Consider the following 55,006-nt stretch of genomic DNA (forward strand, 5'->3'; position numbering starts at 1 on the left):
ACCGGTCCGTGGTGGGTCTCGCCTGTCAGTTCTTTACTACCAGCCTGCCGTCCCTGCTAGCGGTGAACACCGATGGCTCGCCGCGCCACTCGACGTCGAGTCGGTGTCGCGAGAGGAACGGGGCGAGCGTCGCCGTCGACACGACCCCGCGGTACGTTTCGCCCTCGACGACGAGGTGGCCGACTCCCGCCGCGCGCATTCGCTCGGCGGCCTCGACGAGCGTCGCGTCCGGAGACACCGTGACGGGCGGCGACGACATGATCGCTCGGGCGGTCGGGTGGTGTTCGGTCTCGGTCACCGTCACCATGGCGACGACGTCCGACGCGGTGACGATCCCGGCGATCGATTCGTTCTCCTCGACGACGACTGCGGACACGTCGGGGTCGCACAGCGCCTCCGCGACGTCTGAGACCGGCGTCTCTGGTCGAACGGTCGGCGCGAACTCGGGCTGTAGGTCGGCGATGTGTCGGTCGATCATCCTTGTTGTGTGTGACAACACGTTACTACATAGTCTGTTTGGATGTATAGGTTATAATACCTAGTATTATTAGTTCTATATCACGAAAATCAGGGCTTTGTTTCTATTTTCTGGTATTATTCTGACGTATGGTGTCGAAATTGGCACTTCATTTCTCGGTGACGCTCCCGGCTCGCGATCCGTCCCATTCGATCCGCCCCTCGTGGTGGAGTTTGTCGAGGTGCGCTCGGACCGTCATCCCCGCGAGGTCCCGGACGCCCGCGAGGTCCTTCTCGTAGGCCGCGTCGAGGATCTCGGCCACCGATCGATTCCCGGCCTCGACGGCCGCCAGCACCCGGACTTCGCGGTCGAGGCGGTGTCGAATGAGCCGCTCGCAGGTCGCCCCCGGTGCGTCGATAACCGGTCCGTGGGCCGGATAGAGCCGCTCGGAGGCCATCGCCCGAACGCGTCGGAGCGAGGTGAGGTACGCGCGCATGTCCCCCTCCGGCGCGCCCACGACGACGCTCCCCCCCGCGACGGCGAGATCGCCGACGAGAAGCGCATCTCCAGCCTCGAATGCGACGTGTTCGACCGCGTGTCCCGGCGTTTCGCGGACCCGGACCGCGCCGTCGCCGACGGGGATCTCGGTCCCCTCGCGGAACGTTCGGTCGGGTTCGACCCCCGTCGCGTCTTCGAACGCCGCCTCTCGACCGTACCGACACCACACCGTCGCGTCGGTGGCGTCGGCGGACGCCGCGACGCGCCCGACGTGATCGGTGTGGTGGTGCGTCACCGCGACGTGGGCTACCCGATCAAGTTCGGCGTCGATTCGCGCGTCGCTCGCCGCCGGATCGACGAGCAATGCGTCCTCGTGCCCGACGACGTGGGCCGCCGTCTGTCCGGTCGGTGCCCGCGTCGGCACGTCGACCGGGATCCGTTCGATTCGCATACCGGCGTCTCGACGCGCAGCGGTTTATTGCTTCGCCCACGACTCCGGCGCGACCCCCATCCGCCGCACCACGGGCGGGTACGCGATCGTCACCGCCAACACGAGCAGGAGTTCAACCGCAAAGCCCAGATCACCGAGAAGTTCGCGCACCGCGGCGAGGAGGACGAAGACGAGAATCAAAAGCACCAGATAGTGCGGGAGCACGTTGAGGACGCGTTCGGTGTTTTCCATACCTGTTCCCCCGTTCCACGCGTCGAAAACGGTGCCGGTGGCCTCGTCGGCGACCGTCCCACCGAACGGCTTAAACCGCTGACCGGCCTACCGACAGTCGGCAGAGGAAGCCCGGTCCCCGTGGGTCCGGCGGCGTCGCCGCCCGACCTATGAGGAAAGTCCCCCCACCCTCCGGGCAGGTGACCGGGCGCAAGCCCGGGGCGGGAGACCGCCGGCACTGGAACAGAAACGGGACCACCCGCTCCGACCGATGAGGCGCGTCGGCCGTCGACACGGCCGACGGCGGTCGCGGGTATCGCTCGCGACCGCGCGAACCGACCCGAGAGGGAAGAGAGTTAACCCGCCGAGGGACGCGCGAGCGGCTTCGGCCGCGAGCCGACGAGCGGGAACGGATGGAACGGCGAATCCTCACCGGTGCAAGCCCGCCGCAACTGGTAGCCCGGAGACGCGGCGGGCGCTCAGCCGAATGCCGGGTCGAAACAGAAGGGGGCTTACTCTCCTCAGCCGTCTCGAACCGAGAGCGGTGCGTCCGAATCTACGCCTCGAATCCGTCTTCGAACCAGAACGTGCCGTTACGTTGGATGGTCTCGCCATCGATTTCGAGCCGCGAGGCCTCCGAGAGGTCGGAGATCAGATCGACGTGTACCGCCGATTCGTTCCCCGACTCGCCGGCCGGCAGGTTCGAGTCGTAGGCGCGGCCGAGCGCGAGGTGGACGGTGTCGCCCATCTTCTCGTCGAACAGAATGTTGTCGGTGAAGCGGTCGATGCTTCGGTTCATCCCGATTCCCAACTCGCCGAGCCGCCGCGCCCCCGGATCGGTGTCGAGGACCGCTTCGATGGCGTCTTCGCCCTGCTCGGCGTCGAACTCGACCACCTCGCCGTCCTCGAAGACGAGCCGAACGCCCCGGACGCGCCGGCCGTTGATCGTCATCGGCACGTCGAAGAAGACCTCGCCCCCCGTGTCGTACGGCGCGGTAAACACCTCGCCGGAGGGGAGGTTGTGCGAGTCGTAGGCGACCGATGCCGCGGAGTTGACCGCGATCCGGTCGGCGATCGACATCGTCAGATCGGTCCGCGGCTGGTCGTCGCGCTCTTTGACGATCCGGACGGTGTCGCCCCCGTCGAGTCTCGTCTTCACCCGCGCCATCTCCTCGGCCAGCGTCTCCCAGTCGGACAGCACCGCGTCGTACACGAACTCCTGATACTCCTCGTAGGCCATCCCGGCCTGCTGGGCGAGGCTTCGCGTCGGGTGGACCGTCGAGACCCAGTCCGTGTCCATCCGCGCCTCCCGGATCTCGCTGTGCGCGCGGCGATAGGCCGCTCGCGCGCCGGCGTCCACGTCCGCCGTCGCGGCCGTGTTTCGCCCGCCGCCCAGCCGGAGATACGCGTCGGCGTTTTCGAACAGTGCCAGCTCGCCCTCGCTCGCCTCGAACACGCCGTCGTGGGCGCAGAGGTACGCTCTCGTCACTTCGTCGGATCCGTACGTGACCATGAGGTTCGCCCCGATCCCCCCCAGTCGCTCGGCGACGGCGACCGCGAGGTCGTGTGCCCCTTCGGCCACGTCGACGACGACGTCGTCGCCCGGTTCGATCCGCGCACTCCACCCGACCAGCACGTCGGCGTGCTCGCGTACTCGTTCGTCCATGCCGAGCGTTCGCGGCAGAGAGGTATATAAATGCGTGACCGCTGCGCGCCCGCGACCGCTCCGTCGTCCATCTCGCGGAACTCGAAGCGCGCGCCGCCCTCGGCGCTCCCGGCGAGCGAGACGGACAGCTCGTGCACCTGGGCGATCCGGCTGACGATCGTGAGCCCCACGCCGCTACCGCCGTATCCCGTCGAGTAGCCCTGTTCGAACACCTGCTCGCGGTCCTCGGGCGAGATCCTCCTGGCCACCGCCTTCTCGGTACAGTTCGAGGTGTCCGCTCGCGATCGGAATCGGATTGCGAAGATCGTGTGACACCATGCTCGAGAGCTGATCGAGACGTTCGTTTTGCCGCTTCAGCTCCGTCTCACGGTCGCGCAACTCCTGTTCGTGTTCGATCTGGTCGAAGGCCGAGACGAGATGGCCGTGAGCTCTTCGACGCGCTCTTGCAGCTCCCGTTCGGCTCGATACTGGGCGACGGCGTTTCGACCCCGCGTGGCCAGCCGATCGTACTGGGACGCGCCGCGCTTTTGCAGATAGTCCGTCACGCCCGCAGAGATCGCCTCGCTGGCGATCCGCCCGGAGCCCTCCCCGGTAAAGAAGATGAACGGAAGCTCGGGATACTTGCCGCGAACGGTCCGCAGAAAATCGAGCCCGGTTCGTTCGGGCAACTCGTAGTCGCTGACGACGCAGTGGATCGGTCCGGTGTCGAGCGTGTCCAGTGCGTCGTCGACCCGCGTCGTCGTCAGCACGGTCGCGGACGGGAGCTTGCGCTCCAAGAACATCGCAGTGAGATCGAGAAAATCGGCGTCGTCATCGACGCAGGTGAGGTTGATGCCTTACGTTGAACGCCGCGGTTAATACGCTTTGTCGAGTCGTTTTTAGGTCGCTTCGTCGGTCGTGTTACGACAGATCGATGTTCGCCGAGCTGTCGGTCCGGTCGAGCGTGATTTCGAGGACGCCGTTGTTGAACGACGCTGACGCCGAGTGCTCGTCGACGCGTCCCGGCAGTTGGATTCGCTCTTCGTACTCGCTCGTGGTCGTCGTGGCGGCGACAGTGACGTTCCGGCCGTCGCACTTGATTCGGAGGTCGTCTTTGTCGACGCCCGGGAGGTCCGCGACGACGCGGATCTCGTCGTCGGTCTCGTACACCGAGACGTGGGCGTCGCCGCCGAAGCCGGCATCGGCCGCGTCGATGCCGCCCGCCATCCCCTCCATCATTCGCTCTATCTCGCTGAAGATGTCGTCGAACGGGTCGTCGCGGTCATCACGGCGCATTGTACACTCACCGGTAGGACGGAGGTCGTCAAAAGCCTTCTGTCGATGTCGGACGCTGCGGTTGCGCCGACCCCGTCAGAATCCGATCTCCATCGTCCCGTTCGTCCGCTCGATCGACTCGGCGGCGTCGGCCGTTCCGAGGACGGCCCGGATCGCGTCGACGTTCTCGGGGACGACGTCGGACTCCTGGTGGATGGCCTGAAACAGGTATAGATCCGAACCCTCCACCGACACCGATTCCGACCAGATGCAGTTCTCCCAGATGTCCGCCCGCGGGCGGCCGCGGTCCATCGCGAACTCCTTGAGCGCCCCCGCGCCGTCGATTCCCGCCCCTTCGGGGATCAGGAACGTACGCGTCTGCTCGTCGAGCAGTTCTCGAACCGCGTCGGCGTCCGGCGTCGATTCGAGCGTCACGTTCACCGAGTGGGTGTGCATGAGCGTCGCGGGCACCTTCAGCCCGAGCGTGTCGATGGCGAGATCCGGGAAGATCGTGTTCACGTCGGGGCCGTGGTGGGAGGGGAGGCTCACCGGGTTCGGCAGGATGTCGTTGATCGGGCCGCGGCCGGTCTGGGCGGGGTCGCCACCGCGCCGGACCAGCGTGACTCTGGCCTTTTCGACGCCGTACTCCTCCTGCAACGGGGCGAGCAGCCGCGAGAGGCCGGTCGTGTTACAGGAGACGACGCGGACGTGATCCGCGCCGGTCGCCTCGTCGAAGTTCCCGCGGGCGTTGAACGAGACGTCGACGAGGTCGGCGTCCTCGCCGCCCTGGTACAGCGCGGGCGTGTCGTGCGCCTCGTAGAGCGATTTGTTGTCCGCGCCGATCCCAGACGGACAGGCGTCGACGACGATGTCTGCGGCCTCGACCATCTCCTCGACGGTGCCCGCGAGTTCCAGTCCGGCCTCGTCAAACAGGTCGATCCGATCCTCGATGGCCGCGTACAGCGGGTAGCCGTTCTCGATCGCCAGTTCGGCCTCGTGGTTCGGGCGCGTCTTCCCGACGCCGATCAGTTCCATGTCCGGTTGCAGCGCCACGGCGTCGGCGACCCGCTTGCCGATGGTCCCGTACCCGTTGACCGCGACCTGAATGCTCATGTGCGTGGGTGGTCGGCCCATCGGAATAACCGTTTCTCTCCCCAGCCGTCGGGATTGCGGCCGATCGGACAGACGAGACCGGACAGGAACGGCTTTCCGGTCGCCGACCCAACCGCCGATTATGAGCGATACCGAGCCGATCGCGATCGAGGATCCGGACGCGGTCGCGGCAGCCGCTGGGACGGCGATCGAGCAGTGTCTGGCGGTCTCAGCCGGCGAAACGTGCGTCATCGTCACCGACGACAAACGCCGGCCGATCGGGGAGGCCCTCTATGTGGCCGCCCTCGACGCCACCGACGACGCCGTGATCGTCCGGTATCCGCCGGGCCCCCAACACGGCGCCGAACCGCCCGAACCGGTTGCGGCGGCGATCCGCGAGGCCGACGCCTTTCTCGCCCCAACGACGAAGAGCATCAGCCACACTCGAGCGCGCTCGAACGCGACGGCCGAGGGCGCTCGCGGCGCGACGCTGCCCGGGATCACCGAGGAGGTGTTCACCGTCGGCCTCGACGCCGATTACGATGCGATCGCCGCCGAGTGCGACGCGATGCTCGACCGCGTCGAGGGGGCCGACGAGATCCGCGTCACATCCCCGCAGGGGACCGACATCACCTTCGAGGTGGGCGAGCGCCCCTGGAACGAGGACACGGGCATCGTCCACGAGCCCGGCTCCTTCTCGAACCTGCCCGCCGGCGAGGTGTTCGTCAGCCCCGAGTCCGCGACGGGGACGTACGTCGTCGACGGGACGATCCGTCCGCACGGCCTGCTCGCCGAGGGGCAAACGGTCACGATCGATGTCGAGGACGGCTATCTCACGCACATCTCTGACGAGGCGATCCGCGCCGACGCCGAGGCGGCCGCCGAACAGGTCGGGGACGCGGCGTACAACCTGGCGGAGCTCGGCATCGGGACGAACCTTGGCGTCACCGAACTCGTCGGAAGCGTTCTGTTGGACGAGAAGGCCGCGGGGACGGTCCATATCGCCTTCGGCGACGACGCGGGCATCGGCGGCGACACCGACGCGCCGATCCACATGGATGGCATTCTCCGAGAGCCGACGGTGTACGTCGACGGCGAGGCGATCGAGCTGCCATCACCCGCGACCTGACGCGGGCTTTCTGCACCCCAGAGCCACGGCCTTATACGGCTGGACGGTCAACTCCGCTCAATGAGTCATCAGCGCGTCGCGGTCCGATGTCCGTCCTGCTCTCCCGCCGAGGAGACCGTCCACGAGGTACTGAACCGCGGGGGCGGCGTCACCGTCAGGTGCAGCGAGTGCGGGCAGGTCCACAAGACGGCGCTCGAGGCGGAGGCGACCGTCGACCGCCGCGTCATCGTCTCGCAGGGCGACGAGTCGATCAGCGCTCGGGTCGACATCCCACCGGCGGAACGACTCGTCGTCGGCGACGAGTTCCTCGTCGAGACCGACGAGGCCATCCTGACTGCACGGATCACCTCGCTCGAGAAATCCGACGGCTCCCGGGGCGACGGGGCCGACGCGGCGGACGTCGAGACGATCTGGGCCCGCGCCGTCGGCAACGTCACGGTCAACCTGACGCTGCACCCCAAAGAAGGGACGCACGACGAGTCCAGAAGCGTCCGCATCCAAGTACCCGGCGACGAGGAGTTCGTCATCGGCCGCACCCACGAGTACGGCGGCGAGGAGTTCAGCGTCGAGCGCATCCTCGTCCGCGAGGACGCGACCGACTACGAGCGCACGGACTTCGACTTCGCCGGCGATTCCGTGCTCGCAAAGGACATCAAACGGATCTACGCGCGAGATGAGGACGCCCGAACCCGCGCGTGGTCGGGCTGGTGAGTTCGGGGTGATCGAGCGTGTTCCGGCGTGACTCAGGCGTCGACTTCGAGGCGGCCCGCCAACGGATGGTCGATTCGCTCGTCGCGTCCGGGCGCATTGAGCGGCAGGCGACGGCGGACGCCCTCCGGGCGGTTCCGCGACACGAGTTCGTCCCCGAGTCGCGTCGCGCCGCGGCCTACCGCGACCGACCGCTGCCGATCGGCGCGGGACAGACGATCTCCGCGCCGCACATGGTCGCGATTATGTGCGACATCCTCGCACCCGATCCCGGCGACGAGATCCTCGAGATCGGCACCGGCTGCGGCTATCACGCCGCGGTGACCGCCGAACTCGTCGGCGCAGAGCACGTCTACACCGTCGAGTACGTCGACTCGCTCGCGGCCGACGCCGAGCGCCGTCTCGACAGGCTCGGCTACGGCGACGTCGCCGTCCGCGTCGGCGACGGTTGGGAGGGGTGGCCCGAACACGCCCCCTACGACGGCGCGTATCTCACCTGCGCCGCGCCGGAGCCCCCTGACGCCGTGCTCGACCAGCTCCGCGTCGGCGGGCGGCTCGTCGCGCCGATCGGGACGGGTCGACAGACGCTCATCGAGGCCGTCCGAACTGCCGAAGGCGTCGACAGACGGACCCACGGCCCCGTTCAGTTCGTCTCGATGCAAGGCGGCGAGTAGCCCGGGCCTGGGGATCAGCGCTGGTCGAACCGTCGCCGGCCGCTCGATTCAATAGGATCGGGCACTGACCCTGGCGTATGGATCCCGTGGTGCTCCGAGACGACATGGTCGACAGCCTCGAACACGAGGCCAAGGCCGTCGTCGGCTCGGAGCGGGTCAGCGTCGCCATGCGAACGGTGCCGAGGGAGCCGTTCGTCGACGAGGACGCCGCGGCCTACGCGGATCGCTCCTTCGAGCGGCTCGGAACGCGCGTCCTCTCGCCGAGTGCGGCCGGTCGTCTCTTCGAGGCGCTGGACGTTCGCCCCGACGACTCGGTGCTCGTCGTGGGCGTCGGCGTCGGCTACACCGCCGCGGTGCTCGCCGAACTCACCGATGAGGCCAACGTCCACGCCGTCGACATCGCCCGCCGACTCGTCTACGAGGCCCGATCGAACCTCGATTCAGCCGGCTACGGCGGCGTCCTCGTCGACTGCCGCGACGGCGCTCGAGGGCTGCCCGAGTACGCTCCCTACGACCGGATCCTTCTGGAGGCCGCCGCCATCGAGCCGCCGCGAGCCCTGCTCGACCAGTTGGCCCCCGGCGGCCGGCTCGTGATGCCGCTCGGCGGTGCGGCCCAAGAACTCGTCGCCATCGAGGGCGGCGAGCGGATCGAGTACGGCACCGTCGCCTACCACCCGATGCTCGTCGACGGCGAGCAGGTCGATACGATCGAGCGAAACCGGACCTATCGCGAGGATCGCGAACACGCCCGCCGAGCCGCCGAGCGACGGAAGGGGTGGGAGCAGACGTGGATCGACTGGGATCGGGTTTAACACCGCAAATACGGTCTCACTCATTGACCGGTGATTGTAGACACTATCGTCAATTCTGGCGTTGTGAGCTTTCTTGCGTGCGTTTTGCTCGCAGTGTTTGATCACTGGTCGCGTAGACCTGTCACGACAGGCTTCACGGAGATCACTCCACGAGTACATCTTGTCGGCCAGCAACGCTTGCAGGTCTTCGGCGTTCCGCCGAAAGACCTGCGGCCCGATATAGCTGTGATATGTTTTTTGTGGTTAAATGAGTGTCCATGATAGCAAGTGACTCCGCGTCAACGAGCAGCGTCGACTACACTGGGGTGATCGCACGACCCGCCGAGTGACGACAATCCGACGGAGCAACCATGGCGTCGACTACACTGGGGCGATCGCACGACACTGTTGTCTCGACGGTGGAAACGCAAGTCATCGGGAGCCGGAACGTCGCGAACCCTGTGCCGTCGGTGCTCTGGGGCTGACGGCGGTAGTGCGCTTTCCTCTCTCCGAGCGAACGAGTGCCCGAGAGGAACGTATTCAGCATCCTCGTCACCCGCTCACCACGAGCAACGCCGTGTTCCCCCGTTCGTCAGCGTACTCGCTTCCGGCCGGCGGCTTGACCTCGAACTCGATCGTCCCGTCGCCCTGATTCGGGCGAAGCTCGGGTGTTAGCCGCAGCTCCGCGACGCCGTTTTGGTCGGTCGTCGCCGTCTCGACGCCGTCGAGTCGTGCCGAGCCCCCGCGGGCGATGACCGTCGCGTCCGAGACGGTCTGGCCGTCGGGATCGACGACCGAAACCTCGATCGTCTGCTCGCCCGGCCCGACGACCTCCGGTTCTGGGTGAACGTCCAACTCGATGACCGCCAACCCCGAGATCCCCGAGATCATGTTCATCATCACCGAGAGACTCGCGACGCCGACGACCAACGCGATGACGAGTCTCACCGGCAGCCCTTCGATACCACGCGTATCCGATCTAAACCGCTGTATCCGTCGCATGGGTCGTTTGGCCCCGTATTGGTATATAAACTGTCGCCCGGAACCCAGGGGTGGGCTCCAATACGCCGGCTCCCTGCGACGGTGAACGAACTGCGCCACCCGTCAGCGACTCGCGGGTGATCGAACGCGGCAGTTCCACTGCCCGGCGTACCGCTTTCGATGCCCGAACCAGAAGCGACTCCAAGACAGGTCACGAACGATATGTCGATGGCGGCCCCCAACCGAAACCGGCGTTCCAGACGGGAGTACCTCCGGGACCTCGTCGCGGTCGGCGGAACGGTCGCGCTGACGGCGTGTCTCCAGGAGACAGATCCGACCGTTCCGACCGGCGACCCGGCCGAACGGCCGCACCGCCAGCACGCTTGGAACGACGTGCTCCGGACCGACGAGCACGGGAATCGTCGCCCGCCGAAGCACCACGTCTTGGTGCCGCTTCGCCTCGTCGTTACGCCGACCGAGGAGCCCCGGACGCAGGTCGAGACGGCGCTTCAGTCGCTCGAATCCGCGTACGCTTTCGATCCGGAGGGCTTGCTTTTCACGGTCGGATACGCCCCGGCGTACTTCGAGCGAATCGGCGCTGAGCCGCCGATCCCGTCACCCGAACCGCTGACGCCGATGGAGTCGCCGACGCTCGACGCGTTCGACGCGCTCGTCCACCTTGCGAGCGACGCCCCATCGGTCGTCCTCGAGGCCGAGGAAGCCCTCCTCGGATCGGTCGACGAACCCAACGGCGTGTCGATGGACGCCACCTTCGAGGGCGTCTTCGAACGCGCCGAGCCGCGCCGAACCGGCTTCGTCGGCCCCGGACTGCCCGCGGCGCACACCGACGTCGACGGCGTCCCCGACTCAGTTCCGGAGGACGCGCCTTTCTTCATGGGATTTCGTTCCGGTCTCGCGGAGAGCCAGGCGTCCGAGGACCGCGTCACCATCGAAGAGGGCCCGTACGCCGGCGGGACGACAACGCACGTCGAGTCGCTGTCACTCCAGTTGGAGACGTGGTTCGAACAGGAGGGCCGCGCCCAGCGCGTCGCCCGGACGTTCAGCCCCGAGCACGACCCCGAATCGATCGGCGACATCGGTGAGGGACTCGGCGCGTCCACGGGCGTCGTCGGCGATATTGCCGAGAAGACGGCCGAACACGCTCGAACCCGCGGCGTGGTCGGTCACGCCCAGAAGGCGGCTCGCGCCCGCGACGAGGACGGGGCCCCGCTCCTGTTGCGACGGGACTTCAACACCGTCGACGGCGATCGCCCCGGAGCCCACTTTCTCGCTCACCAGCGACGCATCGAGGAGTACATCAGGGTTCGCCAGGCGATGGCCGGATTGGATCTCGCGGGCGAAGGCGTCGGGCAGCGCCACAACAACGGCCTCCTGCAGTATATTTTCGTTCGACGCCGTGGAAACTACCTGATCCCGCCGCGCGATCGGCGCGCGCTCCCCAACACACACAGATGACGAAACACACACGCCCACCCACACACCGGACGACGAACAGCTACTCACGCCGTGCGCTGCTCGCGGCGAGCGCGTCGATCGCGGCCGGAACGGCTGGCTGTCTCGGCGGCGTCGGCGGGAACAGCCCCGACGCGGCGCAGCCAGAACCGATCGAAACCGACGACGACCTGCCCGAGCGGCCGCAGGTGACGAACCCGCCGGATGCGGTGTACCTCCCCTCTCACCGGGAGTCGATGGTTATGCTGTCGCCTATCGAGGTGGGCGAGTACGCGATCTCACCGCACGTCTCGTTCCCCCACCACTTTTGGCTTGTCACGGGAACCGAAACCGAGGAGGTCGCCCCGAGCGAGTACGGCGTTCACCTCATGCTCGCTGTTCGGGACGCGGAGACCGGACAGCTACTTCCGGTCGACACCGGGGCCGAAGTCATCGTTCGGCGCGACGGCGAACGAATCGACCAGCGGATCCCGTGGCCGATGATCGCCCAGCCGATGGGGTTTCACTTCGGGGACAACGTCGCCCTCCCTGGCCCCGGTACCTACACCGTCGAGGTGACGTTGAACCCGATCGGAGCCCGCAAGACGGGCGGCTTCGAGGGGCGCTTCGAAGAGCGCGTCTCGACGACCTTCGAGTTCACCTACGACGACGAGGTCCGTCAGGAACTGATCGAGGGCGTGACGTTCGTCGAAGAGGACCGCTGGGGCACGCCCGGCGCGCTCGAACCGATGGGACACGACGGCGGCCACGGTGGGGGACACGACGGCGGCCACGGTGGGGGACACGACGGCGGAGGCAACGGCCACAACCACGGTGGATCGCCGTCGGGAATGTTGCCGCCGGCCTCGGCGTACCCCGGTCGGGATCTCGGATCGCCGTCGATCAGCGACGCCGCCTTCGTCGCTCGCTATCTCGAACGTTCGCGGCTGAGCTCCGACGGCGGCGGTTACCTCCTCGTGTCGCCGCGTACGCCCTACAACCGGTATCCGCTGCCCGACATGGCGCTGTCGGTCGCCGGCTCACTCGATGGCGAGTTGGTCCAGACGATCGACGACGAACTCGGCCACCACTACGGTCTCGCGGCCGAGTTGTCCCCCGGCGACGCGCTCGAGTTGGTGGTTGAGACGCCACCGCAACTCGCCCGCCACCGCGGCTACGAAACCGCGTTTCTTGAGTCCGGATCGATGCGTCTGGAGGTGTCCGAGTGATGCGCGAAAACGAATGGAGTCGATCCCGGCGGCGAGTGCTCCGCGCCGCCGCCGGTGTCGGCACGCTCGCGCTCGCGGGCTGTGTCGGCGGCGACGAGCCGCCCGAGGAGCCGACGGAATCGCCCGACGCCGAAGATATCGACCCGGATCTCAGATTGAACGGTCGCGTGCTCGCGTCGTCGTTCCCGATCCGGCTCCGCGATCCCGACGAGGAGGCGGTCGTCACCGAGGTCCACTGGCACGGCGAGGGGTGGAGTCACTGGCACTTCCAGCCGCTCGAAATCTCGCTCGATGACACGCGTACACTCCAAGTGGTCGCGTTGGATCAGGACCTCGAGCCGATACCGCTCGGCGAAGACGACGCGTATCAGGTGGTCGTCCGTCGAACCGAGGAGACGGCTGCGGATCTCCTCGAGGTCGGCGTGGCGGACGATCGGATCGAGTTCCGCGGGACGACCGCGGGCGAGGGACAGCTAGTCTTCGAGCTGCGACACGACGGCGAGCGAGCGTGGCTCTCCCCACCGCTCGAAACCGCCGTCGAGTAGCGATGCGAAGCGGCATTGGGAGTATTACGCCGCGTGGTTCAATCTCTGTAGCCTGCCAACGATTTCGAGCGCGGCGATACTGGGTGCGGTTAGCGGAGTTCAAACAAATCTCCAACGTGTCTGTGCCCCGCGATTGAATTCGTGGGATTTCTCCTCGCACTGACGTTAGCAACCTGTCCCGCGTGACCGGCCCTGCGAGGACATCACTGACGGGGATTTCGACCGAGCCCTCGGTTCACTCAAACCTCCGTTGTACCGTACCCTAGAATGATACTCGTGATACCGCTATATCCGAGCGGTCAGCATGGACGTTTCCACGAAGCGCTCTCTCCCACTTTGCGTGGGCATACTCGTGATCCTCCTCGCAAACCCAGCGACCGTCTCCCCGGGGATGGCCAAGGCCCCGCCGGAGCCCGTCTGTGGCGTTTGTACGAGCGCGCTCGACGAGGCTGCAGGTGATCACGGGGTCTCCCTCCAACGCGGCGAGAGCAGGATGACGATCCAGTTGTCGCGAAACGGACGTGCGGAATTTGTCGCCCACGTCGAGCTAACGCAGGGTGCGGATCGACTCCGAAATGACTCGCTTCGAGACACGATCGTCCGAGACGTCTCCTACATTCTCGTCGACGATCGAGTAGATCTCCGGACCGCGATAGTTGACGGCGACCTACGTGTTCGATACGCGTCTCGCGACGTTGCGCACACGACGCTCGGCGTCGTACAGTTCGATGCGTTCCACACCCGAGGCGCACCCCCGCTTGCCACCGGTGGGGAGGGGAGTCCGTACCCGGGAGCCGATCGGTTGACACTGCGGGCACCCCCCGGATACGAACTCCACGGTTCCCACGGCGATTTCACCAACGAGACATCGGCCCGCTGGCACGGAGACAGCCACGAGCGATATTCGGGCCACATCGAAGAGGACGTCACCATCTCGTTCAGTCCCGAACAGTCGCGTTTCCCGAACGTCCGGATTGCAGCGGCAAACTTCCTCGACTGGGTGGGTTCTCTCGGTGGCTGAGCTGTGTCGACTTGGCCTCGCTAAGCTCGTCTGGCCCGTATCTCTCGGCGATGCGTGAATCTCCATCCCGATGAACGGTTGGATATTGAACTGCCATCCCCGCACAGTTTGTAAAGCGGTTTCGAATACAAGCGGTATCTCATCTACTCGAACACGAGTGATCGATCGTCAGCGCACCCTCATTTTTTACTCCGACCGCGCTGTACAGCCTCCCGTATGCCCGAGGTCCTCGCAAGCGCCCTCCCCGAGAAGCCCGTGCTGAGTTCCGATGGCCGAGAGATCGGCGTCGTTCACGGTCTCACGATGGACGTGCGGACCGGTTCGCTCGACGCGCTCATCGTCAAAACGGATCGCACCGATATCGACGCGCTGGAGACCACCGACGACGGCCATCTCCGCGTTCCCGCGAAGATGATTCGCGGGATGAACGATCAGGTGATCGTCACGCTCTCGGACTAGGTGGCCGATTGAGCGCAGCGATCCGCGCTTATCCGGTTGGTAGCGCCAAAACGAGCGCGAAAAGCGCCAGCGGGAGCACGAACACGGCGACGTACCAGACGGTCGCACCGACGAGAAGCAGCCACGTCCCGAGGCCGTATCCGGTGGGATCCCAATCGACGCCGAGGCGGGGCAGTCCGACGCCGGCGAGCGCCGGCGCCGCGAGGAGGTATGCGATCGTCAACAAGAACGCCGTGTTCAAGAGCGCGTTCGACAGCGTCGCCCCTTCGACGCTCGTCGTGGCGAGTACGGCGACCGTACCCAGCACGAACGGTACCGACAGGCCGACCGCGACGAGGACGTAGGCGAGACCCACTGATCCCGTCGGCGGCACTCGCGCGAAGAGAGCTCGAAACCGGCGGACGAGCAGAATCGGGCTCCACAGGATCGTGACAAAAAGCCCCGGTCCGAAGAGCAGCATCAGGAGATCGAACATCGGAACGTGGGACGCCACTCGTTCATACCGTCACGTCAGTCCGGAGCGTAAAACGTGCTCGGGTCGGTCAAGCGGCGCTTTGAGTTATTCCCCGTACCTTCTGGTGAAGAGGTATATGCGCTCGAAAACAACGGTGAATGGGTGCTCACTCGTGGACGACCCAGAGGACGAAACGGTCGCCGTCGTGGATCAGATGCCGACCCGAGCCGTTCTCGATTCGCTGATCGAGAGCGGGCTTCACGAGATCAAACGCGAGCGATCCGGGCTGTTGCTCTCGGGGCTCTCGGCCGGGCTCGACATCGGATTCGGACCGTTGCTGATGGCGGTCATACTCACGCTCTCGCCGGGGGGCTTCGGCGACCTCACGACCGAGCTGCTGCTGGCGAGCGCGTACTCCGTCGGATTTGTGTTCGTGATTTTGGGTCGCTCGGAACTGTTCACCGAACACACCACGCTGGCCGTGATACCGGTTCTCGACGGGCAGGCGTCGCTCCCGCAACTGGCCCGTCTCTGGGGTCTGGTGTACGTCGGAAACATCGTGGGAGGAGCGCTTTTCACCTTGCTGGCGGTGATTTTGATGCCCGGACTCGGCGTCGTCTCGCCGGCGGCGTTCGAGACGATCGCGCTCAAGCTCGTCACGCACGAGCTGCACTGGCTGTTCGTGGCGGGACTGTTTGCCGGTTGGTTGATGGGCTTGTTGGCGTGGTTGATCACGGCTGCCCAGGGGACGTTCGGACGGGTGGCTCTCATCTGGATCGTGACCGCGACGATCGGCCTCCTTCATCTCCCGCATTCGATCGCGGGCAACGTCGAGGTGCTGTTCGGACTGTTCATGTCCGCCGTGATCACGCCCCTCGATTACTTCACGTTTCTCGTCTTGGCGACGGCCGGAAACGCGTGTGGCGGCGCGATCTTCGTCGCCGTCCTCAAATACGGACACGTCGTCCGGGGGGCGAAGTGATCGCCGCCGGCCCGTCGACCGTCGTCGTCGGGCCTCACGAGTGCGCATCGGATCGGTTGATCAAATCCGAGTCTCACCCACCGGATATATTATAACCGTCCCGGGTTCCGGTTGTAATTGTGAGCCCTGAGTATGGTGTCCACCTCCAACGAGAGATTCGGCGGACCTGCTGTATTCGTGATCGTCGGACTGCTGTGCCTGTCGATAACTCCGGGCGTCGTCGGCGCACAGGAGCAACTGACGGGTGGCTCGGTCGTGATCGGCCCCGAGGAGACGCACAAGGGCGATCTCGAAGCCACGGCCGGTGACGTTCGCATCGAGGGGACGGTCGATGGCGATTTGACGGCGACCGGCGGGACGGTGACCATTACGGGCGACGTGACCGGTGACGTGACGGCGACCGCGGGGTCGGTGATTATCGAAGGCACCGTCGCGGGCGACCTGACGGCCACCGGCGGTGACGTCCGCGTTCGAGAGTCCGCAGCGGTCGACGGGATGGTTCGGACGACCGGCGGGGCAGTCACGGTCGACGGGACGGTCGAGGACGACACGCGGCTCGATGGTGACACCGTTCGGGTCGGCCCGACGGCGGCGATCGGCGGCGATCTCACGTACAGCGCGGACGAGGCGACGATCTCGGGAGACGCCGAAATCACGGGCACCGTGACCGAGACCGATCGCGACGAACTCGGGATGGGCCCGTTCTCGGGCGCGTCGCTGCCCGACGTTCCCGATGCGGTCGTGACGCCGCTTTTCGGGCTGTACCTCTTCTGTGCGAACTTCGCGCTCGGAGCCGTCCTCCTCGTGGCCGCGCCCAGATTCAGCGCTCGCGTCTCCGAGCAGGGTACCGACCGACCACTCCTCAGCGGCGGTGTCGGACTGCTGACGCTGCTCGCGATGCCGTTCGCTCTCGGCGCGCTGTTTCTCTCCATCATCGGGATCCCGCTGGCGTTCTTCGCCACCTACGGCTTCGTTTTCGTTCTGTGGATCGGCCTCGTCTACGGGGCGTTCGCACTCGGGACGTGGGGGCTATCCGCGTTCGACCGCGGCCATCGATGGAGCGGGCTCGCGCTCGGGTTGGCGATTGTGAGCCTCGCCAACGCGCTTCCCTACGTGGGATTCTTATTGGTCTTGATCACGTTATTCGGGCTCGGGGCGTTTGGCCGAGCGCTGTACGACTGGCGGCTCGATCGTGGCGACGACGACGCGCAGAGACCGCCCCCGTATCCGGCCCTCGAGGCGGCCGACGAGTAGGTGGCTGAATTCGCGCCTCCGAGATGTGGCGCGGGCTGCCAGAAGGTGGGACGCGCCTTCGCGAGTTCCACGCCGATACAGCGGTCGGTACCGATTCCCATTTAACAGCGGCGACTGATTGTCCCGGTATGAGCAGGTTCGCCGAGGTCGACGACCAGTACGACCCCCACGCGGTCGAGGAACAGGTTTTCGAGTACTGGGACGACGTCGACGCCTACGAGAAAACGAAACGCCACCGCGCCGACGGCGAGAACTTCTTCTTCGTTGACGGGCCGCCGTACACCTCCGGGGCCGCCCACATGGGGACGACGTGGAACAAGACGCTGAAGGACGCCTACATCCGCTACAAGCGGATGTGCGGCTACGACGTGACCGATCGCCCCGGCTACGACATGCACGGGCTGCCGATCGAGACGAAAGTCGAGGAGAAGCTCGGTTTCGAGAACAAAAAGGACATCGAGGCCTTCGGCGAGGAGAACTTCATCGACGAGTGCAAGCAGTTCGCCGACGAGCAGCTCGAAGGCTTACAGAACGACTTCAAATCCTTCGGCGTCTGGATGGACTGGGACGACCCGTACAAGACGGTCGACCCCGAGTACATGGAGGCCGCGTGGTGGGGGTTATCGAAGGCACACGACCGCGGCCTGGTCGAGCAGGGCAAACGCTCGATCAGCCAGTGTCCGCGGTGTGAGACGGCGATCGCGAACAACGAGGTCGAGTACGAACACGTCGACGACCCCTCGATCTACGTGAAGTTCGCGCTGGAAGACCGCGACGGCTTTCTCGTCATCTGGACGACGACACCGTGGACGATCCCGGCGAACACTTTCGTCGCAGTCGACCCCGAGGCGACGTACCTGGCGGTCGGGGCCGAGAAGGGCGGCGAAACGGAGGTGCTGTACCTCGAGGAGTCCTGCGTCGAGGACGTGCTCGACCGCGGCGGCTACAACGCATACGAGATCCGCGAGGAGCTGTCCGGCGAGGACCTCGTCGGCTGGCGCTACGAGCACCCCCTGCGCGAGGAGGTTCCGGATGCGCCCGCCTTCGAGGGAGCGCTCGAGGTCTACGGCGCGGAGTACGTCGAGGCCGATCGGACCGGGCTGGTCCACTCCGCGCCGGGCCACGGTGAGGTCGACTTCGAGCGCGGGGAGGAACTCGGGCTGGACGTCTTCTGTCCGGTCGGTCCCGACGGCGTCTTCGAGGCCGCCGCGGGCGAGTACGCCGGGCAGTTCGTCAAGGACGCCGACGACGAGATCATCGCCGACCTCGACGCAAACGGGCTGCTGTTGGCCAGCGAGGAATACCACCACGACTACGGCCACTGCTGGCGCTGCGATACACCGATCATCCAGATGGTCACGGACCAGTGGTTCATTACCGTCACGGATATCAAAGACGAACTGCTCGCGAACGTCGACGACAGCGAGTGGTATCCGCAGGAGGCCCGCGACGTTCGGTTCAAGGATTTCATCCAGGACTCCCCGGACTGGAACGTCTCCAGACAGCGCTACTGGGGGATCCCGATCCCGATCTGGACGCCTACTGACTGGAGCGGCGACGTCGCCGACGCCATCGTCGTCAGCACGCGCGACGAACTCGCCGAACGCGTCGATCAGGAGATCGACCCCGAGACGGTCGACATCCACAAAGACACCGTCGACGAGCTCACGATCACCGAAGAGGGCGTCACCCACACTCGCGTGCCCGACGTCTTCGATGTGTGGCTCGACTCCTCGGTTGCCACGTGGGGGACCATCGGTTATCCGAAGAACGAGGCGGCCTTCGAGGAGCTGTGGCCGGCCGATTTGATCATGGAGGCCCACGATCAGACCCGCGGATGGTTCTGGTCGCAACTCGGGATGGGCAGCGCCGCGCTTGGCGAGGTGCCGTACAAGCGCGTGCTCATGCACGGGTGGGCGCTAGCCGAAGACGGTCGCAAGATGTCGAAATCGATTGGCAACATCGTCGCGCCCCAGGAGGCGATCGACCGCCACGGTGCGGACCCGATGCGGCTGTTCCTGCTCAGTCAGAACCCACAGGCCGACGACATGCGCTTCTCGTGGGACGAGATGGGCAACCGCGAGCGCGATCTGAACATCCTCTGGAACGTCTTCCGGTTCCCGCTGCCGTACATGCGGCTCGACGAGTTCGACCCCGAGTCGGCGTCGATCGACGGCGTGGAACTCGAGACCGTCGACGAGTGGATCCTCTCGCGGCTGCAGTCGGTCACCGCCGAGATGACCGACCACTGGGAGGCGTACCGACAGGATAAGGCGCTCGACGAACTGCTCGGTTTCGTCGTCGAGGACGTCTCTCGCTTTTACATCCAAGTCGTTCGCGAGCGGATGTGGGACGAGTCCGACTCCGCGAGCAAGCGCGCCGCCTACGCGACGCTGTATCACGCGCTCGTCGAGACGACGAAGCTGCTCGCCCCCTACGCGCCGTTCGTCGCAGAGGAGATCTACGACACCCTGACCGGCGAGTCGGGCCATCCGACGGTCCACATGTGCGAGTGGCCGACAGTCGACGAGCGATTCCACGACCCCGAACTCGAGACGGACGTCGAGATCGTCGACGCGGTCGAGGAGGCCGGCTCGAACGCCCGCCAGCAGGCCGAGCGGAAGCTCCGATGGCCCGTCACGCGGGTCGTCGTCGCAGCGGACGACGCCCGGACGGCTGAGGCGGTCGATCGCCACCGCGACCTCCTCTGTGACCGCCTCAACGCCCGCGAGATCGAGCTGATCGACCCCGACGCCGACTGGGAGGAGCTCTCCTACAGCGCCCGCGCGGACATGTCGATCCTCGGGCCGACCTTCGGCGGCGAGGCCAGCGAGGTCATGAACGCGATCAACGCAGTCTCCGTCACCGATCCGACGCTCGAATCGCTGTCCGCGGCGGTCGCCGACGAACTCGGCCACGAGGTCGAACTGACCGACGAGATGATCTCGTTCAACACCGAGACGCCCAAGCGCGTCGAGGGGACCGCCTTCAGCGTCGACGGTGACGATCTCGGCGTCGTCTACGTCGACACGACGCTCACCGAGGACATCGAGAGCGAGGGGTACGCCCGCGAGGTCGTCCGGCGGATACAGGAGATGCGCAAGGAGCTCGACCTCGACATCGAGGCCGAGATCCGCGTCGAGTTAGACGTTCGCGACGACCGCGTCGCCGCCCTCGTCGACGAGCACCGTGACCTCATCGCCGGCGAGGTCAGAGCCGCCGAGTTCGGCTCCGTCGAGGACGGTCACGAGCGCGTGTGGGACGTCGAGTCGGTCGACATGTTCATCTCCATCGAACCCGTCGAAAATCGGTAATGAAGCGATCGGCGACCGCTCGCCTCATCGTTCTCTTTTTCCTCCTCGTCGGCTGTCTAGTCGGCGCGGCCGCGGTCGCCGGGCCAGTCGCCGGTGCGGACGGCGCGATCGAACTCGAAAACGCCCTCTCGCAGTCGGAGACGCCGGATCGAATCGACGTCGAGACGCGGCTGTCGATCCCCGCCTCGACCGTCGGCCTCGAAATCACGCTCCCGGAGGGCGTCGAGGTTCGAGAGACGGACGGCTTCAGACGGGTCGGCGATCGGACGTACGAGTGGACGCGAACCACGTCGACGCCAAGCGTGACCTACGAGTTCGAGGGGACGGTGTACGGGACGCGCGGCGATCGGGAGGGCCACTCCTTCGTCGTCGCCGACGAGTGGGCGCTGGTCCGGACGCCGGGCGTCGACGTCTCGTGGACCGGGACGCAGCCCGATCTCGTCCGCGAGAACACCGTCGAGGGCGCGGGGATCGCCAGCACGCACATGGCGTACCTCGGCCCCTACATCGAGCACACCGGCGCGGCCGCTGGTCAGGAGTTCCGCCTCGTCGTCCCCGACGCGGCCGACCTCGAAGCGGATCTCGAAGATATCCTCGTCGCGCTCGAAACTGCGGCCGAACGACTCGCGATCGGCGAACCGACCGACGAGGTGTTCGTCGTCGCTGCCCCCACCGCTGAGCACAGGTGGGCTCCTGCCGGTCTTCAGCGCGGCGACGGCGGCGACATGTGGGTCAGGGACGTCGAGCGGCTCGGGACGAACCGCGATACGTGGGTTCACGAGTATGTACACACGCGCCAGCGCTACGAGCCGACCGACGCCACTCGCTGGACGATCGAGGGGATGGCCGACTACTACGCCGCCCTCATCCCCTACGAGGCCGGCGACATCACGTATCGACAGTTCCGAACCAAACTCGAAGATGGGGCGGGTAGCGAGTACGACGACGTGCGACTCGCCGAACCGGAGAGCTGGGACGACAGCAGCGCCGACTACGACCGCGGCGCGCTCGTCTTCGCGCACCTCGACCGGCGGCTTCGCGCCGACGCCGACACCACGCTCGACGCCGTCGTCGCACGGGTGAACGAGCCGGGCGCGGAGCTGACGCAGCGGGCGTTCCTCGACGCGATCGAATCGGCCGGCGGCGACGAGATCCGAGCCGACGCCGAACGGTACACCGAGACGACGGCCGTTCCGCCGATCGCGACGCAGAGCGAACACGTCGACGCCTTCGGCGGCCCGGACATCAGGTACGCGATCGAGGAGACCGGGGTGTCGGGGCCGTATCGGTCGGCCGCGCTCGACGAGCCGCGAATCGTCGCCGAGGAAACGCTCGAGTGGCGCGTGCGGGCCGAAAACGTCGGCGACGACGCGGGCTCCTTCGAGGCCGAACTGCGCGTCGACCGCGAGTTAGTCGCGATCGAAACCGGACGCCTCGACCCGGGCGAATCGACGACGATCCGGTTTTCGCACGCGTTCGATTCGCCGGGCGAGTACGAGGTGGAGGTCGGCGACGAGCGAGTGACGGCCATCGTCGAGGAACCGGCCGACACCGAGGCGACGGTGCTCGAAGCGGCGCGGACGACCGTCGGCCCCGGCGATTCCGTCACGGTTCGAGTGACCGTCGCGTCGGCCGCGGATCGCCCCGCGACCGGTGAGGTCGTGTTCGACGTGGACGGTACCCCCGTGGCGACCGAGTCAGTCCGGGTCGGCGAGGGGACGGCGACCGTCGAGGCGGCGATCGAGTTCGAGGGGCCGGGGACGTACACCGTCTCCGCGGGCGGGCGGACGGCGACCATCACCGTCGAGGCTGAAGCGACCGGGCCGACTGTCCCCGACCCCACGGCGATCGACGACCAGTCCGGCTTCGGACCGGCGGTGGCGGTCGTCGCGCTGCTCGTCGCGTCCCTTCTCTCGCGGCGTCGTTGATCCGCCGGGCTACAACGCGTCGGCGATCGCCGGCGCCACGCTGACCGACGAGACCGCGCGCTCGATCGTGTCCGTGCCGTACACCGCGTCGACGCCGGCGTTCGCCAGCTTGGTTCGGGCGTTCGCGGCGAGCATCGGATGGACGCAGGTGACGAAGACGCGATCCGGCCCCGAAAGCTGGGCGATCGCCGTGCTCATCGTCGAGCCGGTCGCGATGATGTCGTCGATCAACACCACGTCGCGGCCCGTCGTCGACGCGTCGCTCGGCTTGATCTCGACCGCCGTGTCGGAGTGCCGGACTTTCTCGAAGTAGTCAGCCTCGCCGCCGCCGTAGGCGTCGCGGATCGCCTCGGCGAGCTCGATCGCGCCGGAGTCGGGGGACACGAACAGGGGATCCGAAAGCTCTGGGAGGGGGGCCGCCAGCCGACCGGCGGCGTCGACGGACGAACACGGGACGTCGAAAAAGCCCGTAACCGCCTCCTCGTGGGGATTGACGGTCACGACCCGATCGGTTCCGGTGGAGATCGCCCGCGCCATCGCCCGCGCGGAGACCGGTTGACCGGGGGCGAACGCCTCGTCCTGTCTGCCGTAGCCCATGTACGGCAGGACGGTGACCACCTCGTCGGCTCGCTGTCGGGCGGCGTCCTGTAACTGCAGCAACTCGACGTGCGCGTCCGAGGAGACCGTCGAGGCGACCACGACCGCCCGGTCGTCGGTCTCCGGAACGCGGACCAGCGTCTCCCCGTCGGCGAACCATTCGTACTCGACGGACGCGAGCGGTTCGTCGAGTTCGGCCGCGAGTTCGGCCGCGACCTCCTGTGATGCGGACCCCGGTACTATCATGGGCGGATCTGTGAGTCCCGGGGGTAAACGCGTTTTCGTTCGGGGTTCGAGCGAGCCTCCGATCGAACCAACTTAGCGCTCGCGGACGACGACGAACTCCGCGAGGTCACGCAGATACTCGACCGCGGGCGACTCACCGGGGTCGGCCGCCGACAGCGCTGAGAGGGCGGCCTCGGACTCCTCGCGAGCGCGGTCGTTGATCTCCTCCGGCGTCAGATCCGTGATCTGGACCAGCGAGGGTCGTTCCATCGCTTCGTCCCGGCCCGCCGGCTTTCCGAGGGCGTCGGCGTCGGCCGTCGCGTCGAGCACGTCGTCGCGGATCTGAAAGGCGATCCCGACGCGTTCGGCGTACCCGCCGAACGACTCGACGGTGTAGGTATCGGCGTTTGCGGCGATCGCGCCAAGTTCGGCGGCGGCCCGGAACAGCGCCCCGGTCTTCCGGCGGGCCAGTTCCATGTACTCCTCCTCGGTCGCCGGCTGTGCGACGAGTTCGGTCGCCTCGCCCTCACCTAGTTCGACCATCGCCTCGGCGACCGCTCGCATCGCCCGGTCGTCGCTGCCGAACAGCGAGAATGCCTCGCCGAGCAACCCGTCGCTCACTGCGATCGCCGGACCGTGTCCGAACGCCGTCCAGGCGCTGTCGACGCCGCGTCTGAGCGCCGACTCGTCGATGATGTCGTCGACGACGAGCGAAGCGTTGTGTACCAATTCGATCCCGACGGCAAACTCGAGCGCCTCGGCGGCCGGCGTCGACCCGTCGCCGTCGTCGCCGACGAGCGATCCGGACTCGTCGACGAGTCGACCGCCCGCGGCTTCGAAGGCGAGCAGCGTCACCATCGGTCGGACGCGTTTGCCACCCGACAGCGAGACGTGCTTCAGCCGGTCGCACATTGCCTCCGGCCCGGTGGCGTCGAGCACGGCGGTCAGCCGCGACCCGACAAGCGCCCGACGGCGCTCGAGATACTCCATACTCTTCGTAGGGTCGGTGTTCGGAAGTACGTGACGAATACGGCGGACGCGGATCGCGTGGGTATAAATCGCCGGACGACGTAACGCGGGCATGGAGGTTCTCGGCGATGCGATCGCCCGCGATCGGCGATCGGACGCGACCGCGCTGTCGGCACCGGCCGTCGGGCGAGCGTACGACTACCGTCGCTTCTGTACGAGTGCGTGGAAGACGGGCAACTTTCTGCGGCTGCTCGGCGTTCGAGGCGGCGTCACCGTCGCGATCGCCGACGACCCGATCCCGGAGCCGGTGTTGACGCTCTTTGGGGCGGCCGCCCTCGGCGCGACCGTGCGGTTCGGGCCGCCGTCACCCGTCGGCGACGACACGCGCGCGCTAGTCGTGCCGACGGCCTCGCTCGACGAGTACGACGCCGGCCCGGCCACGAAACGGGTCGTCTACGGCGATCCCCCGGCTACCCCGGACGTCTCGTACTTCGAGCGCGACGTCTGGAGCGAGAACCCGACCGAACCGCCCGACCGCGTCGATCCGGATGATCCGTTGCTTCGGACCGCCGACGAGACGTACTCCCACCGCGAGGTCCTGCGGTCGGCTCGGTCGATCGTCGAGCGGAACGGCCTCGACGCCGAGAGCGCCGTCGCCGTTCGCAGTTCGTTCGCGGACCCGTCCGTCGTCGTCGCGGGGCTCGTCGCGCCGATCGTGGCCGGCGCAACCGTCGCAATCGGTCCGGCGGCTCCCGGCGAGTTCGTCGTCGGCGGCGACGCGGGGGGTGACGCCGTCGCGCTGGCGTCGTCGCCGGATAGTCTCGGTTCGAAGTGAGTAGAGTGGTGCATCCCACACCTGAAGCGCCATCGGGAACCCGAGATTGCCGCGTTTTGGGCCTCTCGCGGGTTTGCATTGGGGATTGTAGCACAAAAGCACAGGTGCTATCATAATAGCTCTCGATCGGTTTGTCGCCCGGGCTTGCTGGCGTCGGCTCCCAAAACAGGCAGATCGCGTTCCCCTGTGGCCAGTAGGCGAGCGCGCCGGGCTCGACCTCCGACCGCGTCGACTCCGCGGGCGCGTCGACGTCGATTCTGACGTATAGCTCCGCGCCCCAGCGGGACGCGCGCCCCTCGATCGGCAACGCGTCGGCGACGGCGGCGCACGTCTCCGGGTTCTCCTCGGTCCACTCGGCGGGCAGTTCCTCGCCGTCGACGGTGACACGGAACTCGTTCGTGGGTTCGTAGCGACGTTTTCGGCATAATTCGAGGTGGAGCCTCCGGCCTCAAGGAGCGACCGAAGCGTAGCGAAGAGAGCGAGTAGGTCGGAGAGGAACCCGACATGGTACGACACAACCGGCATACTCCGACCGACCGACTCCCAAACGTATGAGTACCGTCGGGTACTCTCTGATGTATGGGCGTGCGTCGAACTGCTAACGTGAAACTCGCTATTGCCGGTGCCTGATTGCCGGGCGTCCACATCAAAGCCCCACCCTCAAGGAGCGAACGGCGTCAGCCGTGAGCGAGTAGGGTGGAGTAGTTTACACGACCGATATATACCTTCCTGCCCCAACGCATCGTCGCACGCGCCGTCCTCGTCCGCTGTCAGAAAGGGTTTGTAGCCCCCGCCGCTACGGACGGGCGATGGCTACCGCGCGACGGATTGCCGCGACGAACGATGTGCCGGCCGAAACGACGCTCGTGTTCACGCTCCGGGAGATCGATTCGGGGGAGAAACGCGAGGGCATTCTCGTCCGAACCGACGACGACCTCCACGCCTGGTTCAACTACTGCCAACACTACACCCACATCAAGATCGACAAGGGAACCGGCGCGGAGATGCGCAACGGCGAGCTCATCTGCGAGAACCACGGCGCGTACTTCGAATCGGACACCGGTTTCTGCAACTTCGGCCCCTGCGAGGGCGCGTACCTGAACGAAGTCGAGATCGAGGTCGAGGACGGTGACGTATATCTTGTCGACGACGACTACGAGTTCGTCCGCGAGGGGCCGATCGAGGCCGACGACGCGGATCTGGAATCGAAATCGAACTACAAGTTCTGAGCGGCGTGCGCCGTCCACCGACGTGGTGTTCGAGCGCCCTCGGTGATCGATGGTTCTCCTACCGTCGTCCCGCGATACAGGGACTGTGTGCGACAATAGCAAGACCTCTCGCCGCAACCCTTAAGACCGACCTGCGTGCCCCCCACGCATGGACCTCGAAGACAGGGTGCGAGCGCTCGAAGACAGAGGCGAGATCGAGCGGCTGAAATACGAGTACGCCCGCCGACTCGACGACGACGAGTTCGATAGCGTGGTCGAGCTGTTCACCGAGGACGCGACGTACGCCCTCGAGGGCTGGGGGACCCACGAGGGCCACGCGGAGATCGCGGCGTTCATCGAGACGACGCTCGCGGATGCCTTCGAGTACACGGCGCACGTGATGCACCACCCGACGATCGACGTCGACGGCGACACCGCGAGCGCCGAGTGGTACCTCGAAATCCACTACGCGCTCGCCGACGGCACCGCCGGCTGGCGGCAGGGCCGCTACTTCGACGAGTACGAGAAGGTCGACGGCGAGTGGCTGTTCTCGTCGATGTCGCACACCATCCTCGCCAGACAGCGCTCCGAGTACGAGGTCGTCGAGGACGAGCGCTACGGCGAGATCATCGAGTACGGCGCCCCCCGATAGCGTCCTCGTCCTGTCAGATCAATCGTAGCAGCGCCGTTCGACCAGCTCGTCGTAGGCCGCCCGCAGGCGCTCCGTGATCGGTCCGCCGCCCGCCGTTCCGTCGCCATCGCCCGCCGTCGCGTCGCCGCGACCGACCGGCTTGCCGTCGATTCGGGCGATCGGGCGCAACTCCCAGGTCGTGTTCGTACAGAACGCCTCGTCGGCGTCCCGCAGGGCCGCCGGCTCGTATCGCCCCATCTCGACCGGAATGCCGACCGAGGCGGCCAGTTCGACGACGCGTTCGCGGGTGATGCCCGGCAGGATCGTCCCCGTCGCGGGCGTCCGCAGCGTCCCGTCGTCGACGAAGAACACGTTGCTCGTCGCGCCCTCCGCGAGGAAGCCGTCGGTGTCGCGCATGATCGCCTCGTCGGCGTCCGACTCTCGCAGCTCCAGCCGCGCGAGGATGCCGTTGAGGTAGTTGTGTGTCTTCGCGTCGACGGGGACGGCGGCGTCGGGTATCCGACGCGTCTCGACGGTTTCGACGGTCGCGGGGCCATCCCAGATCGGCTCGCCGCCGACGCCGCCTCGGCACAGCGGTCTGACGTAGACGGCGACTGTCGGATCGACCTCAGCGGCGGGCGTCAGTTTCCCGGGCTGGACGCCCCGGCTGACCGACACGCGGACGTAGGCTTCTTCGAGCTCGTTCGCCGAGAGCGTCGCCTCGACGCGGGATTCGAGGTCGTCGGGGACCGCCTCGGCCATCCCGAGCGTCTCGCAGGTCGCCTCGAGCCGGTCGCGGTGTCGGTTCCACTCGAACACCCTCGCGCCGTAGGCGCGGCAGGTCTCGAAGGCGGCGTCGCCGTACCGAAAGCCGCGGTCGTCGACGTGAACGGTCGCCTGCGCGCGCTCGACCAACTCGCCGTTCAGGTGGTACAAAAGCGACATCATCAGGTCCGACAACGCCGACAGAACGTCTCGATCATCCGCTCGCCCACGTCCGTGAGGATGCTCTCGGGGTGGAACTGGACGCCCTCGTGGGGTTTCTCGCGGTGGCGGACGCCCATGAGAACGGCGCGCTCGTCTTCGGTCCCGGCCTCGGTTCTCGCTGTCTCGACCAGTTCCGGCGGCAGCGCCCCGGTTTCGGCGGCCAGCGAGTGATACCGGCCCACGTCGAAGCGCTCGGGGAGCCCCTCGAAGACGCCCGCTCCGTCGTGGGTAATCGTCGAGGGTTTCCCGTGGACGACCTCCGGTGCGTACCCAACGGAGACGCCGTGGGCCGCACACAGCGCCTGGTGGCCGAGACAGACGCCGAGCGTCGGGTACGACAGCGACTCGAAGATCGCGGTCGAGACGCCCGCCTCAGCGGGGGTTCCGGGGCCGGGCGAGACGACGATCCCGTCGGGATCGAGTCGCTCGATTCCCTCGACGGAGATCGCGTCGTTGCGCCGGACAACCACCTCGGCGTGCGTGCCGACGTACTGGACGAGGTTGTAGACGAACGAGTCGTAGTTATCGACGACGAGTACTGTTGGCCGGGTCATCGCGCCGCCTCCAGCGTGAACGTCGCCCGGTCTTCGAGCGCGGCGTCGATCGCGTTGACGAGCGCCCGGCCCTTCGCGAGCGTCTCCTCGTACTCGACGTCGGGGTCCGAATCGTGGACGATCCCCGCCCCGACTCGGAGGTCGTAGCGATCGCCGTCTCGGACGAGCGTCCGGATGACGATGTTCAGCGTCGCCCGGTCGTCGAACCCGAAGATGCCGATGCTGCCGGTGTAGGGGCCGCGTCGCGTCCGTTCGACGTCGTCGATGATCGCCATCGTCTTCGGCTTCGGCGCGCCCGTGATCGTCCCGCCGGGGAACATCGCGCCGACGGCGTCCGCGACCGAGCGCTCCGGGCGCAATCGCCCCTCGACGAGGCTGACGAGGTGCATCACCTCCGAGTAGCGGTCGACCCGGCGGTACTCCGCGACGTCGACGCTGCCGTACTCGCTCACCTTCCCGAGGTCGTTTCGTTCGAGATCGACCATCATCGCGTGCTCGGCGCGCTCTTTGTCGTCGGCCAGCAGTTCGGCTTCCAGCGCCCGGTCCGCCTCGGGCGTCTCCCCGCGCGGGCGGGTGCCCGCGATCGGTTCGGTCAGGAGTCGATCGCCCTCGACGTCGAGGAGGAGCTCGGGGCTCGCGCTCACCAGATCGATGCCCCGGAACTCGAGGAGGGCGGAGTAGGGTGCCGGATTGACGCGGCGCAGGGCGGCGTAGGCCTCGACGGGGTGGACGGCCGCCGGGGCCGACAGCCGCTGGGAGACGTTCGCCTGGAACGTGTCCCCGTCGCGGATCGATGCTTTGATCGCCCGAACTCGGTCCGCGAACGCCGCCCGTCCGCAGCCGCTCTCGAAGGCGGCCCGCTCGCCCTCGGCAGGCGCGCGCCCGGCGGAGCGGTCCCCGGCGACGATCCTGGCGAGGAGGTCGCGGGCGCGCCCGAGCGCCCAGTCGTAGGCCGCATCGACCGATTCGTGCTCGTCGAGTCGCGGACAGGCCGTGATTCGCAGTTCGACCTCGTTGCCGCGGGGCTCCCTCCAGGCGGCGATCCGGTCGTACTTCGCGAGCTGCAGGTGGGCAAGACCGCGGTCGTCGTCGGTCTCCTCCGGAATCGCTTCGAGCTCCCGCGCGACGTCGTAGGAGAGCCAGCCGACCAACCCACACGGATACGGCGTCTCGCAGTCGCCGCGCGCGAGGTTCTCGGCGCGCAACGCGGCGTCGAGCGTCGCGAGCGACGGCGAACTCGCGTGCCGGCCGCGTTCCGCGCCGCTCTCGTCATCGAGTGCGACCGCGTCCGACGACACCGTGACGCGTTCGATCGGATCGGTCGCGAAGTAGCCCCAGCCGGACTGACCGCCGCTCGTCTCCAAGAAGACGTCGCCGCCGTCGCCGCGCCGGGCGCGGCGATACGCCTCGAAGGGGTCGGAGACCCGGGTTCGAAGTTCGACCGGCATCCGCGCCGTTTCGGCCGCCTCGGCGGCCACGGCACGGAACGACTCCCGGTCGGTGATCACTCGCATTGCCCTACTGAGGGGGACCGAAGAATAACGGTTTTGCGGTCCGGGCGGTTCTCCGGGGGCTCCGAGTCGGGGCTCAGTCGCTCACTCCGTCGCGCTCTCCTGCCAGCGGGTGATCCGCTTTGCGGAGATCTCCGTCGCGTCGGCGACCGCGTCGGCGTCCGCGTCGAGGAGGTCGGCGACCGTCTCGACGCCCGCGGCGGCCAGCCGCTCGGCGTACGCCGGGCCGATCCCGCTGACCGTGTCGACGGGGTCGGCGTCCGTTTCGCCGTCGTCGGCCGCGTCGTCCGTTTCGCCGTCGTCAGCTTCGTCGGCAGCGTCGGCCTCGTCCGTGTCCGTCGATTCCTCGTCTTCTTCGTCTCCGCCCGCTTCGGTTTCGAGTCCGTCTTCGTCGACCGACGCGTCCGACTCGGCAGATTCGGCGGCCGGCGCGTCCGTCCCCGCGGCGGCTTCGTCGGCCTCCGTCGTCTCCTCGTCCTCCTCTCGTTCACGCGCCACGGCGACGTTCGTCCCCTCCGACTCGTCGGAGCCGCTGAGGCCGAGCATCGCTCGGATAATGTCGAAAACGCCCATACGTCTTCGATGCACGGGGGTGTACTTAAAAACAACCACCGCCGCGACGTGCATCATACGCTCCGCGGTCGCACAGCCCCACCGACGCGACCCACTGTCCCGAACGCATCGCTTATAAACGAGCGTCCGAACGGACGGGTATGGACTCCCTCGAAGTCGAACTCGACCGGGCGCGCGCGCTCTCGGTCGCGGACCTCGCCGACGCCATCGAGTCGATCGGCTTCGAGTGCACCCGGTGTGGTGCCTGCTGTAAGGCCGCCGATCCGGTCGACGGTGACGGCGACCGCGAGCCGCACACCGCCACGGTGTTCCCCGACGAAGTCCGCCAGTTACGGGCGTCCGAGGCGGCCCGCGACCGCGAGTACGACTGGCGCGACGTCGCCCGCCCGATGCCGTACGGGCTCGCCGAAACCGACGACGGCGATCTCGCGGGCGAAACGTTCGAGTGGGCGATCCAGACCGACGACTGCGGCGACTGCACGTTTTACACCGAGTCAGACGACGGCACCGGCGCGTGTACGGTTCACGAGGACCGACCGCTCGTCTGCCGGACGTACCCGTTTTCCGTCGCCACCCCCGACGCCGGCGGTCTCGGGACTACGGAGCCGATGGGCGGCGTCGTCGAGCGGGCGGGCGCGGTTCGCGCCCACGAGTGCGAGGGGCTCGGACGCGACATCACCCGCGAGGAGGCGGAGGAACTGGCGCACGCGCTCAAAGAACGGGCCGTTCGGGAACTCGAGGAGGCCATCCGTGTCCGGGACAACTACGAACCCACGGACGCGCCCGGCGTCGTCGTCCACGATTCGGAGGGTCAAAAGCGCCCGGACGGCACGCCGCTCGACGGGTCGTCGTGACGTTCGCGGCTCGAACGTCCCGAGTTCATAATAAACGGAGAAGACGGAGCATGGGATATATAAATAACTGCGGCACGCGGAACGGAGTGTATATAAATGTCACCGAAGCGAACGGGTCGAACGGCCGCTTCACCCGTCGCTCCCGGCGCGCGCCCGACAGTCACGTTCGACCCAGCCGATAGCTTCTATACGCGGGGCCGACATGTCGAAACAGAAGCTCTATGGAAATCTCTGAGAAGCTCCTGTGTCTGTTTAGCGCGGAGATCGAAGAAACCGATGACCGCTTCGTCGTCGAGGTACCCAAACGCGAGATCGAGACCGGTTCCGTCGGTGCCGGCGAGACCTACCGCGTCGCGCTCATTTCGGGCGATGGCGAGGTCGCCTCGTCGGACGCGGAGGTCTCCGAGGCCCCCTCGGACGAACCACAACCGCCCGTCGAGGCCGGGGAGATCCGCTACGTCGAGATCGAGGATCTCGGCAAGCAGGGCGACGGCATCGCGCGCGTCGAGCGCGGGTACGTCATCATCGTCCCCGGCGCGGAGGTCGGCGAGCGCGTCAAGATCGAAGTCTCGGAAGTCAAGTCCAACTTCGCGGTCGGCGAGATCATCGAGTAGCGACGACGGTCGGCGATCGATTTCGACCGGACGATGCGTCTCGTACTGCGCGAATTAATTTACATATTCCGACGAGTCCACCGACCCATAACCGCGATTCGTCTTCTCGTTTTCGATCCGTACCAACCGACGTTCTTCTGTCCGGTCGCTGCCCCCGATAGAACCACAAAAGCGCATGAATGCGGCGTGTTGGCCGACTGTACCAAACCGCCTTTTATCATCCCTACCGTTGGGTGTGGTATGAGCGCGACCGCACCGGCAGCGGCGACCGAACTCACGGACAAACAGCGGCAGATCCTGACGTATCTGCGGCGCGAGGGCCGGACCAAGACGTACTTCAAGTCCCGGCTCATCGGCGAGGAGCTCGGGCTGTCGGCCAAGGAGGTTGGCGCGAACATGAGCGCTATCCGCGACGGAGCGCTCGACGTCGACGTCGAAAAGTGGGGCTACTCCTCGGGGACGACCTGGAAGGTCAGCGTCTAGGGGGCGTAGCGGACGAACTCGTCGGCCGCGTCAGCGAGCTCGACCGCCTCGGGCCCGAACGAGTCAGCGTACCGTACGACGAGGACGAGCAGCGCCTCAGGCCGTTCGACGCTGTAGCCGCTCGTCCGGGAGAGCAAGCCCGCGGACTCGAGTTTCGCCGCGTACTTCGAGACCGTCGATCGAGACACGTCCGCCGCCGCCGCAATCTCGCTGCCCGTTGCCTCGGGATCACGGAGCAGCGCCACGAGCATCCGCCGCGGCGTCTCCCGACGGAGGTAGCCGAGCGCCCGCTGTTCGAACGCGGAGAACCGCCCGGCGGGGAAGTAGCGCTTGTACTCGCCGTCCTTTCGGTGCTCGATCGCGCCGTTGCGCTCGAGCCGCCGGAGGTGGTGTTGGGTCTCGCCCGTCCCCAACTTGAGGTCGTCACGGAGCTTCGAGAAGTGCGCGCCGGGGGTCGCCGCGAGGTAGCCGACGATCGCCTCCCGGACCTCACTCGCGTCGTCGTCGGAGAGCCTGACGAGCGGCGTCGCCGCCCCCAAGGCAGCGAAGCGCTTCAGCGTCGCCCGCTTTCCCTCGTCGACACCCCCGTCGGTCATTGCGGATGGTAGGTGCGAGCGTGATAAAACAGCTTCGGGACGGCGAACCGTCGGGTCGCGTGACGGTCAGTTCGTCTCGGTTTCGAGGTCGTCGCCGTCGCCGGCCGCTTCGGTCTCCAACTCCCCGTCCATCTCCGCGATGACCTCGTCGGGGTCCTTGATCTTCGCGGGGTCCGCGCCGGTCTTAATCGCCTCGGCCTCGGCCTCCATCGACTCGACGTCCATCTCGGCCTCCTGATCGATCTGGCCAAGGATCTCCTCGATATCGTCCAAGCCGAGCATCTCGCGGGTCTCCGCGTCGAAGTCGAGCCCCTCGAGCAGTTGGCCGTCGCTCGTCACGTCACCGCCGGTGAGGTGTTTGCCGTAGCGGCCGACGAGGGAGGTGAGTTCCTGGGGGAGGACGAACGTGGTCGACTCGCCCTGGCCGATGGCTTCGAGCGTTTCCATGCCGCGTTCGATGATGGCGCGCTCACCCATCGACTCGGCGGATTTCGCTCGGAGGACCGTCGAGATCGCATCACCCTGCGCCTCGAGGATCTGGCTCTGCTTTTCACCCTGCGCGCGGATAATGTTGGACTGCTTGTCACCCTCGGCCTTCTCGACGGCGGAGCGGCGTTCACCCTGCGCTTCGAGGATCATCGCACGGCGCTTCCGTTCGGCGGAGGTCTGCTGTTCCATCGCCTGCTGGACGTCCTTCGAGGGGTTGACCTCTCGGACCTCGACGCTCTCGACTCTGATCCCCCACTCGTCGGTGGGTTCGTCGAGCTCCTTTCGGATCTTCGCGTTGATCTCCTGGCGCTTGTTCAGCGTGTCGTCGAGTTCCATGTCGCCCAGAACGGCGCGAAGCGTGGTCTGTGCGAGGTTCGAGACGGCCTTCTTGTAGTCGTCGACCTCCAAGAACGCCTTTCGGGCGTCCATGACCTTGATGTAGACGACGGCGTCGGCGGTCACCGGCGAGTTGTCGCGAGTAATCGCCTCCTGCCGGGGCACGTCGAGCGTCTGCGTCCGCATGTCGAAGGTGTACGTCCGCGAAACGAACGGCGGGATGAAGTTGATCCCGGGCTCGAGCAACTTTCGATACTCGCCGAACACCGTCAGCGCGCGCTTCTCGTACGCGTTGACGATCTCGACGGCCTGGTACACCGCGACGATCGCGATCGCGAGCAGGAGGAGGGCAACGAGTGGGAATACCGTTCCACCCAACTGGAGCGGAGCGAACATACCACCAATTTGGGGCGACGCGTGCATAAGCGTTCGGCCGGGCGATTTGCGCCGCTACTCGATCGGGCGGCCGTCTTTCGTCTCCGGCGCGATGTGGTCGATGAACGACTCCACGTCGGGATCGTTCACCCGAACCCGGACGTGGATCTCGCCCAGCTCGCTCCCACCGCCGACGGCGAAGTTGACGACGCCGCGGAACGCCGCCTGCTTTTTCAGGTCGAAACTGAACGTGTCGCCGTCCTGGCCCGAAAAGAAGGCCCCGCGGGCGGTGTCGAGGATCGCCTGCTCGTGGAGACGTTCCGAAAAGCGATCCATCGAGTGAGACGTCGCCAGCAGCTCGCCCGGATGCGTCTCGATCTCCGCCTCCGGAAAGAGGTTCGAGATCGCGTCGGCGACCCGATCGGTGACCTCGGTGTCGTTGACCGGCGCGGTGATCTGCACGTCGACGCTGTAGATCACGCCTCGAGCACCTCCCGAACGCGTTCGCGGAACGCCGCCAGCGTCCCGGTGTTCTCGATCGTCACGTCGGCGCGCTCCAGCGCCGCGCCCAGCCCGAAGCCAAGTTCGCGCTCGTCGCGGGCCGCGAGCGATTCGCCGCCCTCGACGTTGTCGCGGCCGCGCTCGGTGATCCGCGCCTTTCGGAGTTCGAACGGCGCCTCGACGCCGACGAGCGTGAACGCCTCGCCGAAGCGCTCCTCGAAGACGTCGACCTCGGCGTCGGACCGGATCCCGTCGACGACCACGGTGTCGCTCTTCTCCAGCGCCGCCTCGATGTGCGGCAGCGAGGCCTCGGCGATCGCGGTGGGGCCGTTCTCCTCGCGCAGCGCGCTCGCGACCTCGCCGTGGTGGTTGGCCGGGTCCAGCCCGCGATCGCGGCACTCGGCGCGGATCACGTCGCCCATCGTCACGACCGGCACGTCGGCGCGCTCGGCGACGGCGGCGAACTCCCCTTTGCCGCTGCCCGCCAGCCCGACGGTTGCGATGACTCGCATTCAGCGGCGATACGACGAGCGCGCGTTTGAAGGCTTTGTTGTGCGTTCGAAGCGGGGGCAAACCCGTGTCGTTTTTGAGGGGGCCACGACTATCCGCATCCGAGGGCACGTAGCTCAGCTAGGACAGAGCGTCGGACTTCTAACCGCGCCGGTGTTCCGGTGTGGGGGGATATCCGATGGTCGTGGGTTCGAATCCCACCGTGCTCGCTGCTGCGAACGACAGTGAGCAGCGCGAGCGCCGGGATTCGAATCACGGCAGACCGAGCGAAGCGAGGTCTGGCATCGGGTTCGAATCCCACCGTGCTCGCTCCCCCTTTTTACTTCGTCGGGTTCGTCTCCGGCGAACCACTCCTATTAAAAAATTTGGGGGAACAACTGCCGGACGCTCCCTCCGGTCACGTCCGGAGAACTGCGTTCGCTTCGCTCGCGCGGATGCTCTCTTCAGAGCCAAGCGCCGCAAGCGAACGGGAGCGACCGCAGTTCGAATCCCACCGTGCTCGTGGTAATGCTGGGCTCGAAAGAGCGGAGCGACGGGAGCCGCCCACTCGTTCAGTCGAACCCGTAGCGTTTGTGCGCTTCGTCGATGTCCAGAATCTCGATCATACGGACCTCCGCATCGGCTCCGAGAACGTCGTAGAACGCGGTGTGGGTCCGACCGATATGTATCGGGTATAATCCTTCGCCGTCGACGACCAGCTTTTGTTTGTCACCGGATCCGGACCCCGGCCTCGGATACGAGTCGTCTGATAACTTCCGAAGGTCATCCTTCACGATCGTCTGCTCTTTTCATCCAGTGCGGCGACGTACTTGCGGGCCGCCTCCGCGAGGAGGACCTGATAACTCATCGAGCGATGTCAGTTCCTCGCTGTCCGCCTCCCGGACCTCTTTGACTCGCTCGGCGAGCTGTCGCCGCTGGTGTTCTCGGATCAACTCCGCGAGCAGGTCGTCGTACGTCTCGCCTGCCCCTTTCAGTTCGTTCAGTTCCTTCCACCGTTCCTCTGTGACCGGGATTCGCTTGCTGGCGTTGGACATGTGTCTTGGTTCCTGTCAATCCTTACAACGCTTACAAGGAAACGTCTTCGGCGGTCGGCTTCCATACGACAATATCGGAGTCGCTATTTCGAGAACGTCAGCCCTCACCGTGCTCGTGAGACTGCCTACTCCACCCGCTCGACCCCTGCTCCCCGAACGTTCGACTGCACGCTCCGCATCCCCTGTTTCGCCTTCTGCTTCGAGGCGTAGCCCTGCCCGCTGTCGGCGACGATGTTACCGTTGTCGTGGACCAACCGCCACCGCCACTTCCCGCCCGAATCCTCGAACAGTTCGAACGTGGCGTCGCTGCCGCCCTCCGAGACGACGCCGTCGTCCTCTTTCGACGTATCGACGACGTACGCGCCGGGGGCGTTCGCCTTGACGCTGTCGAGTCCCTGTTCGGCCTTCTGTGCGGAGGCGTACCCCTCGCCCGAGTCGGCGATGATGTTGCCGTTGTCGTGGACGAGTCGCCAGCGGTATTTCTCCGCGGCGTCCTCGAATAACTCGAACGTCGCCTTGCTGGCGTCGGCGTCGAGGTCGATGTCGTCCTCGCCCTCCGTCCACGCCAGTTCGAGTTCGAGGGTGACTTGATCGCCCTCGCGCTCGACTTCGACCTCCATGGTGGGGTCGGCCGGCGGCGTCACGGTCACCGTCTGCTCCTCGTCGGCCGGCACGGGCTCGCCGCGGCTGAGCGCGTTCGCCAGCCGCCGGAGGTACGTCGCGATCCCCCGTCGGCTCCGCTTCGTCTCTGCCTCGTGGACGGTCTCCTCGTCGGGCATACGGTGCATCATCGTTCGGGAGCCATATAGTGGTACTCCCGGCGAAAGTGCGTTTACAGCGCCGTGATGAGCGATTTTTCGCCCTCGATCGCGACCGAATCGCCGACCGAGATGCGCTTGCCCCACTCCGAGGTCGGGATACGCGTCACGACCGCGAGGTAGTAGTCGCCGGCGTCCAACTCGTCGTGGGCGCCCAGCAGCGTCGGATCGCCCCACGGGGGGAACGTCTCCTTGCGTTTCCGCGTGAACTCCTTGACGAACGTCTTCAGCAGTTCGCCACTGTCGGGGTTCTGTGCGGGGACCGAACAGCGCGGCAGCGGGCGGAGCCCCTGCATCGACACGTCGCCGATCTCGAAGGTGACGAGGTGGTCCTCGTCCGCGTAGAGGCGGTCCTCCCAGAACGGCTCGACGCCGTCGACGACGATGTTCGGCCGCGCGCGTCGTCGCATCTCCTCGGGCCCGTCGATCAGGTCCGGGAACCACGACGCGACCGTTTCGAGCGTCGCTTTGCTCACGATTGACGGCCCCGTGGTGGTGATCATCTTCCGCGACAGCGCACCGGCGTTGTCGGTGTAGTTCGTGTTCGCCTTCTCCAGTCTGACCGGCTCGTCGAAGAAGTCGCTGAACCACGCTTCGACCCGTTCGGTCTCGTCGTCGAGAACGAACCGAGCCCTGTCGTCGTCCGCGTCCGTCCACAGCGTGACGGCTCCCTCCTCGAGGTCGAACGACGATCGAACCCGCTGGATCTCGGGGTTCCGCCGCCCGTTGACGTACTCGTCGTCCTCGCTGAACAGCGCGTACTTGCGGTCGTAGCGAAGGGAACCGGACTCCGCGACCTCGACCGCGTCGGGTTCCTCGGGTCGAAGCCCCTTGATCGGGTACACCGAGATGTTCGAAATTGTGGCCATGTTCGGCGACATTCGCGAAGCCGGCATATATACGTTCGTGCGACCGTCGCGTTCGACGCTCCGCTCAGTCCCCGCCGCTGACGCGGTGGAACGGCCCGTGAGCGATGGTCTCTCGGAGATCGGCGACCGTCTCCCGGCTGGCGGTGGAGGCGGCTTCGAGCACCGCGAACACCTCCAACCGCGAGACCTTCACGTCCGCTTGGGTCAGCGCGTCCTCGGGTCGCTCTTCGAGTTCGCGCAGCGTGCCGACGGCCAGCACGTATGGGACGAGCCACGCTGAGAGGGTGTTCCCCCCGTGCAGCGGCATCGCCTCCAGATACGCCTGCGCCTCGTCGAGACACGAACGGGCGAGATCGGCCGTTCGGGAGACGACTCGCGCCGATCCGGCCCGGTGTTTCGGGTCGGTGACGGCGTCCTGCGGAACGCCTTCCGCGGCGAGCCACTCCGCGGGCAGATAGACGTTGTTCTCCTCGCTGTAGTCGTCGTACACGTCCTTCGAGACGTTGACCAACTGGAGGAGCAGCCCGAACGTCTCGGCGGTGTCGTGCATCGTCTCGGCGCGCGTCTCCGGAACGTCTTCGCGCGTGAGCAGGTTCGTGATCAGCGCCCCGACCGTTCCGGCGGCGTAGTAGCAGTACTCCTCGAGTTCGTCGCGGTCGCTGATCCGGAGTCCGCCCTCGTCGGCGTACCGTTCGACGAACATCGCCATCCCGCCGATCATCTCCCGAACCGGCGGGAGAACGGCCTCTCGAACGTCCTCGGGCAGCTCCGCGAACGTTGCGGCGATCGTCGGTATCCCGGCGACGACGTCCCAGTCCGCGCTTCGCTCTCCCGCCGGCGGGAGCCACGGGTCGACTGCTGCGCGGAACTCGGCGATCGTCGTCTCCGAGTCCGGATCGAGCGCCGCTTCGTACAGGTACAAGAGGGCGGCTTGGCGGCGCGTCTTGATGTGTCCGGCGTCCTCGATGGTGTCCGCGACCCGACAGAGCAGGTAGCCGAGACAGATGTGGCTCGACATCGGCTCCTCGAGCACGTCGACGGTCAGCGCAAACGTTCGCGAGACGCGCTGGACCGACTCGTGACACCATTCGTAATCCGGATCCGGTGGCTCCAACGGCTGTGACGACGCGCGCGTCATTGGGGCTCGCTCGGATCGTCGTCACGTTGTTGCGGGAACGTCGATCCCGTTCGGTCCAGTCGGTTCCTCGATCGCTGATCGAATCTGATGGTACTCATTGCTACACGCGGGGAGATCGGCTTCTATCGGGTCGGTAGGCGTTCGATCAACAAATAACCCGTGCAGATTATCGCCCCGCCGCACCGACCGTGGTGACTCCACCTCCGTCTCGCCCCAACGTTGATGCGCAACGGGGGTGATCGTGGCGTATGTTCACAAACTTCACCGACGAGCGGATCGACGTCGGCGACGCGACGTTGCGGGTGCGACGCCACGGTGAGGGGCCGCCGCTGTTGCTCTTACACGGCTATCCGGAAACGCACGCGATGTGGCACGCGGTCGCGCCGGAACTCGCGGACCGATTCTCCGTCGTCTGTCCCGATCTGCGCGGCTACGGCGACAGCCGCGGTCCGGATGATCCCGTGACCGAGGATTACTCGAACCGATCGATGGCAGGCGATATGACCGCGCTGATGGCCGAACTCGGCCACGACACATTCCGACTCGTCGGTCACGATCGCGGCGCTCGCGTGGGGTATCGACTGACGCTCGATGCGCCCGAGCGCGTCGAGCGCTTCGTCGCTCTCGACATCATCCCGACGCTCGAGACGTTCGAGGCCATGGACTACGAGTACGCCGAGTCGATGTACCACTGGCTGTTTCTCGCCCAAGCGTACCCGCTGCCCGAGACGCTCATCGGGGCCGACCCGACGTTCTACCTCGAGCACATGATGGAGCGGTGGAGCGCCTCCATGGACGGGTTCACCGACGAGGCGCTCGCCGAATACCGCCGGTGCTTCGAGCAGCCGAGCGTCGTCCGCGCGAGCTGTGCGGACTATCGTGCGGGCTTTCACGTCGACACGGCCCACGACCGCGAGTCCCGGGCCACGGGCGACAAAATCGAGTGTCCAATGTTGGCGCTTTGGGGGGCCGGGTCGGGGACCGTCTCCTTCGATCCGCTGGACGTCTGGGAGCGGTGGGCGAGCGACGTTCGCGGGCGCGGACTCGACTGCGGGCACTTCCTGCCCGAGGAGGCCCCCGAGGAGACGCTCGCGGCGCTCGAGACGTTCCTCTGAGTCGTCCGCTCGCCGCAAACTGTTAACACCGTCGCGGGCGACGCCGATACCATGGCAGAGACGACTTCGACGCTTTCGGGTGACGCGGCCATCGTGACCGGCGCGAGTTCGGGGATCGGCCGCGAAACCGCGCTCGCGCTCGCCCGCGAGGGTGTGGACGTGACGCTGGCTGCGCGTCGCGAGGAACGACTCGACGCGCTCGCCGACCGGATCGAGCGCGAGACCGACGCGACGGCCATCGCCGTCCCGACCAACGTCCGCGACGAGGACGGCGTCGAGGCGCTCGTCGAGACCGCAGTCGATCGGTTCGGCGGGCTCGATATCCTTCTCAACAACGCGGGGGTGGTCGTCGGCGGGGACATCGAGGAGCTGTCGACCGAAAAGTACCGGCTCATGATGGAGACGAACGCCGACGGGATGTTCTTCGCGACGCGAGCGGCCCTCCCGCACCTCCGCGAGTCGGGCGGGACGATCGTGTTCATCGGGAGCTTCGCGGGCCAGTACGCCCGGTCGTACAACCCCGCCTACGCCGCGACGAAGTGGTGGGCCCGCGGGTTCGCCCAGAGCGTCGCCGCCCAGACCGGCGGCGACATCGCGGTCACCACGATCAACCCCTCCGAAGTCCGCACGGAGATCGCCGCCGAGACGGGCCGGAGCTTTGCCGAACGCTTCGACGAGGACGAGGCCATCGAACCGGAGGACGTCGCCGAGGCCGTCGTCTTCGCCGCCGGCCAGGAGAACGCGATGGTGAGCGAGCTCGATCTGTACCGACGCGACAAGTTCTCCGTGCTTTGAGTCGCGCTGGATGGATGTCCAGTATCCGCCGCTGATACTGACCGGGCGACAGTATCGGATCGCAAATATTTCAAAATAAGCAAGTTTTATAACGTATCGGGGTATACGTGTGGTTGTAATGCCCGGAACAACCGACGTGCGTTCACCCCGTTCGCGAGAAACTGGACGGTGCGGCGTACGGATACCGCCCGGAAGGCCCCGCTCGACGGAGGTGTCTCGTCACAGACCCTAGCACAGATTCGGCTCAGACACCGCGGCTCCGCGGCCGGCTCCGTCCCGAACCGGCATCCATTGGCATGTGTGCCGGCCGCGACACCTTTCGACGGTGACCATCGACGGCTCCTCGTGGCTCAGACTCCTTTGGGCCGTCGTCGGTTCACGACCTGTCATTCGGATCGACTGGAGCGCCCCGATGGGCGCTCCGTCGTATTTTTCGCCCGTCAGCTACGCTTCGATCGGCTACGCTATTCTCCGAAGTCGTCCTCGAAGCGGAACGTGCCGTTCCGTTGGACGATCTCCCCGTCGACCTCGATGAACGACTCTTCGGCCATGTCGACGATCATGTCGACGTGAACTGCCGACTCGTTGGCCTCCCGTCCCTCCCCCACGCACTCGTCGTAGGCCCGTCCGATCGCCATGTGGACGGTGTCGCCCATCTTCTCGTCGAACAGCATGTTGTACGTGAAGCGGTCGATGTCGCGGTTCATCCCGATCCCCAACTCCCCGAGCCTGCGCGCGCCGGGATCGGTGTTCAACACCTCGGTCAGGAGGTCCTCGTTGTTATCGGCCGCGTGCTCGACGACCTCGCCACCCTCGAAGACCAGGTGTGCGTTCGTGATCTCGCGGCCCTGGTGGTACAGCGGCATGTCGAACAGCACCTCGCCCTCGACGCTGTCGGGAACGGGTGCGGTGAACACCTCGCCGCCCGGCAGGTTCTTCTCGGCGTGATCGTTGAGCGTCTTCATCCCGTCGACGGACATCGTCACGTCGGTCACATCGCTGCTTTTGATCCGCACCTCGCTCGCCGGGTCGAGAACCTCGACCATCCGCGCTTGGTACTCCCGCTGGGCGTCCCAGTCTTTGTTGATCGCGTCCCAGACGAAGTTCTCGTAGCCCTCCGTGCTCATCCCGGCCAGTTGGGCGTTCGCCTGCGAGGGGAACTGCGTGAGACACCACCGCTTCGAGAGCGCGACCTCCTGCACCGGCTGGCGGGCCTTCGCGTGCGCGGCCTGTTTTTCGGGTGGAACGTCGCTCTGTTCGGTTGCGTTCGCCTCCGCGCGGACGCGGATGAGCACGTCGCTCTCCTCGTAGAGGGCCTTCGCGTGCGTGGGCGTGTCGAGGTTCTCCGCATCGACCGACCGGAGGTACGCCCGCTGGGCGCGGCTGTCGCTCGCGAGGTGGATCGGCGTCGCGCCCCGATCGCCGACGACCTCGTGGAGGGCGACGGCGAGATTCTCGGCGACGGTCGGCGCGCTGATGACGACGTTGTCGCCGGGCTCGACGTTCGTCGAGTGATCGACGACGATCTCGGCGTGTTCTCTGATTCGCGGGTCCATACGCTACCGTCCTCACGCGCGCATCTATACGCTTGTGGTGGCGGTCGTCATTCTCGATCTCCGAACACGGGTGCTACGCCTAAGTGCCCGCCCGCCGAAGTCACTCGCATGTGGAGTCGGCGCGATCGAACCGAGGTCGTCTGCATCGCGTGCGGCGACACGCTCGACCGCACTGAGGCCCGCGAGTACGACAAACACGGCGACCGGTGGGATCGCCTCGACAAGGCGTTCGAGTACGTCTGTAAGCCCTGTCACCGCGATCTCTGCCACCAACCGCGCCGCGGCCTTGAATCGTTGCTCGTCGATCTCGATGGCGCCTCCGTCTCCGCTCGCCGGTTCGTCGAGCGCTACTACGACGCCCTCGATTTGACGCGCGGTCCCGACGAGGGCGACGAACGCGAGCGAAGCCCCTGAGACCGGAGGCGGCTCCGAACCGGTGGCCTCGCAACGCCTAACTGTCCGACCGCTCAAGGTCCGGCATGACTGACCGCGACGAACAGGCGTACGCCGGCACCGCTGAGGGGCAGGGTCCCGTCCGGATCGACGAGGAACTCGCCCGCCACCTCGCGAACAAACGCGAGGAGCTCTTCGAGGAGTTCGAGATCCGCGACGAGTTCCCGAGCGAGGTGCTCGAGGAGGCCGAAACCCGCGCCGCCGACCCCGAGGGCGACATCGAATCCGAACTCGAGGAGCGCCGCGACCTCCGCGAGCTGACGACGTGGACCACCGACCCCGCCGACGCACAGGACTTCGACGACGCGATCTCGATCGAACGCACTGAGAAGGGGTACCGACTGTGGGTCCACATCGCCGACGTGACCCACTACGTGACGCCGGACACCGCGATGTGGGAGGAGGCGACGAAGCGCGGGAACACGGTCTACCTCCCCGCCTGCACGATCCATATGCTGCCACCCGTGTTGGCCGAAACCGTCTGTTCGCTCGTTCCCAACGAGGATCGGCTCGCCCACACCGTCGAGATGCACATCAACGGCGAGACGCTCTCGCACGAGTCGATCGAGATCTACAAATCGGTCATCCACTCGGACGCCCGCCAGACGTACAACGACTGCGAGGACCGCCTCGACGACTCCGACGCGCCGCTGCACGCCGAGAACAACCTGGCGTACGAGCTCGCGGAGCGACTCCACGAGCAGCGGAAGGAGGACGGCTCGCTCGTCCTCAACCCCAAGCGCGATCGCGCCCACACGATCATCGAGGAGTGCATGCTGAAGGCGAACAAGGCCGTCACGCACGAACTCCAGTGGAGCCGCGGCCTCGAGGCGATGTTCCGCGTTCACCCCCAGCCGACGCCCCAGGAGTGGGACGAGGCGCTCACGGAGATTCAGGAACTCGACGGCGTTTCGATCCCCGGCGACGCGTGGGACGATCCTCGGAAGGCCGTCAACGCCACGCTCGAAGAAGCACCCGGCCGACAGCTCAACAAGATCCAGTGGGCCGTGATGAAGGTGATGCCGCGCGCGAAGTACATGTCCGATCCGTTCGGCGGGCACCACGCGCTGAACTTCGAGATCTACGGCCACTTCACCTCGCCGATTCGCCGACTTTCGGATCTCGTCAACCACTGGATCATCTACACGAACGACGTGCCTGAGGGAGTCGCAGAGCTCTGCGACCACGCTAGCGACAAACAGAAAGACGCCGAGACCTGCGAGCGCATCTACAAGGACTTCCTCGAGGAGGTCGGGCTCGATCCCCACGCCGTCAACAACCGCGGTATCGAGGTCGTCGAGGACGCCGAAGACGCTCAGTACACGGCCTGAAACGCGTCGCTACCCACCGATCACTCGATGTCCGCCATCCGTTCGGAGAAATCCCAGGTGTAGCACTTCTTCGGCTCGATCCGAATGTGGACCTCCCGACGATCGGCGGCGAGCAGCCCCGTCGCCAACTCGTTATCCGTGCCGCCGAGATACCGAGTCAGTAGCGTTTCCAACAGTACCTTGTCGTCGTCCGGTTCGATCGTCACCGTGCCGGACCCGCGAACGCCCCGGTAGGGTGGCTCGTTGTCGGAGATCTCGAACGCCACGCCGGGATCGGCGCGGAGGTACTCGACGACGTCAGCGTTGGCGCCCGTCGCGCAGTGGAACGCGCCGTCGTCGTAACGATACCACAGCGATAGCATCCACAGTCCACCGGACGGGGTCCGGCAGGCGAGTCGGATCGGAACCGTCGCCTCCGCTAGGTAGCGCTCTGCCTCGGCTTCGGGCCACGCGCCGGTCCAAGTTGGCATGTGCGAACTACGATCCGCGGCGTTATAATACACGTCGAGAGCGCACTCGACCGTCGATTGTCACTCGGTGCGCATCGACTCTCGATCACGATCGTCGCTCGAAATCCACATCGAATGCCGGCGGCTCCGCGCTGTGCGGTTCGGGATTTTGGACTCCTCGGCGTAGTCGTCACATCACACCGTCGGGCGATCATGTAGACAGAAATATCGGTCTACACTATCCAGCGTCTCGGTGGTTTAGGCGTCACGCCGAGTTCGACGGTCCACCGCTCTGCTCATCGAAAATACGACTGAGGCGGTATTTAAACCGAAAGAGGACGGCCGCTCACTTCGCTCGCATCCGATACCCGCACTCTGCTCCGAGTGCTCGCCACACAGCAAACCGGAGACTCGCGAGTTGGAATCAAAGAGGCGCCCGAGGCGGGATTTGAACCCGCGTCACGACCGTGACAGGGTCGTATGATGGGCCACTACACCACCCGGGCTCCCTGCATCCGTCCGTAGCCGGGTTTGTACCTTAAGGCTTTCCAAAGGACGGCGCCGCGGTTCGTTCTCACACACCGACGGCGTTGGGTCGTGCCGGCTTACTCGGGTTTCAGTCCAGCGCCCTCGACGCGCATGACCGCCTCCCCGTCCGGGAGGTTTGGTGCGTCGACGAGTTTGACGATCCGCTTGTTCCCCTTGGACTTCTTGAGGTACATCCGGAACGTCGATTTGTGCCCGAGGATGTTGCCGCCGATCGGCTTCGTCGGGTCACCGAAGAAGGCGTCTGGGTTCGACTGCACCTGGTTCGTGACGACCGTCGCGGCGTTGTAGAGGTTGCCGACCCGATCGATGTCGTGGAGGTGTTTGTTGAGCTTCTGTTGGCGGTTCGCGAGCTCGCCGCGGCCGACGTACTCCGCACGGAAGTGCGCCGTCAGCGAGTCGATACAGACGAGCCGGACGGGGTACTCGTCATCCTCGTACTCCGCGGCAATCTCTTTGGCCTTCTCGGCGAGCAGGATCTGGTGGTTCGAGTTGAACGCCTTGGCGACGTGGATCTTGTCGAGGAACGCCTGAATCAGCTCGTCCATCGCGTCGTCGTCGCTCGGGCCGCCCTCGATCTCCTGATCTTCCATCGCGGCTTCGAGGACCTCATCGGAGAGTCCGCGGACCATCTCTTCGATCCGCTCGGGGCGGAAGGTGTCCTCGCTATCGATGAAAATGCACCGCCCGTGGAGGCCACCGGCGTCGTTCGGCAACTGGACGTTCACTGCGAGCTGGTGGGTAATCTGGGACTTTCCGGCCCCGAACTCGCCGTACACCTCGGTGATCGATTGCGTCTCGACGCCGCCGCCGAGCATGTCGTCGACCTCCGGGATGAGCCACTTGAGCTTCCCGATCTGTTCGCGGCGCTCGAGCACGTCCGCCCCCGTTTCGAAGCCGCCGATATCTGCTGCGCTTCTGGCGGCTTGGATGATGTCGTTGGCGTTCGATTCGCCGATATCCGCCGTGTTCGAAAGCTCGGCCGGTCCGGCGACTGCGATACTCTGGTACGAATCGTATCCGTTCTCGCGCAGTTTGTCCGCGGTCGCGGGACCGACTCCCGGAAGCTCCTCCAGGTTCTCCGTGCTTGCTGCCATACTCTTCCCTGTGACCGCCCGATACATAAAGCCTCGTCAACAGCTAGGTGAAAGTAAAACCGCGCGAGTGCGGTGGGGGAGATTCATTGCATTTCCGAACGTTTAGGTACGACTCCGCGTTCGAACGCGGGGTCAGCCCCAGGGGTGGCTATCGCCTTCGGGCCACATCGGGTACCAGTACGAGGTGTCGTCCTCCACGTCAAGTTCGCCGTCGAGATTGCTTTCGAGTTTGAACTCGAGGGTGCCGTCTCGCTCGCGTCCCCCTGTCGGAACGAACGGATAGTACGCTCCACGTCGGAACGAGTAGATCCAGTACGCCGTCGTGTCGTCCCGTTCAAACGAAAACAGCGCCGCCAGCAGTCTGGAGCCGAACCCCTCCTCGATGAGCGTATCGGAAGCGAAGTGGACGCTCGTGACGAGGTTCTCGAAGTCGGAATCTCGCAGTACGATCCAGTTGTAGCCGTGGCTGTCCTCGATGAACGACGCCGAGGTCCCCGTCTCTTCCTCGCCGAGTTCGAGCACCGCCTCGACTTCCCGGCGAGCGTCACGGAACGCGGTGCTCTCGACGTTCCCAAAGCAAAGCGCCGCGTCCCCCGTGGGGACGAAATCCAGATCTGCCTCCATCGTCACGTACGCCGTGGACATCCCGAAGAGATCCTCAGGGTCCGCATCGCGAGTCGCGTCCGTCTCCGCGCTCCACCCGAGCGCCTGTCGAACTGCATCGAAGAGCCCCATCATCGAGTAGCGGGGGCGCGAACCGCATAGGCGTTATCGTCGACTCGTACCTGACGTCCCCGACCGCGCAGTACGCGCGCCACCCGGCAGTTCATATACGGAGACGAAGCCAGCGCCCGTATGTCCTGAGCGACCGTCGGTGGTCCGCCGAGGCGGGAGAGCGCAAAGCGTTATCGCGGAGCACGGGTCACCGGTCGACGCGTTCCGCCTGTTCGCCAGTTACCGTTCGACGCCGCGATCGGCGAGCAGCGCTTCGAACTCGGATTGATCCAGCGTCTCGATCCCGTGTTCGTCCGCGGCATCGCGTTTTCTCCGCCCCGGATTCGCTCCGACGACGAGGTAGTCCGTGTTGCCCGACACGCTCGACGTCGCCGATCCGCCGTGTCGCTCGACCAACTCTTGGGCTTCCTCGCGTGTCATCCCGTCGAGCGATCCGGTGAAGACGAACGTTACCCCCTCGAGTTCGTCGCCCGCGGTTTCGACCGGCTGCGGTTCGACGCCCGCTTCGAGGAGATCGTCGATGATCGCGCGGTTCCGTTCGTTCTCGAAGAATTCGGCGACATCGCGCGCGACGGTCGATCCGACCCCGTCGACCGCCTGAAGTTCCCCTTCGGAGGCCGCCAGCACCGCGTCCAGCGTCCCGAAGTGGCGGGCGATGTCGGCCGCCGTCGTCTGCCCGACGCCCGGCAATCCGAGCGCGGAGAGGAACTCGGCCAGCGTCGGCTCCCGGCTCGCCTCGATCTCGCGACGGAGGTTTTCCGCGCTCGTCTGCCCCCAGCCATCGAGCGACGCCAGTTCGTCGACCGAAAGCGCATAGAGGTCCGGCAGACGTTCGACCACCCCCTCGTCGATCAGTTGATCGACCGTCTTCGTCCCGAGTCCCTCAACGTCGAGCCCCGACCGGGAGGCGTAGTGCTGGACCGCGCGTCGGAGCTGCGCCGGACAGCTGACACCACCGGTACAGAACGCGATCGGGCCGTCCCGCTCGATCGGGCTCCCACAGACCGGACAGGCGTCCGGGAACTCGAATCCTCTGTCGTCACCATCGACGACCGCCTCGACGTACGGGATAACGTCGCCCGCCCGCTTGATCCGGACGGTGTCGCCGATGCCGACGCCCAACTCGGAGATCTGCTTCGGGTTGTGAAGCGTCGCACGGGACACTTCCACGCCTCCCACCTCGACGGGATCGAGCAGCGCGACCGGGGTCACTCGCCCCGTTCGTCCGACCTGCACGACGATATCCCGAACCGTTGTCACCTCGGTTCGAGCGGGGAACTTGTAGGCGTATGCCCACCGGGGCGCACGGGCGGTCGATCCAAGTGTCTCGCAGGCGTCCGTCCGATCGACTTTGATCACCGTCCCGTCGATCTCGTAGTCGAGATCGTCGCGGAGCTCGAGCATCTCCTCACGGAACGCGACGGCTCCATCGATATCCCCGACGCGCCGCGAGTGGTCGTCGGTCCGAAACCCCCACCGATCGATCGCGCGGCGTTCGTCGAGCCGCGTCTCGAACTCGCGGCCGCCGCCGTCGAGGATGTCGAAGACGAAACACGTCAACGGGCGCTCGGCGGTGACCGACGGATCGAGTTGCCTGAGCGTTCCGGCAGCGGCGTTTCGCGGGTTCGCGAACGGGTCGTCGCCGCGCTCGATCCGCTCGCGGTTGTGCGCTTGAAACGCGTTCTTCGGCATCAGCACCTCACCTCTCACTGCGAGGAACTCCGGCGGATCGCCGTGAAGTTCCAGCGGGACCGACCGAACGGTGCGGACGTTCCGAGTCACGTCGTCGCCCTCGAACCCGTCGCCGCGTGTCGCGGCCCGTTCGAGTCGGCCGTCTTTGTAGACCAACTCGACGGAGAGGCCGTCGAACTTCGGCTCACAGAGGTACTCGATCGGCCCATCGTAGCCGGCGTCGGCCAACCGGTCCCGGACCCGTCGGTCGAACTCCCGAACCTCGGCTTCCTCGACCGACGAATCGATCGAGAGCATCGGAGCGACGTGTTCGACGGTTTCGAGTCGGTCGAGCGGCTGCCCGCCGACTCGCCGTGTGGGACTCGTCTCCGAGTGCAGCCCGAACGCCGATTCGAGCTCGACGAGTCGGGTGAACAGCGTATCGTACGCTCGATCGGAGATCACGGGATCGGCGAGCTGGTAGTATCGATAATCGTGATACCGAAGCGCCTCTCTGAGCCGGTCGACCTGTCGTTCGGCCGTCTCGCGGTCGAGATCGGAGACCGACTCGAACGACCGCGGCGGATCGCGAACGTAGGGGTTGTCCTCGGGTTCGTCCATTGGTGGTGTTTCGAAAGCGACGTTGAAAAACCGCGACAGTTCGATCGTCGGAGCGACCGTCCATGGGCCCAAACGGCGACTACAGCCCCGCGACGTCCTCGATGGCGTCGGTCAGCGCTTCGATGCTTTCGACGGTGTGCTCGCCCATGTGGCCGATGCGGAACGTCTTCTCGCCGAGTTGGGAGCCGTAGCCGTTCGAGAAGGCCATGTCGTATCGTTCGTCAACCGTTTCGATCGTTTCGGCGACGTCGATCCCCTGCGTGTTCTCGATACAGGCGACCGTCTGGGACTCGTAGCCCGCCTCGGGGAACATGTCGAAGTGCTCGTCGGCCCATTCGCGGGTGTACTCGGCCATCTCGCGGTGGCGCTCCGAGCGACCCTCGTGGCCTTCCTCGAGCATGTGTTTCATCTGTTTTCGGTAGGCCAGCATGATCGGAATGGCCGGCGTCGAGTGGGTCTGTCCCTTCCGGTCGTAGTAGTCCAGACAGCGCTGGAAGCCGCCGTACCACGACGCGGATTCCTTGTCGAGTTCGCGTTCGTAAGCGTCGTCGCTGACGACGCAGATCGTCAGCCCCGGCGGCATGGCAAAGGCCTTCTGCGAGGACGCGAAGATGACGTCGATGCCGTGTGCGTCGATGTCGACGTAGTCGCCCCCGAGCGACGACACCGCGTCGACGACGAAGTATGTGTCCGGATACTCGGCGACCACGTCGCCGATCTCCTCGATCGGGTTCCGGACGCCGGTCGAACTCTCGTTCATCACGCAGGCGACGACGTCGTAGTGTTTGTCGCTCGTTTCGAGTGCTTCGCGGATGTCCTCGGGCTTGACCGCCTGTCCCCACTCGTACTCCAGTCTGTCGACGCGCTTGCCGAGTCGCTCGGCGACGTTGGCGTGGCGTTCGCTGAAACTCCCGCAGGTCGCCACGAGGATGTTCTCGTCGACGAGGTTGAGCGTCGACGCCTCCCAGAACTCCGTCCCCGACGCCGTGAGGATGATGACGTCGTTTTGCGTGCCGAGGAACTCCTTCGTGTCCTCGACGATGGTGGTGTACAGATCCGTCATCCGGTCCATGCGGTGGCCGAACATCGGCTCGCACATCGCCTCGATGACGTCGTCGCGAACCTCCGTCGGTCCAGGGATGTACAGCGTCTTGTCGGGGTAGTCGTCTCTGTATTCGCGTTTTTTCGTCACGGGAGTCACCTGTTAGGTACGATGTCGTGGGGACAACGCATGGTAGTTTTGATCCGCAGGCGGCTCGCCCCGATGGGGTCACTCCCTCGTTCGAAACGCCGCCGTCGGGTCCGGAACGACCCTGATCAACACCGGGAGCGTGACGACCGCGATGGCGATCTCGATCCCGCCGGCGACGACGAAGGCGACGAAATAGTCGTACCGGGACGCGAGCCACCCGCCGCCGACGATCCCGCCGAGGAATCCGAGACTGCCGAAGATGTTGAACCCGCCCATCGCCGCGCCGCGCTCCGTCGCGTCGACCAGATCAGTGACGAGCGCCATCGTCGCGGGCGCGACGAGCGCGCCGAGCACCCCGACCGCCACCATTCCGACGGCGGCGGTAAGGACAGTCGGTGCCATCCCGACGCCGACGATCGCGGCGCCGAACCCGGCCGAACCGGCGACGATCGGAACGACCCGTCCGATCCGATCGGAGAGCGATCCGAACGGGTACTGCAACAGCGCGAAGGGGACAAAAAAGCACGCGAGTAACAGCCCGATGCCGGCCGGATCGAGGCCGAACGCGTCGCGGAAGTAGAACGTCCCGATGAGGCCGAAAAACCCCGCGGCGAAGCGGTCGGCGAAGCCGAACGCGAACGGGACGATGAGTACGGGCGTCCGCCGGAGGCTTCCGAGGGTCTCCCGCAGTCGCCGACCGTCGCCTCGCGCTCGGTCGGGGACCGTCGTGACGACCGCGGCGGCGAGCAACAGCAGGACGGCCGAGGCGAGGATCGGCGCGAGCGGACCGAACGCGTATAGCTGTCCGCCGACCGGCGCACCGAGTGCGGCCCCCCCGCCGATCGCGATGCCCGCCGCGCCCATGTTCTTGCCGTGTCCCCCCTCGAGATCCATCAGCATCGTGATCGCGAGCGAGAACGCGCCGATGGTGAACGTCCCCTCGACGAACCGAAGGACCAGCGCCGTCCGGAAGTCGCCGAATCCGAACAGCACCGTCGCCGACAAGACGAGGTACGTCGTCGCTCCACCGATCGCCCCGAGGACGATGAACGGCACGCGCCGTCCGGTCCGATCCGACACCGCACCCCAGACGACCGAAAACAGGACGAACGCCAGCAGCTGGACGGCCAAAAACGCGGTCCCCGCGTCGATCGACGGCGCGCCGCCCAGCGCTTCGACCAGCCGATCGACGCCGGGGTAGACCAACAGCTGCGTGAAGAGCACGACGAAGACGACCGCGGCGAGCCGGGCACGCTCTGTGTTTCCCACGCGAGCCGATTGGGCCGGGGACTACTTGTACGCAGTTACATTCGATGGGTCGGGAGCGCCGCGACGCGCCGTCGCTAGCCGTCGCCCCACACGTCGGACAGCGGGTGGTCGTCGATGTTCCGCGTCGCGTTCGAGCGGCGTCGGCCGCGGTTCGTTCGGTCGGCGTCGCCGAGCGCCAGCGCGGGATCGAACGGCGGTAGATCGGGGGCTTCGAGCCGGTCGACCTGCGCTTCGAACCACGGCGGCATGTCGGTTCGCGCCCGATCGAACAGGTCGAGCAGCGAGCTGTCGGCGAGGTACGTCGCCCCGTAGTCGTCCGGTGCCCGGACGACCCGACCGCACGCTTGGATCACCGTCCGGAGCGCCGCCCGGTAGTACCAGCCCCACTGACCGTCCTCCAGCCGGCGGGCGACCCGCGAGTCGTTCGTGTTCGGATAGGGAGCCTTACAGAGCACCTGCCACCGACAGAGGTCGCCACGGAGATCCAGCGCCTCCTCCATCTTCACGGAGATGAACACGTCCGGATCGCCGTCGCGCTTCCACCCCGACAGCGCGGCGTCGCGGTTCTCGGTGTCGTGTCTCCGGATCCGATCGCCGACGCCGAACTCCTCGAGCAACTCGAAGAGGCGTTCGGCGATGGCGTACGAGTGGGCGTGGATCAGGCCTTTCTCGTCGTCGTGTTTCGCTATCAACCGGACGATCGTTCGGGCCACCTTCGGCAGCGTCTCGTCGCGGTGCTCGTAGGTCATCTTCCCGCGCGTCACGTCGTACAGCGGGCGGTTCTCGACCGGAAACGTGTGGGGGACGTCGACCATCGTGACCGTCGCTGGATCGAGCCCCGCCCCGCGACAGAACGCCTTCTTGTCGAGCATCGTCGCCGACAACAGCGCGAACTTCGCTCCGCGGTTCCAGACGGTGTGGTGGAGATATCTGGCCGGATCGAGCGGTTTGATCTGAACCGCGCCGCCGCGCGGGTCCTCGTGGGTCCCGCGCTCGGACTGGTCGGCGACCCAGACCGTCGGACTGTCGGCGTCTCTGAGATCCTCGAGGAACCACCCGAGATCGCGGATCAGCTCGGCCAGCTGGTCGCGCTCCTCGGCTTCGGATTCGCTCAACTCGACGCGCCCGCGGAGCTCCTCCTGTCGCCGGCCGCAGGCGTCGATCAGCGTCTCGGCGTAGGGTTCGACGTCCGACACATCCTCTATCTCCGGCGGCCGGTGGGATCCCCAGACAGGCACGGTTGCCGGCGACAGCTCGATCGTCGCGTACATCTCGGCCCACTCGGAGAGCCCATGCGCCTCGTCAATGACGACCACGTCGCGCTCGCCGAACACCTCGCTGCCGGCGGTCTGCATGAAGTACGCGAGCGTCATCGCCGCGATCGAGCCGTTCGAGGCCGTCGCCCGGTCAGCGAAGTACGGACAGCGGTGCGTGACAGGGCAGTTGAACCCCCGCTCGCGCGCACAGGGAGCGCGGTTGACCGGCGTCGAAGTGTCCCCCGGCAGGATGCACGAGTAGTTCGACTTGCCCCGAACGATGTTCAGATCCTCGAGCAGCTCGTCGCCGGCGACGTCGTCCAGTTGGGAGACCTGCGGCGTCGTGTAGTACGCGCCGGTCGGCAGGCTCGGCGCGTCCTCGCCGTCGCGTCGCGCACAGCCCGCGATGGCCCGCGCCAGCAGCGACTTGCCGCTCCCGGTCGGCGCTCGGACCAACACGACGTCGTTGCCGGCCTCGAAGGCGTCACGGATGTCACTCAGCGCCTTCTCCTGTGCGCCTCGAAACGACGGGGCCGGAAACTCCGCGGCGATGCGCGATGCGTCCACGGCGGACCGACGGGCCGCGCGGTTCTAAAGTGATCGGATCCGGTCAGGCGTCTTCGCCCTCTGCCTCGGTGGCCTCGATGTCCGTCGTCTCGGTCCCCATCGTTTCGACCCCCGCGTCGCGCTCGGACCGGATCTCGATGGCGACCAGATACAACACCGCGATCACCATCAGCACCGTCGCGAGCACCGAGACCGTCCCGACTACCGTCACTGCGTCGACCATATATGAGTGGCATCGCCGACGACAATAAACGTATCTCCGGTCGTTAACGATCGGCGCTACTCCGCTTCGAGGGCCAGCGACGCCAACAGCGCCTCCAACTGGATCTGCTCGTTCGCGCCGGCGGTGATCCGGTAGTCGGCCTCGCCGATCCGCTCCATGAGCCGGACGGCCTCCCGGTCGCCGATCTCGAACTCCCAGACCGAGCGGTGCATCTGGTCGATCACGTCGCCGCCGGCGATGCCGACGTCGGTCAACAGCGTGTCGAGCTGGGCGCGCGCCGCGGTAAAATCGCCTGCGAGCGCGGTCGTCACCATCTCCTGGATCTCCTCGGGCCGGGCCGTCGAGGTGATCGTGTAGACGGCCTCCTCGTCGACCACGTCGCCCATGACGGCGGCGGCCTGCAGCCCGTTGATCGCCTTTCGCATGTCGCCGTCGGCGGCGTAGACGAGCGCGTCCATCCCGCCGTCGGTGATCTCGATGCCCTCCGCCTTCGCGATGATCTCGATCTGCGTTTCGATCGCCTCGTCGCCCAACGGCGAGAACCGAAACACCGCACACCGCGACTGGATCGGATCGATGATCTGTGAGGAGTAGTTACACGAGAGGATGAACCGGGTGTTATCGGAGAACTGCTCCATCGTCCGCCGAAGGGCTGACTGGGCGTCGGACGTGAGCGCGTCGGCCTCGTCGAGGAAGATGATCCGGTGGTCGTAGCCGCCGAATGAGGCCCGCGCGAAGCTCTTGATCCGGTCGCGGACCACGTCGATCCCGCGCTGATCTGAGGCGTTCAACTCCAGGAAATTCTCGCGCCAGTCGTCGCCGTAGATCTCCTTTGCGACCGCGATCGCCGAAGTAGTTTTCCCGGTTCCGGCCG

At 66.2% G+C, this 55,006-nt stretch carries 56 protein-coding genes, 2 tRNA genes, 1 other RNA gene and 3 pseudogenes (1 of these 62 running past the window's edge); 25 read left to right on the forward strand and 37 right to left on the reverse strand.

Annotated elements, in window-relative coordinates; all coding sequences use genetic code 11:
- Positions 1-25: 25 nt before the first annotated feature.
- From DM868_RS12930 to DM868_RS12940, 3 genes are all read right to left on the reverse strand, one after another.
- A complete protein-coding gene (locus DM868_RS12930) occupies positions 26-478 on the reverse strand; it encodes a CBS domain-containing protein (RefSeq protein ID WP_137277260.1) in 453 nt (150 codons plus the stop codon).
- A 148-nt stretch (positions 479-626) separates the two neighbouring features.
- Positions 627-1,406, reverse strand: a complete 780-nt coding sequence (locus DM868_RS12935) for an MBL fold metallo-hydrolase (protein ID WP_137277261.1) — start codon at positions 1,404-1,406, stop codon at positions 627-629.
- Between the two features lie 24 nt (positions 1,407-1,430).
- Positions 1,431-1,637 carry a hypothetical protein gene (locus DM868_RS12940; protein WP_137277262.1) on the reverse strand — a complete coding sequence of 69 codons (207 nt, stop codon included), beginning with the start codon at positions 1,635-1,637 and terminating at the stop codon, positions 1,431-1,433.
- A 99-nt stretch (positions 1,638-1,736) separates the two neighbouring features.
- Between DM868_RS12940 and rnpB the strand changes: the two genes are divergently transcribed.
- Positions 1,737-2,143: RNase P RNA component (rnpB, locus tag DM868_RS12945), an RNA gene on the forward strand.
- Positions 2,144-2,172: 29 nt separating this feature from the next.
- Here the strand turns inward: rnpB and DM868_RS12950 are convergent.
- The 5 genes and pseudogenes from DM868_RS12950 to DM868_RS12970 all read right to left on the reverse strand — a co-directional run bounded on the left by DM868_RS12950 (position 2,173) and on the right by DM868_RS12970 (position 5,649).
- Positions 2,173-3,282 (reverse strand): aminopeptidase, encoded by a 1,110-nt coding sequence (locus DM868_RS12950; protein WP_137277263.1) that lies wholly within the window; start codon positions 3,280-3,282, stop codon positions 2,173-2,175.
- Positions 3,283-3,416: 134 nt separating this feature from the next.
- A pseudogene (locus DM868_RS15840) lies at positions 3,417-3,530 on the reverse strand (hypothetical protein); the annotation flags it as partial.
- A gap of 105 nt (positions 3,531-3,635) precedes the next feature.
- A complete protein-coding gene (locus DM868_RS12960; protein ID WP_137277264.1) occupies positions 3,636-4,115 on the reverse strand; it encodes a response regulator in 480 nt (159 codons plus the stop codon).
- 67 nt (positions 4,116-4,182) lie between these two features.
- Entirely contained in the window at positions 4,183-4,557 is a 375-nt protein-coding gene (locus tag DM868_RS12965) for an Hsp20/alpha crystallin family protein (protein ID WP_137277265.1), read from the reverse strand.
- Positions 4,558-4,632: 75 nt separating this feature from the next.
- The gene (locus DM868_RS12970; RefSeq protein ID WP_137277266.1) at positions 4,633-5,649 is read right to left on the reverse strand and encodes a type II glyceraldehyde-3-phosphate dehydrogenase; all 1,017 of its coding nucleotides are present in this window, start codon (positions 5,647-5,649) and stop codon (positions 4,633-4,635) included.
- A gap of 121 nt (positions 5,650-5,770) precedes the next feature.
- Between DM868_RS12970 and DM868_RS12975 the strand changes: the two genes are divergently transcribed.
- The 4 genes from DM868_RS12975 to DM868_RS12990 all read left to right on the forward strand — a co-directional run bounded on the left by DM868_RS12975 (position 5,771) and on the right by DM868_RS12990 (position 8,951).
- The gene (locus DM868_RS12975) at positions 5,771-6,757 is read left to right on the forward strand and encodes an aminopeptidase (protein WP_137277267.1); all 987 of its coding nucleotides are present in this window, start codon (positions 5,771-5,773) and stop codon (positions 6,755-6,757) included.
- 60 nt (positions 6,758-6,817) lie between these two features.
- Entirely contained in the window at positions 6,818-7,468 is a 651-nt protein-coding gene (locus tag DM868_RS12980; protein ID WP_137277268.1) for an HVO_0476 family zinc finger protein, read from the forward strand.
- A 17-nt stretch (positions 7,469-7,485) separates the two neighbouring features.
- On the forward strand, positions 7,486-8,139 hold the full coding sequence (locus DM868_RS12985) for a protein-L-isoaspartate(D-aspartate) O-methyltransferase (protein WP_281280721.1): 654 nt from the start codon (positions 7,486-7,488) through the stop codon (positions 8,137-8,139).
- 77 nt (positions 8,140-8,216) lie between these two features.
- Positions 8,217-8,951: a protein-L-isoaspartate O-methyltransferase family protein gene (locus DM868_RS12990; protein WP_137277269.1), complete on the forward strand. Its 735-nt coding sequence runs from the start codon at positions 8,217-8,219 to the stop codon at positions 8,949-8,951.
- Here the strand turns inward: DM868_RS12990 and DM868_RS12995 are convergent.
- Both DM868_RS12995 and DM868_RS13000 read right to left on the reverse strand, forming a co-directional pair.
- Positions 8,949-9,246, reverse strand: a pseudogene (locus DM868_RS12995) (transposase); the annotation flags it as partial. The gene DM868_RS12990 and the pseudogene DM868_RS12995 sit on opposite strands and share 3 nt — an antisense overlap.
- Before the next feature lie 236 nt (positions 9,247-9,482).
- Positions 9,483-9,932 (reverse strand): DUF7382 domain-containing protein, encoded by a 450-nt coding sequence (locus tag DM868_RS13000; RefSeq protein WP_137277270.1) that lies wholly within the window; start codon positions 9,930-9,932, stop codon positions 9,483-9,485.
- A gap of 207 nt (positions 9,933-10,139) precedes the next feature.
- Between DM868_RS13000 and DM868_RS13005 the strand changes: the two genes are divergently transcribed.
- The 5 genes from DM868_RS13005 to DM868_RS13025 all read left to right on the forward strand — a co-directional run bounded on the left by DM868_RS13005 (position 10,140) and on the right by DM868_RS13025 (position 14,617).
- Entirely contained in the window at positions 10,140-11,387 is a 1,248-nt protein-coding gene (locus DM868_RS13005) for a DUF7405 family protein (protein WP_137277375.1), read from the forward strand.
- Positions 11,384-12,592 (forward strand): iron transporter, encoded by a 1,209-nt coding sequence (locus DM868_RS13010; protein ID WP_137277271.1) that lies wholly within the window; start codon positions 11,384-11,386, stop codon positions 12,590-12,592. Before DM868_RS13005 ends, DM868_RS13010 begins: the two co-directional genes overlap by 4 nt.
- Entirely contained in the window at positions 12,592-13,137 is a 546-nt protein-coding gene (locus DM868_RS13015; RefSeq protein ID WP_137277272.1) for a hypothetical protein, read from the forward strand. Before DM868_RS13010 ends, DM868_RS13015 begins: the two co-directional genes overlap by 1 nt.
- A 304-nt stretch (positions 13,138-13,441) precedes the next feature.
- Entirely contained in the window at positions 13,442-14,158 is a 717-nt protein-coding gene (locus DM868_RS13020) for a hypothetical protein (protein WP_137277273.1), read from the forward strand.
- 216 nt (positions 14,159-14,374) lie between these two features.
- The gene (locus DM868_RS13025) at positions 14,375-14,617 is read left to right on the forward strand and encodes a PRC-barrel domain-containing protein (RefSeq protein WP_137277274.1); all 243 of its coding nucleotides are present in this window, start codon (positions 14,375-14,377) and stop codon (positions 14,615-14,617) included.
- 28 nt (positions 14,618-14,645) lie between these two features.
- On the opposite strand, the gene DM868_RS15570 is transcribed toward DM868_RS13025, so the two are convergent.
- Positions 14,646-15,110, reverse strand: coding sequence for a hypothetical protein (locus DM868_RS15570; protein WP_246049125.1), 465 nt, complete (start codon positions 15,108-15,110; stop codon positions 14,646-14,648).
- A gap of 175 nt (positions 15,111-15,285) precedes the next feature.
- Between DM868_RS15570 and DM868_RS13035 the strand changes: the two genes are divergently transcribed.
- From DM868_RS13035 to DM868_RS13050, 4 genes are all read left to right on the forward strand, one after another.
- On the forward strand, positions 15,286-16,053 hold the full coding sequence (locus DM868_RS13035) for a formate/nitrite transporter family protein (protein WP_170964524.1): 768 nt from the start codon (positions 15,286-15,288) through the stop codon (positions 16,051-16,053).
- 177 nt (positions 16,054-16,230) lie between these two features.
- Entirely contained in the window at positions 16,231-17,307 is a 1,077-nt protein-coding gene (locus DM868_RS13040) for a polymer-forming cytoskeletal protein (RefSeq protein ID WP_170964518.1), read from the forward strand.
- 128 nt (positions 17,308-17,435) lie between these two features.
- Positions 17,436-20,621: an isoleucine--tRNA ligase gene (gene ileS, locus DM868_RS13045; protein ID WP_137277278.1), complete on the forward strand. Its 3,186-nt coding sequence runs from the start codon at positions 17,436-17,438 to the stop codon at positions 20,619-20,621.
- Positions 20,621-22,549 (forward strand): CARDB domain-containing protein, encoded by a 1,929-nt coding sequence (locus DM868_RS13050; RefSeq protein ID WP_137277279.1) that lies wholly within the window; start codon positions 20,621-20,623, stop codon positions 22,547-22,549. The genes ileS and DM868_RS13050 overlap by 1 nt, the downstream gene beginning before the upstream one ends.
- 9 nt (positions 22,550-22,558) lie before the next feature.
- On the opposite strand, the gene prs is transcribed toward DM868_RS13050, so the two are convergent.
- Entirely contained in the window at positions 22,559-23,392 is an 834-nt protein-coding gene (gene prs, locus DM868_RS13055; RefSeq protein ID WP_137277280.1) for a ribose-phosphate diphosphokinase, read from the reverse strand.
- Between the two features lie 72 nt (positions 23,393-23,464).
- Positions 23,465-24,361, reverse strand: a complete 897-nt coding sequence (locus tag DM868_RS13060; RefSeq protein WP_137277281.1) for a polyprenyl synthetase family protein — start codon at positions 24,359-24,361, stop codon at positions 23,465-23,467.
- A gap of 91 nt (positions 24,362-24,452) precedes the next feature.
- Between DM868_RS13060 and DM868_RS15575 the strand changes: the two genes are divergently transcribed.
- The gene (locus DM868_RS15575; RefSeq protein WP_137277282.1) at positions 24,453-25,175 is read left to right on the forward strand and encodes an AMP-binding protein; all 723 of its coding nucleotides are present in this window, start codon (positions 24,453-24,455) and stop codon (positions 25,173-25,175) included.
- Positions 25,176-25,317: 142 nt separating this feature from the next.
- On the opposite strand, the pseudogene DM868_RS15845 reads toward DM868_RS15575, so the two are convergent.
- Positions 25,318-25,554 (reverse strand): annotated as a pseudogene (locus DM868_RS15845) (cyclophilin-like fold protein); the annotation flags it as partial.
- A 430-nt stretch (positions 25,555-25,984) separates the two neighbouring features.
- Between DM868_RS15845 and DM868_RS13075 the strand changes: the two are divergent.
- Both DM868_RS13075 and DM868_RS13080 read left to right on the forward strand, forming a co-directional pair.
- Positions 25,985-26,404, forward strand: a complete 420-nt coding sequence (locus DM868_RS13075) for a Rieske (2Fe-2S) protein (RefSeq protein WP_137277283.1) — start codon at positions 25,985-25,987, stop codon at positions 26,402-26,404.
- Between the two features lie 148 nt (positions 26,405-26,552).
- Positions 26,553-27,035 (forward strand): nuclear transport factor 2 family protein, encoded by a 483-nt coding sequence (locus tag DM868_RS13080; protein ID WP_137277284.1) that lies wholly within the window; start codon positions 26,553-26,555, stop codon positions 27,033-27,035.
- A gap of 18 nt (positions 27,036-27,053) precedes the next feature.
- Here the strand turns inward: DM868_RS13080 and DM868_RS13085 are convergent, their stop codons facing one another.
- The 4 genes from DM868_RS13085 to DM868_RS13100 form a co-directional block, all read right to left on the reverse strand.
- Positions 27,054-27,959 carry an aminotransferase class IV gene (locus tag DM868_RS13085; RefSeq protein WP_222845548.1) on the reverse strand — a complete coding sequence of 302 codons (906 nt, stop codon included), beginning with the start codon at positions 27,957-27,959 and terminating at the stop codon, positions 27,054-27,056.
- A gap of 2 nt (positions 27,960-27,961) precedes the next feature.
- Positions 27,962-28,555: an anthranilate synthase component II gene (locus DM868_RS13090; RefSeq protein WP_137277285.1), complete on the reverse strand. Its 594-nt coding sequence runs from the start codon at positions 28,553-28,555 to the stop codon at positions 27,962-27,964.
- A complete protein-coding gene (locus tag DM868_RS13095) occupies positions 28,552-30,069 on the reverse strand; it encodes an anthranilate synthase component I family protein (protein ID WP_137277286.1) in 1,518 nt (505 codons plus the stop codon). The genes DM868_RS13090 and DM868_RS13095 overlap by 4 nt, the downstream gene beginning before the upstream one ends.
- 81 nt (positions 30,070-30,150) lie before the next feature.
- A complete protein-coding gene (locus tag DM868_RS13100; protein ID WP_222845549.1) occupies positions 30,151-30,639 on the reverse strand; it encodes a DUF4332 domain-containing protein in 489 nt (162 codons plus the stop codon).
- Positions 30,640-30,779: 140 nt separating this feature from the next.
- On the opposite strand from DM868_RS13100, the gene DM868_RS13105 reads away from it, so the two are divergent.
- The 3 genes from DM868_RS13105 to DM868_RS13115 all read left to right on the forward strand — a co-directional run bounded on the left by DM868_RS13105 (position 30,780) and on the right by DM868_RS13115 (position 32,590).
- The gene (locus DM868_RS13105) at positions 30,780-31,493 is read left to right on the forward strand and encodes a YkgJ family cysteine cluster protein (protein WP_137277288.1); all 714 of its coding nucleotides are present in this window, start codon (positions 30,780-30,782) and stop codon (positions 31,491-31,493) included.
- A gap of 221 nt (positions 31,494-31,714) precedes the next feature.
- Positions 31,715-32,107: a TRAM domain-containing protein gene (locus DM868_RS13110; protein WP_137277289.1), complete on the forward strand. Its 393-nt coding sequence runs from the start codon at positions 31,715-31,717 to the stop codon at positions 32,105-32,107.
- Positions 32,108-32,347: 240 nt separating this feature from the next.
- Positions 32,348-32,590, forward strand: a complete 243-nt coding sequence (locus tag DM868_RS13115; protein WP_137277290.1) for a DUF7123 family protein — start codon at positions 32,348-32,350, stop codon at positions 32,588-32,590.
- Here DM868_RS13115 and DM868_RS13120 read toward each other — a convergent pair.
- From DM868_RS13120 to DM868_RS13135, 4 genes are all read right to left on the reverse strand, one after another.
- Complete coding sequence (locus DM868_RS13120; protein ID WP_137277291.1) at positions 32,587-33,186, reverse strand: winged helix-turn-helix transcriptional regulator; 600 nt, start codon at positions 33,184-33,186, stop codon at positions 32,587-32,589. The two genes, DM868_RS13115 and DM868_RS13120, sit on opposite strands and share 4 nt — an antisense overlap.
- A gap of 66 nt (positions 33,187-33,252) precedes the next feature.
- Positions 33,253-34,407 (reverse strand): SPFH domain-containing protein, encoded by a 1,155-nt coding sequence (locus DM868_RS13125; RefSeq protein WP_246049126.1) that lies wholly within the window; start codon positions 34,405-34,407, stop codon positions 33,253-33,255.
- Between the two features lie 54 nt (positions 34,408-34,461).
- A complete protein-coding gene (locus DM868_RS13130) occupies positions 34,462-34,866 on the reverse strand; it encodes an RNA-binding domain-containing protein (protein WP_137277293.1) in 405 nt (134 codons plus the stop codon).
- Positions 34,863-35,399: an AAA family ATPase gene (locus tag DM868_RS13135; protein WP_137277294.1), complete on the reverse strand. Its 537-nt coding sequence runs from the start codon at positions 35,397-35,399 to the stop codon at positions 34,863-34,865. Before DM868_RS13135 ends, DM868_RS13130 begins: the two co-directional genes overlap by 4 nt.
- Before the next feature lie 103 nt (positions 35,400-35,502).
- Here DM868_RS13135 and DM868_RS13140 point away from each other — a divergent pair.
- A tRNA-Arg gene (locus DM868_RS13140) sits at positions 35,503-35,606 on the forward strand.
- Positions 35,607-36,185: 579 nt separating this feature from the next.
- On the opposite strand, the gene DM868_RS13150 is transcribed toward DM868_RS13140, so the two are convergent.
- The 4 genes from DM868_RS13150 to DM868_RS13165 all read right to left on the reverse strand — a co-directional run bounded on the left by DM868_RS13150 (position 36,186) and on the right by DM868_RS13165 (position 39,256).
- The gene (locus DM868_RS13150) at positions 36,186-36,431 is read right to left on the reverse strand and encodes a hypothetical protein (protein WP_137277295.1); all 246 of its coding nucleotides are present in this window, start codon (positions 36,429-36,431) and stop codon (positions 36,186-36,188) included.
- Positions 36,432-36,556: 125 nt separating this feature from the next.
- A complete protein-coding gene (locus DM868_RS13155; protein WP_137277296.1) occupies positions 36,557-37,210 on the reverse strand; it encodes an HVO_2922 family protein in 654 nt (217 codons plus the stop codon).
- Between the two features lie 53 nt (positions 37,211-37,263).
- Complete coding sequence (locus DM868_RS13160; protein WP_170964519.1) at positions 37,264-38,118, reverse strand: MOSC domain-containing protein; 855 nt, start codon at positions 38,116-38,118, stop codon at positions 37,264-37,266.
- Between the two features lie 64 nt (positions 38,119-38,182).
- A complete protein-coding gene (locus tag DM868_RS13165; RefSeq protein WP_137277298.1) occupies positions 38,183-39,256 on the reverse strand; it encodes a phytoene/squalene synthase family protein in 1,074 nt (357 codons plus the stop codon).
- A 248-nt stretch (positions 39,257-39,504) separates the two neighbouring features.
- Between DM868_RS13165 and DM868_RS13170 the strand changes: the two genes are divergently transcribed.
- Both DM868_RS13170 and DM868_RS13175 read left to right on the forward strand, forming a co-directional pair.
- Positions 39,505-40,371, forward strand: a complete 867-nt coding sequence (locus tag DM868_RS13170) for an alpha/beta fold hydrolase (RefSeq protein WP_137277299.1) — start codon at positions 39,505-39,507, stop codon at positions 40,369-40,371.
- Between the two features lie 51 nt (positions 40,372-40,422).
- Positions 40,423-41,166 (forward strand): SDR family oxidoreductase, encoded by a 744-nt coding sequence (locus tag DM868_RS13175; protein WP_137277300.1) that lies wholly within the window; start codon positions 40,423-40,425, stop codon positions 41,164-41,166.
- Between the two features lie 464 nt (positions 41,167-41,630).
- Here DM868_RS13175 and DM868_RS13180 read toward each other — a convergent pair whose 3' ends face one another.
- Entirely contained in the window at positions 41,631-42,722 is a 1,092-nt protein-coding gene (locus tag DM868_RS13180; protein WP_137277301.1) for an aminopeptidase, read from the reverse strand.
- A 108-nt stretch (positions 42,723-42,830) separates the two neighbouring features.
- Between DM868_RS13180 and DM868_RS13185 the strand changes: the two genes are divergently transcribed.
- Together DM868_RS13185 and DM868_RS13190 are read left to right on the forward strand one after the other, a co-directional pair.
- A complete protein-coding gene (locus DM868_RS13185) occupies positions 42,831-43,136 on the forward strand; it encodes a DUF7562 family protein (protein WP_137277302.1) in 306 nt (101 codons plus the stop codon).
- 65 nt (positions 43,137-43,201) lie between these two features.
- Complete coding sequence (locus DM868_RS13190) at positions 43,202-44,506, forward strand: RNB domain-containing ribonuclease (protein WP_137277303.1); 1,305 nt, start codon at positions 43,202-43,204, stop codon at positions 44,504-44,506.
- 20 nt (positions 44,507-44,526) lie between these two features.
- On the opposite strand, the gene DM868_RS13195 is transcribed toward DM868_RS13190, so the two are convergent.
- From DM868_RS13195 to DM868_RS13240, 10 genes are all read right to left on the reverse strand, one after another.
- The gene (locus DM868_RS13195) at positions 44,527-44,976 is read right to left on the reverse strand and encodes a pyridoxamine 5'-phosphate oxidase family protein (RefSeq protein ID WP_137277304.1); all 450 of its coding nucleotides are present in this window, start codon (positions 44,974-44,976) and stop codon (positions 44,527-44,529) included.
- A 412-nt stretch (positions 44,977-45,388) separates the two neighbouring features.
- Positions 45,389-45,461, reverse strand: a tRNA-Asp gene (locus DM868_RS13200).
- A gap of 99 nt (positions 45,462-45,560) precedes the next feature.
- A complete protein-coding gene (gene radA / locus DM868_RS13205) occupies positions 45,561-46,598 on the reverse strand; it encodes a DNA repair and recombination protein RadA (protein WP_137277305.1) in 1,038 nt (345 codons plus the stop codon).
- Positions 46,599-46,730: 132 nt separating this feature from the next.
- The gene (gene pspAB / locus DM868_RS13210) at positions 46,731-47,333 is read right to left on the reverse strand and encodes a PspA-associated protein PspAB (protein WP_137277306.1); all 603 of its coding nucleotides are present in this window, start codon (positions 47,331-47,333) and stop codon (positions 46,731-46,733) included.
- A 219-nt stretch (positions 47,334-47,552) separates the two neighbouring features.
- Positions 47,553-49,625, reverse strand: coding sequence for an NAD-dependent DNA ligase LigA (gene ligA, locus DM868_RS13215; RefSeq protein WP_137277307.1), 2,073 nt, complete (start codon positions 49,623-49,625; stop codon positions 47,553-47,555).
- Positions 49,626-49,704: 79 nt separating this feature from the next.
- Positions 49,705-50,817, reverse strand: a complete 1,113-nt coding sequence (locus DM868_RS13220; RefSeq protein WP_137277308.1) for a pyridoxal-phosphate-dependent aminotransferase family protein — start codon at positions 50,815-50,817, stop codon at positions 49,705-49,707.
- A gap of 78 nt (positions 50,818-50,895) precedes the next feature.
- The gene (locus DM868_RS13225) at positions 50,896-52,086 is read right to left on the reverse strand and encodes an MFS transporter (RefSeq protein ID WP_137277309.1); all 1,191 of its coding nucleotides are present in this window, start codon (positions 52,084-52,086) and stop codon (positions 50,896-50,898) included.
- Positions 52,087-52,160: 74 nt separating this feature from the next.
- The gene (locus DM868_RS13230; RefSeq protein WP_137277310.1) at positions 52,161-53,909 is read right to left on the reverse strand and encodes a helicase C-terminal domain-containing protein; all 1,749 of its coding nucleotides are present in this window, start codon (positions 53,907-53,909) and stop codon (positions 52,161-52,163) included.
- 43 nt (positions 53,910-53,952) lie between these two features.
- Positions 53,953-54,132, reverse strand: a complete 180-nt coding sequence (locus tag DM868_RS13235) for a hypothetical protein (protein WP_137277311.1) — start codon at positions 54,130-54,132, stop codon at positions 53,953-53,955.
- A 56-nt stretch (positions 54,133-54,188) separates the two neighbouring features.
- On the reverse strand, positions 54,189-55,006 hold the 3' portion of the coding sequence (locus tag DM868_RS13240) for a replication factor C small subunit (RefSeq protein ID WP_137277312.1). 157 nt of this gene lie beyond the right edge of the window; the window shows 818 of its 975 coding nt (coding positions 158-975); its start codon lies beyond the right edge, outside the window; it ends in the stop codon at positions 54,189-54,191.

The sequence above is a fragment of the Natronomonas salsuginis genome, from assembly GCF_005239135.1.
GTDB lineage: Archaea > Halobacteriota > Halobacteria > Halobacteriales > Haloarculaceae > Natronomonas > Natronomonas salsuginis.

Coding starts and splice junctions, on each gene's coding strand:
- ileS (WP_137277278.1), top strand. CDS start 17,436: ATGAGCAGGTTCGCCGAGGTCGACGACCAGTACGACCCCCACGCGGTC.
- DM868_RS13100 (WP_222845549.1), bottom strand. CDS start 30,639: ATGGGCGTTTTCGACATTATCCGAGCGATGCTCGGCCTCAGCGGCTCC.
- ligA (WP_137277307.1), bottom strand. CDS start 49,625: ATGGACGAACCCGAGGACAACCCCTACGTTCGCGATCCGCCGCGGTCG.
- DM868_RS13190 (WP_137277303.1), top strand. CDS start 43,202: ATGACTGACCGCGACGAACAGGCGTACGCCGGCACCGCTGAGGGGCAG.
- prs (WP_137277280.1), bottom strand. CDS start 23,392: ATGATAGTACCGGGGTCCGCATCACAGGAGGTCGCGGCCGAACTCGCG.
- radA (WP_137277305.1), bottom strand. CDS start 46,598: ATGGCAGCAAGCACGGAGAACCTGGAGGAGCTTCCGGGAGTCGGTCCC.
- DM868_RS13170 (WP_137277299.1), top strand. CDS start 39,505: ATGTTCACAAACTTCACCGACGAGCGGATCGACGTCGGCGACGCGACG.
- DM868_RS12975 (WP_137277267.1), top strand. CDS start 5,771: ATGAGCGATACCGAGCCGATCGCGATCGAGGATCCGGACGCGGTCGCG.
- DM868_RS12970 (WP_137277266.1), bottom strand. CDS start 5,649: ATGAGCATTCAGGTCGCGGTCAACGGGTACGGGACCATCGGCAAGCGG.
- DM868_RS13060 (WP_137277281.1), bottom strand. CDS start 24,361: ATGGAGTATCTCGAGCGCCGTCGGGCGCTTGTCGGGTCGCGGCTGACC.
- DM868_RS12980 (WP_137277268.1), top strand. CDS start 6,818: ATGAGTCATCAGCGCGTCGCGGTCCGATGTCCGTCCTGCTCTCCCGCC.
- DM868_RS13025 (WP_137277274.1), top strand. CDS start 14,375: ATGCCCGAGGTCCTCGCAAGCGCCCTCCCCGAGAAGCCCGTGCTGAGT.
- DM868_RS13120 (WP_137277291.1), bottom strand. CDS start 33,186: ATGACCGACGGGGGTGTCGACGAGGGAAAGCGGGCGACGCTGAAGCGC.
- DM868_RS13085 (WP_222845548.1), bottom strand. CDS start 27,959: ATGTCGCTTTTGTACCACCTGAACGGCGAGTTGGTCGAGCGCGCGCAG.
- DM868_RS13000 (WP_137277270.1), bottom strand. CDS start 9,932: ATGCGACGGATACAGCGGTTTAGATCGGATACGCGTGGTATCGAAGGG.
- DM868_RS13020 (WP_137277273.1), top strand. CDS start 13,442: ATGGACGTTTCCACGAAGCGCTCTCTCCCACTTTGCGTGGGCATACTC.
- DM868_RS13150 (WP_137277295.1), bottom strand. CDS start 36,431: ATGTCCAACGCCAGCAAGCGAATCCCGGTCACAGAGGAACGGTGGAAG.
- DM868_RS13110 (WP_137277289.1), top strand. CDS start 31,715: ATGGAAATCTCTGAGAAGCTCCTGTGTCTGTTTAGCGCGGAGATCGAA.
- DM868_RS13175 (WP_137277300.1), top strand. CDS start 40,423: ATGGCAGAGACGACTTCGACGCTTTCGGGTGACGCGGCCATCGTGACC.
- DM868_RS12930 (WP_137277260.1), bottom strand. CDS start 478: ATGATCGACCGACACATCGCCGACCTACAGCCCGAGTTCGCGCCGACC.
- DM868_RS13115 (WP_137277290.1), top strand. CDS start 32,348: ATGAGCGCGACCGCACCGGCAGCGGCGACCGAACTCACGGACAAACAG.
- DM868_RS13235 (WP_137277311.1), bottom strand. CDS start 54,132: ATGGTCGACGCAGTGACGGTAGTCGGGACGGTCTCGGTGCTCGCGACG.
- DM868_RS12990 (WP_137277269.1), top strand. CDS start 8,217: ATGGATCCCGTGGTGCTCCGAGACGACATGGTCGACAGCCTCGAACAC.
- DM868_RS13090 (WP_137277285.1), bottom strand. CDS start 28,555: ATGACCCGGCCAACAGTACTCGTCGTCGATAACTACGACTCGTTCGTC.
- DM868_RS13010 (WP_137277271.1), top strand. CDS start 11,384: ATGACGAAACACACACGCCCACCCACACACCGGACGACGAACAGCTAC.
- DM868_RS12950 (WP_137277263.1), bottom strand. CDS start 3,282: ATGGACGAACGAGTACGCGAGCACGCCGACGTGCTGGTCGGGTGGAGT.
- pspAB (WP_137277306.1), bottom strand. CDS start 47,333: ATGGGGCTCTTCGATGCAGTTCGACAGGCGCTCGGGTGGAGCGCGGAG.
- DM868_RS12965 (WP_137277265.1), bottom strand. CDS start 4,557: ATGCGCCGTGATGACCGCGACGACCCGTTCGACGACATCTTCAGCGAG.
- DM868_RS13180 (WP_137277301.1), bottom strand. CDS start 42,722: ATGGACCCGCGAATCAGAGAACACGCCGAGATCGTCGTCGATCACTCG.
- DM868_RS13105 (WP_137277288.1), top strand. CDS start 30,780: ATGGACTCCCTCGAAGTCGAACTCGACCGGGCGCGCGCGCTCTCGGTC.
- DM868_RS13050 (WP_137277279.1), top strand. CDS start 20,621: ATGAAGCGATCGGCGACCGCTCGCCTCATCGTTCTCTTTTTCCTCCTC.
- DM868_RS13005 (WP_137277375.1), top strand. CDS start 10,140: ATGGCGGCCCCCAACCGAAACCGGCGTTCCAGACGGGAGTACCTCCGG.
- DM868_RS13075 (WP_137277283.1), top strand. CDS start 25,985: ATGGCTACCGCGCGACGGATTGCCGCGACGAACGATGTGCCGGCCGAA.
- DM868_RS13160 (WP_170964519.1), bottom strand. CDS start 38,118: ATGGCCACAATTTCGAACATCTCGGTGTACCCGATCAAGGGGCTTCGA.
- DM868_RS13015 (WP_137277272.1), top strand. CDS start 12,592: ATGCGCGAAAACGAATGGAGTCGATCCCGGCGGCGAGTGCTCCGCGCC.
- DM868_RS13195 (WP_137277304.1), bottom strand. CDS start 44,976: ATGCCAACTTGGACCGGCGCGTGGCCCGAAGCCGAGGCAGAGCGCTAC.
- DM868_RS13035 (WP_170964524.1), top strand. CDS start 15,286: ATGCCGACCCGAGCCGTTCTCGATTCGCTGATCGAGAGCGGGCTTCAC.
- DM868_RS15575 (WP_137277282.1), top strand. CDS start 24,453: ATGGAGGTTCTCGGCGATGCGATCGCCCGCGATCGGCGATCGGACGCG.
- DM868_RS13095 (WP_137277286.1), bottom strand. CDS start 30,069: ATGCGAGTGATCACCGACCGGGAGTCGTTCCGTGCCGTGGCCGCCGAG.
- DM868_RS13080 (WP_137277284.1), top strand. CDS start 26,553: ATGGACCTCGAAGACAGGGTGCGAGCGCTCGAAGACAGAGGCGAGATC.
- DM868_RS13135 (WP_137277294.1), bottom strand. CDS start 35,399: ATGCGAGTCATCGCAACCGTCGGGCTGGCGGGCAGCGGCAAAGGGGAG.
- DM868_RS12940 (WP_137277262.1), bottom strand. CDS start 1,637: ATGGAAAACACCGAACGCGTCCTCAACGTGCTCCCGCACTATCTGGTG.
- DM868_RS12935 (WP_137277261.1), bottom strand. CDS start 1,406: ATGCGAATCGAACGGATCCCGGTCGACGTGCCGACGCGGGCACCGACC.
- DM868_RS13165 (WP_137277298.1), bottom strand. CDS start 39,256: ATGACGCGCGCGTCGTCACAGCCGTTGGAGCCACCGGATCCGGATTAC.
- DM868_RS13125 (WP_246049126.1), bottom strand. CDS start 34,407: ATGTTCGCTCCGCTCCAGTTGGGTGGAACGGTATTCCCACTCGTTGCC.
- DM868_RS13155 (WP_137277296.1), bottom strand. CDS start 37,210: ATGCCCGACGAGGAGACCGTCCACGAGGCAGAGACGAAGCGGAGCCGA.
- DM868_RS13185 (WP_137277302.1), top strand. CDS start 42,831: ATGTGGAGTCGGCGCGATCGAACCGAGGTCGTCTGCATCGCGTGCGGC.